This is a genomic window from Sporosarcina sp. ACRSL, assembly GCF_022346605.1.
GTDB lineage: Bacteria > Bacillota > Bacilli > Bacillales_A > Planococcaceae > Sporosarcina.
In genome coordinates, this window is record NZ_JAKRNT010000001.1 from 459,830 (window position 1) to 517,500 (window position 57,671).

Annotated in this window: 65 protein-coding genes and 2 riboswitches (2 of these 67 running past the window's edge); of the genes, 60 read left to right on the forward strand and 5 right to left on the reverse strand. The window is 42.5% G+C overall.

Features of this window, described 5'->3' with window-relative positions:
- Positions 1–292, reverse strand: the 5' portion of a protein-coding gene (locus tag MHZ92_RS02455; protein WP_239429914.1) for a KGG domain-containing protein. Its footprint begins 11 nt before the window's first position; the window shows 292 of its 303 coding nt (coding positions 1–292); the start codon lies at positions 290–292; its stop codon lies off the left edge, out of view.
- Between the two features lie 300 nt (positions 293–592).
- A riboswitch (purine riboswitch) is annotated at positions 593–694 on the forward strand.
- 151 nt (positions 695–845) lie between these two features.
- On the opposite strand from MHZ92_RS02455, the gene MHZ92_RS02460 reads away from it, so the two are divergent.
- Positions 846–1,433: a xanthine phosphoribosyltransferase gene (locus MHZ92_RS02460; protein ID WP_239429915.1), complete on the forward strand. Its 588-nt coding sequence runs from the start codon at positions 846–848 to the stop codon at positions 1,431–1,433.
- Complete coding sequence (locus MHZ92_RS02465) at positions 1,430–2,722, forward strand: nucleobase:cation symporter-2 family protein (RefSeq protein WP_239429916.1); 1,293 nt, start codon at positions 1,430–1,432, stop codon at positions 2,720–2,722. Before MHZ92_RS02460 ends, MHZ92_RS02465 begins: the two co-directional genes overlap by 4 nt.
- 58 nt (positions 2,723–2,780) lie before the next feature.
- On the opposite strand, the gene MHZ92_RS02470 is transcribed toward MHZ92_RS02465, so the two are convergent.
- Both MHZ92_RS02470 and MHZ92_RS02475 read right to left on the reverse strand, forming a co-directional pair.
- Positions 2,781–3,044 carry a hypothetical protein gene (locus MHZ92_RS02470; protein WP_239429917.1) on the reverse strand — a complete coding sequence of 88 codons (264 nt, stop codon included), beginning with the start codon at positions 3,042–3,044 and terminating at the stop codon, positions 2,781–2,783.
- Positions 3,045–3,146: 102 nt separating this feature from the next.
- Positions 3,147–4,049 (reverse strand): aldo/keto reductase, encoded by a 903-nt coding sequence (locus MHZ92_RS02475; protein WP_239429918.1) that lies wholly within the window; start codon positions 4,047–4,049, stop codon positions 3,147–3,149.
- A gap of 105 nt (positions 4,050–4,154) precedes the next feature.
- Here MHZ92_RS02475 and MHZ92_RS02480 point away from each other — a divergent pair, with 105 nt between their 5' ends.
- The 13 genes from MHZ92_RS02480 (at position 4,155) to MHZ92_RS02535 (ending at position 14,751) form a co-directional block, all read left to right on the forward strand.
- The gene (locus tag MHZ92_RS02480; protein ID WP_239429919.1) at positions 4,155–4,700 is read left to right on the forward strand and encodes an NUDIX hydrolase; all 546 of its coding nucleotides are present in this window, start codon (positions 4,155–4,157) and stop codon (positions 4,698–4,700) included.
- A 54-nt stretch (positions 4,701–4,754) separates the two neighbouring features.
- Positions 4,755–5,267: a hypothetical protein gene (locus tag MHZ92_RS02485; protein WP_239429920.1), complete on the forward strand. Its 513-nt coding sequence runs from the start codon at positions 4,755–4,757 to the stop codon at positions 5,265–5,267.
- Between the two features lie 85 nt (positions 5,268–5,352).
- On the forward strand, positions 5,353–5,811 hold the full coding sequence (gene fur / locus MHZ92_RS02490; RefSeq protein WP_239429921.1) for a ferric iron uptake transcriptional regulator: 459 nt from the start codon (positions 5,353–5,355) through the stop codon (positions 5,809–5,811).
- Between the two features lie 51 nt (positions 5,812–5,862).
- Positions 5,863–6,762 (forward strand): site-specific tyrosine recombinase XerD, encoded by a 900-nt coding sequence (gene xerD, locus MHZ92_RS02495; protein WP_239429922.1) that lies wholly within the window; start codon positions 5,863–5,865, stop codon positions 6,760–6,762.
- A gap of 45 nt (positions 6,763–6,807) precedes the next feature.
- Positions 6,808–8,001 (forward strand): phosphopentomutase, encoded by a 1,194-nt coding sequence (deoB, locus tag MHZ92_RS02500; RefSeq protein WP_239429923.1) that lies wholly within the window; start codon positions 6,808–6,810, stop codon positions 7,999–8,001.
- Positions 8,001–9,314, forward strand: a complete 1,314-nt coding sequence (locus MHZ92_RS02505) for a pyrimidine-nucleoside phosphorylase (protein WP_239429924.1) — start codon at positions 8,001–8,003, stop codon at positions 9,312–9,314. Before deoB ends, MHZ92_RS02505 begins: the two co-directional genes overlap by 1 nt.
- Before the next feature lie 109 nt (positions 9,315–9,423).
- The gene (locus tag MHZ92_RS21325) at positions 9,424–9,552 is read left to right on the forward strand and encodes a hypothetical protein (protein ID WP_255723316.1); all 129 of its coding nucleotides are present in this window, start codon (positions 9,424–9,426) and stop codon (positions 9,550–9,552) included.
- 173 nt (positions 9,553–9,725) lie between these two features.
- Entirely contained in the window at positions 9,726–10,076 is a 351-nt protein-coding gene (locus MHZ92_RS02510) for an anti-sigma factor antagonist (RefSeq protein ID WP_239429925.1), read from the forward strand.
- Positions 10,066–10,512, forward strand: a complete 447-nt coding sequence (gene spoIIAB, locus MHZ92_RS02515) for an anti-sigma F factor (protein ID WP_239429926.1) — start codon at positions 10,066–10,068, stop codon at positions 10,510–10,512. The genes MHZ92_RS02510 and spoIIAB overlap by 11 nt, the downstream gene beginning before the upstream one ends.
- A gap of 3 nt (positions 10,513–10,515) precedes the next feature.
- Positions 10,516–11,304 carry a SigF/SigG family RNA polymerase sporulation sigma factor gene (locus MHZ92_RS02520; protein WP_239429927.1) on the forward strand — a complete coding sequence of 263 codons (789 nt, stop codon included), beginning with the start codon at positions 10,516–10,518 and terminating at the stop codon, positions 11,302–11,304.
- Between the two features lie 3 nt (positions 11,305–11,307).
- Complete coding sequence (locus MHZ92_RS02525; protein ID WP_239429928.1) at positions 11,308–12,756, forward strand: spore germination protein; 1,449 nt, start codon at positions 11,308–11,310, stop codon at positions 12,754–12,756.
- Positions 12,757–12,818: 62 nt separating this feature from the next.
- On the forward strand, positions 12,819–14,147 hold the full coding sequence (gene lysA, locus MHZ92_RS02530) for a diaminopimelate decarboxylase (protein WP_239429929.1): 1,329 nt from the start codon (positions 12,819–12,821) through the stop codon (positions 14,145–14,147).
- A gap of 232 nt (positions 14,148–14,379) precedes the next feature.
- The gene (locus tag MHZ92_RS02535) at positions 14,380–14,751 is read left to right on the forward strand and encodes a GNAT family N-acetyltransferase (protein WP_370644592.1); all 372 of its coding nucleotides are present in this window, start codon (positions 14,380–14,382) and stop codon (positions 14,749–14,751) included.
- 14 nt (positions 14,752–14,765) lie between these two features.
- Here MHZ92_RS02535 and MHZ92_RS21330 read toward each other — a convergent pair whose 3' ends face one another.
- Positions 14,766–15,326, reverse strand: coding sequence for a DUF309 domain-containing protein (locus tag MHZ92_RS21330; RefSeq protein ID WP_370644594.1), 561 nt, complete (start codon positions 15,324–15,326; stop codon positions 14,766–14,768).
- 1 nt (position 15,327) lies between these two features.
- On the opposite strand from MHZ92_RS21330, the gene MHZ92_RS02550 reads away from it, so the two are divergent.
- The 14 genes from MHZ92_RS02550 (at position 15,328) to MHZ92_RS02615 (ending at position 29,197) form a co-directional block, all read left to right on the forward strand.
- Positions 15,328–16,089, forward strand: coding sequence for a segregation/condensation protein A (locus tag MHZ92_RS02550; protein WP_304649551.1), 762 nt, complete (start codon positions 15,328–15,330; stop codon positions 16,087–16,089).
- Positions 16,076–16,687 (forward strand): SMC-Scp complex subunit ScpB, encoded by a 612-nt coding sequence (gene scpB / locus MHZ92_RS02555; RefSeq protein ID WP_239429930.1) that lies wholly within the window; start codon positions 16,076–16,078, stop codon positions 16,685–16,687. The genes MHZ92_RS02550 and scpB overlap by 14 nt, the downstream gene beginning before the upstream one ends.
- The gene (locus tag MHZ92_RS02560; RefSeq protein ID WP_239429931.1) at positions 16,684–17,682 is read left to right on the forward strand and encodes a D-alanyl-D-alanine carboxypeptidase family protein; all 999 of its coding nucleotides are present in this window, start codon (positions 16,684–16,686) and stop codon (positions 17,680–17,682) included. Before scpB ends, MHZ92_RS02560 begins: the two co-directional genes overlap by 4 nt.
- Before the next feature lie 117 nt (positions 17,683–17,799).
- On the forward strand, positions 17,800–18,531 hold the full coding sequence (locus tag MHZ92_RS02565; protein WP_239429932.1) for a pseudouridine synthase: 732 nt from the start codon (positions 17,800–17,802) through the stop codon (positions 18,529–18,531).
- Between the two features lie 219 nt (positions 18,532–18,750).
- The gene (gene resA, locus MHZ92_RS02570; RefSeq protein WP_239429933.1) at positions 18,751–19,281 is read left to right on the forward strand and encodes a thiol-disulfide oxidoreductase ResA; all 531 of its coding nucleotides are present in this window, start codon (positions 18,751–18,753) and stop codon (positions 19,279–19,281) included.
- Between the two features lie 15 nt (positions 19,282–19,296).
- Positions 19,297–20,949, forward strand: a complete 1,653-nt coding sequence (resB, locus tag MHZ92_RS02575) for a cytochrome c biogenesis protein ResB (RefSeq protein WP_239429934.1) — start codon at positions 19,297–19,299, stop codon at positions 20,947–20,949.
- 2 nt (positions 20,950–20,951) lie between these two features.
- Positions 20,952–22,136: a c-type cytochrome biogenesis protein CcsB gene (gene ccsB, locus MHZ92_RS02580; RefSeq protein WP_239429935.1), complete on the forward strand. Its 1,185-nt coding sequence runs from the start codon at positions 20,952–20,954 to the stop codon at positions 22,134–22,136.
- Between the two features lie 101 nt (positions 22,137–22,237).
- Positions 22,238–22,954, forward strand: coding sequence for a response regulator transcription factor (locus MHZ92_RS02585; RefSeq protein ID WP_239429936.1), 717 nt, complete (start codon positions 22,238–22,240; stop codon positions 22,952–22,954).
- Positions 22,947–24,743 (forward strand): ATP-binding protein, encoded by a 1,797-nt coding sequence (locus MHZ92_RS02590; RefSeq protein ID WP_239429937.1) that lies wholly within the window; start codon positions 22,947–22,949, stop codon positions 24,741–24,743. Before MHZ92_RS02585 ends, MHZ92_RS02590 begins: the two co-directional genes overlap by 8 nt.
- 108 nt (positions 24,744–24,851) lie before the next feature.
- Positions 24,852–25,379, forward strand: a complete 528-nt coding sequence (locus tag MHZ92_RS02595; protein WP_239429938.1) for an RNA polymerase sigma factor SigX — start codon at positions 24,852–24,854, stop codon at positions 25,377–25,379.
- Positions 25,380–26,573: a hypothetical protein gene (locus MHZ92_RS02600; RefSeq protein ID WP_239429939.1), complete on the forward strand. Its 1,194-nt coding sequence runs from the start codon at positions 25,380–25,382 to the stop codon at positions 26,571–26,573. It begins immediately after the preceding gene.
- Positions 26,574–26,665: 92 nt separating this feature from the next.
- Positions 26,666–26,797: riboswitch (FMN riboswitch) on the forward strand.
- 216 nt (positions 26,798–27,013) lie between these two features.
- The gene (locus MHZ92_RS02605; RefSeq protein WP_239429940.1) at positions 27,014–27,595 is read left to right on the forward strand and encodes an ECF transporter S component; all 582 of its coding nucleotides are present in this window, start codon (positions 27,014–27,016) and stop codon (positions 27,593–27,595) included.
- A 735-nt stretch (positions 27,596–28,330) separates the two neighbouring features.
- Entirely contained in the window at positions 28,331–28,930 is a 600-nt protein-coding gene (locus MHZ92_RS02610; RefSeq protein ID WP_239429941.1) for a histidine phosphatase family protein, read from the forward strand.
- Positions 28,931–28,960: 30 nt separating this feature from the next.
- A complete protein-coding gene (locus tag MHZ92_RS02615; RefSeq protein WP_239429942.1) occupies positions 28,961–29,197 on the forward strand; it encodes a hypothetical protein in 237 nt (78 codons plus the stop codon).
- A 104-nt stretch (positions 29,198–29,301) separates the two neighbouring features.
- Here the strand turns inward: MHZ92_RS02615 and MHZ92_RS02620 are convergent, their stop codons facing one another.
- Positions 29,302–29,556 (reverse strand): ferredoxin, encoded by a 255-nt coding sequence (locus MHZ92_RS02620; RefSeq protein WP_239429943.1) that lies wholly within the window; start codon positions 29,554–29,556, stop codon positions 29,302–29,304.
- A 109-nt stretch (positions 29,557–29,665) separates the two neighbouring features.
- Here MHZ92_RS02620 and MHZ92_RS02625 point away from each other — a divergent pair, with 109 nt between their 5' ends.
- The 31 genes from MHZ92_RS02625 to aroA all read left to right on the forward strand — a co-directional run.
- Entirely contained in the window at positions 29,666–30,703 is a 1,038-nt protein-coding gene (locus MHZ92_RS02625; protein ID WP_239429944.1) for a helix-turn-helix domain-containing protein, read from the forward strand.
- Positions 30,703–32,136 carry a RecQ family ATP-dependent DNA helicase gene (locus MHZ92_RS02630; protein ID WP_239429945.1) on the forward strand — a complete coding sequence of 478 codons (1,434 nt, stop codon included), beginning with the start codon at positions 30,703–30,705 and terminating at the stop codon, positions 32,134–32,136. The genes MHZ92_RS02625 and MHZ92_RS02630 overlap by 1 nt, the downstream gene beginning before the upstream one ends.
- Before the next feature lie 80 nt (positions 32,137–32,216).
- Positions 32,217–32,885, forward strand: a complete 669-nt coding sequence (locus tag MHZ92_RS02635) for a LysM peptidoglycan-binding domain-containing protein (protein ID WP_239429946.1) — start codon at positions 32,217–32,219, stop codon at positions 32,883–32,885.
- A 96-nt stretch (positions 32,886–32,981) separates the two neighbouring features.
- Entirely contained in the window at positions 32,982–33,755 is a 774-nt protein-coding gene (locus MHZ92_RS02640; protein ID WP_239429947.1) for a metallophosphoesterase, read from the forward strand.
- Between the two features lie 43 nt (positions 33,756–33,798).
- On the forward strand, positions 33,799–34,776 hold the full coding sequence (locus tag MHZ92_RS02645; RefSeq protein ID WP_239429948.1) for a YpdA family putative bacillithiol disulfide reductase: 978 nt from the start codon (positions 33,799–33,801) through the stop codon (positions 34,774–34,776).
- Between the two features lie 33 nt (positions 34,777–34,809).
- Complete coding sequence (gene prsW, locus MHZ92_RS02650; RefSeq protein WP_239429949.1) at positions 34,810–35,487, forward strand: glutamic-type intramembrane protease PrsW; 678 nt, start codon at positions 34,810–34,812, stop codon at positions 35,485–35,487.
- Positions 35,488–35,648: 161 nt separating this feature from the next.
- Positions 35,649–36,410, forward strand: a complete 762-nt coding sequence (gene sleB, locus MHZ92_RS02655) for a spore cortex-lytic enzyme (protein ID WP_239430077.1) — start codon at positions 35,649–35,651, stop codon at positions 36,408–36,410.
- 56 nt (positions 36,411–36,466) lie between these two features.
- Positions 36,467–37,753 (forward strand): PepSY1/2 domain-containing protein, encoded by a 1,287-nt coding sequence (locus MHZ92_RS02660; RefSeq protein WP_239429950.1) that lies wholly within the window; start codon positions 36,467–36,469, stop codon positions 37,751–37,753.
- 95 nt (positions 37,754–37,848) lie between these two features.
- The gene (locus tag MHZ92_RS02665) at positions 37,849–38,487 is read left to right on the forward strand and encodes a flagellar brake protein (RefSeq protein WP_239429951.1); all 639 of its coding nucleotides are present in this window, start codon (positions 37,849–37,851) and stop codon (positions 38,485–38,487) included.
- A 375-nt stretch (positions 38,488–38,862) separates the two neighbouring features.
- Positions 38,863–39,540 (forward strand): (d)CMP kinase, encoded by a 678-nt coding sequence (gene cmk / locus MHZ92_RS02670; RefSeq protein WP_239429952.1) that lies wholly within the window; start codon positions 38,863–38,865, stop codon positions 39,538–39,540.
- A complete protein-coding gene (locus MHZ92_RS02675; protein ID WP_239429954.1) occupies positions 39,537–40,118 on the forward strand; it encodes a lysophospholipid acyltransferase family protein in 582 nt (193 codons plus the stop codon). The genes cmk and MHZ92_RS02675 overlap by 4 nt, the downstream gene beginning before the upstream one ends.
- A gap of 80 nt (positions 40,119–40,198) precedes the next feature.
- Entirely contained in the window at positions 40,199–41,338 is a 1,140-nt protein-coding gene (gene rpsA / locus MHZ92_RS02680; RefSeq protein ID WP_239429956.1) for a 30S ribosomal protein S1, read from the forward strand.
- Between the two features lie 121 nt (positions 41,339–41,459).
- A complete protein-coding gene (der, locus tag MHZ92_RS02685; RefSeq protein WP_239429959.1) occupies positions 41,460–42,770 on the forward strand; it encodes a ribosome biogenesis GTPase Der in 1,311 nt (436 codons plus the stop codon).
- A 14-nt stretch (positions 42,771–42,784) separates the two neighbouring features.
- Entirely contained in the window at positions 42,785–43,804 is a 1,020-nt protein-coding gene (locus tag MHZ92_RS02690; protein ID WP_239429960.1) for an NAD(P)H-dependent glycerol-3-phosphate dehydrogenase, read from the forward strand.
- A gap of 30 nt (positions 43,805–43,834) precedes the next feature.
- A complete protein-coding gene (locus tag MHZ92_RS02695; protein ID WP_239429961.1) occupies positions 43,835–44,041 on the forward strand; it encodes a DUF2768 domain-containing protein in 207 nt (68 codons plus the stop codon).
- The gene (locus MHZ92_RS02700; RefSeq protein ID WP_239429962.1) at positions 44,038–44,760 is read left to right on the forward strand and encodes a hypothetical protein; all 723 of its coding nucleotides are present in this window, start codon (positions 44,038–44,040) and stop codon (positions 44,758–44,760) included. Before MHZ92_RS02695 ends, MHZ92_RS02700 begins: the two co-directional genes overlap by 4 nt.
- A gap of 97 nt (positions 44,761–44,857) precedes the next feature.
- Positions 44,858–46,336: a stage IV sporulation protein A gene (gene spoIVA, locus MHZ92_RS02705; RefSeq protein WP_239429964.1), complete on the forward strand. Its 1,479-nt coding sequence runs from the start codon at positions 44,858–44,860 to the stop codon at positions 46,334–46,336.
- 161 nt (positions 46,337–46,497) lie between these two features.
- Positions 46,498–46,770 (forward strand): HU family DNA-binding protein, encoded by a 273-nt coding sequence (locus tag MHZ92_RS02710; protein WP_147059822.1) that lies wholly within the window; start codon positions 46,498–46,500, stop codon positions 46,768–46,770.
- A gap of 167 nt (positions 46,771–46,937) precedes the next feature.
- Positions 46,938–47,501, forward strand: coding sequence for a GTP cyclohydrolase I FolE (folE, locus tag MHZ92_RS02715; RefSeq protein ID WP_239429968.1), 564 nt, complete (start codon positions 46,938–46,940; stop codon positions 47,499–47,501).
- A gap of 71 nt (positions 47,502–47,572) precedes the next feature.
- On the forward strand, positions 47,573–47,794 hold the full coding sequence (mtrB, locus tag MHZ92_RS02720; RefSeq protein ID WP_239429970.1) for a trp RNA-binding attenuation protein MtrB: 222 nt from the start codon (positions 47,573–47,575) through the stop codon (positions 47,792–47,794).
- 40 nt (positions 47,795–47,834) lie between these two features.
- Complete coding sequence (locus tag MHZ92_RS02725) at positions 47,835–48,569, forward strand: heptaprenyl diphosphate synthase component 1 (protein ID WP_239429972.1); 735 nt, start codon at positions 47,835–47,837, stop codon at positions 48,567–48,569.
- An 18-nt stretch (positions 48,570–48,587) separates the two neighbouring features.
- Positions 48,588–49,283, forward strand: coding sequence for a demethylmenaquinone methyltransferase (locus tag MHZ92_RS02730; protein ID WP_239429974.1), 696 nt, complete (start codon positions 48,588–48,590; stop codon positions 49,281–49,283).
- Positions 49,284–49,308: 25 nt separating this feature from the next.
- A complete protein-coding gene (locus MHZ92_RS02735) occupies positions 49,309–50,283 on the forward strand; it encodes a polyprenyl synthetase family protein (protein WP_239429975.1) in 975 nt (324 codons plus the stop codon).
- Between the two features lie 87 nt (positions 50,284–50,370).
- Positions 50,371–50,817 carry a nucleoside-diphosphate kinase gene (gene ndk, locus MHZ92_RS02740; RefSeq protein ID WP_239429978.1) on the forward strand — a complete coding sequence of 149 codons (447 nt, stop codon included), beginning with the start codon at positions 50,371–50,373 and terminating at the stop codon, positions 50,815–50,817.
- A gap of 577 nt (positions 50,818–51,394) precedes the next feature.
- Positions 51,395–52,165 carry a CheR family methyltransferase gene (locus MHZ92_RS02745; RefSeq protein ID WP_239429980.1) on the forward strand — a complete coding sequence of 257 codons (771 nt, stop codon included), beginning with the start codon at positions 51,395–51,397 and terminating at the stop codon, positions 52,163–52,165.
- Positions 52,166–52,308: 143 nt separating this feature from the next.
- The gene (gene aroC, locus MHZ92_RS02750) at positions 52,309–53,490 is read left to right on the forward strand and encodes a chorismate synthase (protein ID WP_239429983.1); all 1,182 of its coding nucleotides are present in this window, start codon (positions 52,309–52,311) and stop codon (positions 53,488–53,490) included.
- 1 nt (position 53,491) lies between these two features.
- Positions 53,492–54,592 carry a 3-dehydroquinate synthase gene (aroB, locus tag MHZ92_RS02755; RefSeq protein WP_239429986.1) on the forward strand — a complete coding sequence of 367 codons (1,101 nt, stop codon included), beginning with the start codon at positions 53,492–53,494 and terminating at the stop codon, positions 54,590–54,592.
- A 2-nt stretch (positions 54,593–54,594) separates the two neighbouring features.
- The gene (gene aroH, locus MHZ92_RS02760) at positions 54,595–54,960 is read left to right on the forward strand and encodes a chorismate mutase (protein ID WP_239429987.1); all 366 of its coding nucleotides are present in this window, start codon (positions 54,595–54,597) and stop codon (positions 54,958–54,960) included.
- 27 nt (positions 54,961–54,987) lie between these two features.
- Positions 54,988–56,082, forward strand: coding sequence for a histidinol-phosphate transaminase (gene hisC, locus MHZ92_RS02765; RefSeq protein WP_239429988.1), 1,095 nt, complete (start codon positions 54,988–54,990; stop codon positions 56,080–56,082).
- 2 nt (positions 56,083–56,084) lie between these two features.
- A complete protein-coding gene (locus tag MHZ92_RS02770; protein WP_239429989.1) occupies positions 56,085–57,200 on the forward strand; it encodes a prephenate dehydrogenase in 1,116 nt (371 codons plus the stop codon).
- A 15-nt stretch (positions 57,201–57,215) separates the two neighbouring features.
- Positions 57,216–57,671: the 5' end (the start) of a 3-phosphoshikimate 1-carboxyvinyltransferase gene (aroA, locus tag MHZ92_RS02775; protein WP_239429990.1), read on the forward strand. The gene runs 843 nt beyond the window's last position; 456 of the gene's 1,299 nt are visible here — the first part of the coding sequence; the start codon lies at positions 57,216–57,218; its stop codon lies beyond the right edge, outside the window.

A 57,671-nucleotide genomic window follows, 5' to 3' on the forward strand; every position in this document is an offset into this window, starting at 1 on the left:
TGTTGTTGTTGTTATTGTTTTGTTGAGCGCGAGCTTCTCCGCCTTTACGGCCGATTTCCTCGTAGAAATCCCTGTCGTGGTTTTTCGCAGTAGCTTCTCCGCCTTTACGCCCAATTTCTTCATAAAAATCCCTGTCATGATTTTGTGCAGTAGCTTCTCCGCCTTTGCGGCCGATTTCTTCGTAGAAATCTCTGTCATGATTTCTTGCAGTAGCTTCTCCGCCTTTACGGCCTGCTTCTTCCAAGGACATTTTCCCGCGGTTGTTTTGATTGTTGTTGTTGTTTCTAGCCATAAAAATATCTCTCCTCTTCGTTGATATATTTGTAGTGGCCTACAATCCATCTATTGCCGCAGGTCTTGAATGATAAACTGAATCATGTGTGAATTAATCCAAGTGAAATATTATTAATTTATCTGACATGTTCGTTATAAATAAGTAATGGCAATCATTTTCAATATTGCGTAACTTTACAAATAAATCATTATATAGGAAAGAATTTAAAATTATCGTCAACTACCTTACTGTTCATAGAATCAACATACTTTGTTGTGAAAAACTTATTGAAAAAGGTCATATGCGTGATATAATGATGACCTAACTAAAACATCCACTCATATAATCGCAGGGATATGGCCTGCAAGTTTCTACCGGTCCACCGTAAAGGGATCGACTATGAGAAGCAAAGAAGAAAAAGTATCATGCAGTTAGAATGCATGCGCTTTTTTCATTCGGCGATTTTATTACCCCGAATGACCTTGCTCCACTCATGTATTGAATGGATGCACGGTCATTCGGGGTTTTTACATTCTCCCTTGATCGTGAACAACAAAGGAGGAACAATCAGTTGAAGCAGTTACAAGAGAAAATTATGCACGATGGTAAAGTGCTTTCTGATCAAGTATTAAAAGTGGATTCGTTTTTGAATCATCAAATCGATCCGCCACTAATGAAAGCGATTGGTGAGGAATTTGCAGAGCGGTTCAAAGAGGGCGGCATTACAAAAGTACTTTCCATCGAATCATCTGGAATTGCACCAGCAATGATGACCGGCTTAGTACTAGGCGTACCTGCAATCTTTGCCCGAAAGCGCAAATCATTGACGATGAGCGATCATTTATTTACGGCTGACATTCATTCCTTCACGAAAAATGAAACGAATGAAATCTCCGTTTCAAAGGATTTCTTGAAAAAAGGGGATAAAGTGTTAGTCATCGATGATTTTCTTGCAAATGGACAAGCCGTCCTCGGGCTTCTCGATATTGTTGAACAGGCGGAGGCGGAGCTTGTCGGAGTTGGCATCGTCATCGAAAAAGGATTCCAACCTGGGGGAGAAATGATCCGGGAAAAAGGGATCCGGGTTGAATCATTGGCAATAATCAAATCGCTTGAACATGGAAAAGTCGAATTTAAGGAAGAAGGTACTTTAGCATGAAATCGGTCGTGTTAGGTGTTCAACATTTACTTGCCATGTATGCCGGCGCAATTCTCGTTCCGCTAATTGTGGGGCAGGCAATCGGTTTGACTTCCACTCAGTTGACGTACCTTGTATCAATTGACATAATGATGTGCGGAATTGCAACTTTGCTGCAAATCATGAGCGGCCGATTTTTCGGAATCGGATTGCCGGTCGTTCTAGGTTGTACATTCACGGCTGTCGGTCCGATGATTTCAATCGCTGATAATTACGGAATCTCTGCCATCTATGGATCGGTTATCGCATCTGGATTAATTATTGTCCTCATTAGTACGTTCTTCGGAAAGTTGATCAAATTTTTCCCGCCGGTCGTTACAGGTTCTGTAGTGACAATCATTGGGATCACTTTGATACCTGTAGCTTTGAATAATATGGGAGGGGGATTAGGCTCACCGGATTTCGGATCGAGTGCCAATATCCTTCTTTCCTTTGGAACACTTCTATGTATCATCCTTTTATATAGATTTACAACCGGTTTTCTTAGATCGATTTCGATTTTGATAGGAATCGTACTTGGTACAGTAGCAGCCATGATGATGGGAATCGTGGACTTTAGCGCGGTGAAAGAAGCTTCTGCATTCCATATAGTAACTCCGTTTTATCTAGGTACACCAACGTTCCATCTGTATCCGATTTTAACGATGACGTTAGTCGCGATGGTGTCTTTGGTCGAGTCTACTGGTGTATACTTTGCATTGGGAGATATTACAGAGCAAGACATTAAGGATAAAGATTTGGCAAAAGGCTATCGTTCTGAAGGGCTTTCCTCATTGATCGGGGGAATTTTCAACGCTTTTCCATATACAGCATTTTCCCAAAACGTCGGTTTAGTGCAGATGACCGGTGTCAAATCCCGTAAAGTCATTTTAATTACAGCGCTCATGCTCGTTTCATTGGGCTTCATGCCGAAAATTGCCGCTCTGGCAACAGTGATTCCGACGTCTGTATTAGGCGGGGCAATGGTTGCGATGTTCGGGATGGTTATTGCGCAAGGGATAAAAATGTTGAGTAGAGTAATAGGGGATTCGCAAGAAAATGCGATGATCGTTGCTTGTTCAGTAGGCCTTGGGCTTGGCGTATCAGTCGTACCTGACCTCTTCGCCAACCTTCATGAAAACTTCCAAATGTTCACGAGCAATGGAATCGTAGCAGGCAGCTTGACAGCAATCGCGTTAAATATCATTTTCAATATGCTGCCTTCCAAGAAGCGTAAGGACGCAGTACAGTTAACTGAGCAAGAAGTTTAATTATTTATAAACCATTCAAAAACGAGACTCCTGCAAAGAGTCTCGTTTTTAATGAAGCTTATTGGCTATCGTCAGAATCCGTGTCAGTGTCAGAGTCATTGTCGAAATCAGTACCAGTGTCAGTATCCGTACCATCGTCTAGATCAAGATCGACATCTGTATCAGTACCATCATTGACACCGTCATTTACATCTGCAGGTGGGTTATTGACATCTACATCCGTGTCTTCTTCACCATCTGCACATGCCGCGAGTAGTCCTACGGAAAGGAACGTCGCTGCTCCAAGTTTCAACCATTTTTTGTTTTCAGTTAGTAATTTCATCAAAATCTCCTCCAAGGTGTAATCATAATACTTGCCTACTAGTTTGATACCCTTCAAAGAGTTTGCTAATCATTACAATTATGTTACAGGTATGTTACAAAATTATATCCGATGCTCTTCATATTGATGTTCTTTTGTTAATTGAGAAGCGGTTGTTAGTTCGGATTGATCGATTTCCTTTTCATAAGCGACAATTGAATCAAGGAGCTGTTCCTTTGAACTGGCGCCGATCAATGCAGAAGCGACTACATCTTGTTTCAAGTTGAATGCTAGGGCAAGCGCATGCAGATCGTTGACTGTTTCATGCAACTCTCCGACTGTCTTCTTTAAGTCTTCCGAATCATACACAACAAAGCCATCCATCTTCTTAACCCGCGTAAGGCCGTCATCCGTTAATAAACCTTTTGCCAATGTCCCGCGGGTGATGACGGATGCACCTGCTTCATTGATCATAGGGAACCATTCTTCTGGCCGCCGATCTAGCAGGCTGTACTGCATCATAACAGAAATGGCAGAGCTGTTTGTTAAAAAGCGTTCGATGACATTCGGTCGGATGGACGAAATGCCATACTGCCGGATGACCCCTTCTTTTTTCAAAGCTTCGAAAGCCTCAATCGTTTCCGTCGCATCATCTTCCATAGTTCCTCCATGCAATTGATAAAGGTCGATATAGTCGGTGCCAAGACGCTTTATGCTGTCCTTTACAGCTTCCATTATATATGCTTTCGAAGCATCCCAGCGCCAGCCGTCCTCCCCTGGACTACGCCTATTGCCGACCTTCGTTGCAAGAATGACTTGATCACGCCGACCTTTTAACGCTTCGCCGACGAGAGATTCATTCCTTCCAGCTGCATATAAATCTGCTGTGTCAAAGAAATTGATGCCGGCTTCTAATGCCACATCGATAATATTTTTCACTTCTTCCAAGTCGTCTGGGAATGACATACACCCGAGTCCAAGTTCGGATACAAAAATGCCGCTCTTTCCAATCTCCCTCTTATTCATAGGAGCACCTCCAATATTGTTTTCATCTACTCTAAATAAACTGTACAATGTAGAAGTTGATAGGGGAAGCTTGTTGCTTGAGTTACTGAAAAGGAGCGTGTCAAAATGAATCGTTTTGAGGAAAAGACTGTTACGTCTGAACGTATATTTCAAGGGAAGATAATCTCTCTTCGTGTCGAAGAAGTTGAATTACCCGACGGCAACCGGGCGAAAAGGGAACTCGTCGATCACCCGGGCGCTGTTGCCGTCATTGCAATTACCGACAATAGGAAACTAGTTCTTGTTGAACAGTATAGGAAGGCACTGGACCGCTCTATCATCGAAATCCCGGCAGGCAAGATCGAGCCTGGCGAAGATATTGAGGTAACAGCACTGCGTGAATTGGAGGAAGAGACGGGCTACGGGGCTACTCAATTTGAATATTTACAGTCTTTCGCTACATCGCCTGGATTTGCAAATGAAATCATTCATATTTTTGTTGCACAAGGACTATATAAAATAGATAAGCCTGCTCAAGGGGATGAAGACGAGTTCATCCAACTGTTCGAGTGCACGATCGAAGAAGCCGAAGAGATGGTGCTGGAACAACGGATTTACGATGCAAAAACGGCATTTGCGATTCTTTACGCAAAAAAACTTCTAAAAAAATGAGCTATTTTGGAGCGGACAAGCATACGTTATAGAAACGATGCGGAGGTGAAGCCTATGGTCCGTTCCTTATCATTTATCCATCTATTTGTCATTCTATCCGTCGGGTATATCGGTGGGGCATTGTTATTCCGTGAAGTTCCGATTGCTGCATCCGAAAAATGGATCGGCTTTTTCGATATGAGAGTCATTTCACAAACTGATGGATCTATTGTAAGACCATTTCTAATGATGCTGCTGTTTTTTGCAGTTACCTTCTTACTTTCGCTAAATAGCAAAACACGGCATGGAATATTGTTCTTCGGGGCAATTAAATGTGTCATATTTGGTTTGTCATCCTCTTATCTCCTTTATTCCGGAATGAAAATATGGCAATATGCAATTTGGTGGTTTCCATTTCAGTTTCTTGCGTGTCTGCTATTCCTTATCTATTGCGTTGTATTAAGTCCACCTTATTTCAACAACACATCGAGGAAGGCAAGGAATGTACAAGCAGTTCCGGTGTTGGCAGGAATATCTTTATTTATATTCTTATTGGAAATTACTTTATTTTATTTTCTCATACGGTAATTGGATTGGGAGTCTACTATTTCCTTTCTGTTGTCACAAAGAACGCCTCTTTGGTATAATGGTATCAGGTTGAGGGGGGCGTCATATGGAAAGCCGGATTGAACGGATTAAAAAGCAATTGCACGGGGCCAGCTATAAGTTGACGCCTCAGCGGGAAGCTACGGTCTTGGTCCTTCTTGAAAACGAAGAAGATCATTTAAGTGCTGAAGATGTTTTTTTACTTGTGAAAGAGAAGGCGCCGGAGATCGGCCTTGCTACTGTCTACCGGACATTGGAACTGCTGACAGAGCTGAAGATCGTCGACAAGATCAATTTTGGTGACGGTGTGTCTCGATATGACTTACGTCAAGAAGGGGCATCGCGTTTTCATCATCATCTTATTTGCATTGAATGTGGAAAAGTGGCTGAAATACAGGAAGATCTTTTAGGCGATGTCGAAAAAATTGTCGAAAGCCGATATGGATTCAATGTAAAGGATCATTGGTTGACCTTCCACGGAGTTTGCGAAAGTTGCACAGCTACGGGAAATGACAGTAAAAAGTGAAATGGGGATGGCGCGATGCTGTCCCTTTTTGTCATTTGAGGGGTGAAATGTGTGAAAGATAGTAATTTTGCATTGGAAGATTATATCCACTTTCTAAAAGTGGAACGGCAGTTATCGCAGAACACGGTTGCTTCTTACAAGAGAGACCTTTCGGATTATCTTCGCCAGCTGGAAAAGGCGGGGATCAAGTCGATAGACAGTATTGATCGTTCCGCGATTCTGCAATATTTGCATAGATTACAGGATCAAGGGAAATCATCTAGGACAATTGCAAGGCATATTTCTTCAATACGATCGTTTCACCAGTTCCTTTTACGGGAAAAAGTGACGACGCAAGATCCGACCGTCCACTTGGAAATGCCGAAGCTCGAACAAAAATTGCCGTCTGTCCTTTCCGTTAATGAAATCGACAAATTGATTTCCATGCCGAATTCGAGTAAGCCGCAAGGGAAACGGGATATTGCATTGCTTGAATTGTTATATGGGACCGGAATGCGTGTGAGTGAACTAATCAGTTTGAACGTGGACGATATCCATATTTCCATGGGGTTTGTCCGTGTTTTCGGTAAAGGGGGCAAGGAAAGAATCATACCGCTTGGCGGTGGTGCTATGAAAGCATGCGCTTCGTACATACGAGAAGCTCGTCCGACGTTCGTTGCAAAAACGAAAGGGACAGATGCCCTATTCGTCAATATGAGAGGGAGTCGTTTGACTCGGCAAGGTTGTTGGAAAATAATAAAAGGGTATGCAATGGAAGCGGGAATACAAAAAGAATTGACCCCTCATATTTTACGTCATTCTTTTGCTACCCACCTCATTGAGAATGGGGCGGATATACGTGCGGTCCAGGAAATGCTTGGGCATGCGGACATTTCGACGACTCAGATTTATACGCATGTAAGTAAATCGAGATTGAAAGATGTCTATGTGAAATTCCATCCACGTGCTTAACAACATGAGGTTATTTTGGAAAGTTTAAATACTGGAGGTATAGACATGCAAGAAACGAAATTTAAGCGCATACATTTGATCGTCCTAGACTCGGTAGGAATCGGGGAATCGCCGGACGCGCATTTATTTGGAGATCAAGGTGCCGATACGCTCGGCCACATAGCTGAACGGATGGGCGGCTTGAAGATGCCGAATATGGGCCGGTTAGGTTTATCGAACATTAAGGAAATTAAAGGGGTTCCAGTTGAACCCGAGCCAATAGGTGTTTATGGAAAGATGCAGGAAGCTTCCGTAGGCAAAGATACAATGACAGGTCATTGGGAATTAATGGGCTTGAATATCGATAAACCATTTAAAGTATATCCGAACGGGTTCCCTCAAGAACTTGTCGATGAATTGGAGAAGCGAACAGGAAGAAAAGTGATTGGGAATAAACCTGCAAGCGGCACAGGAATCATTGATGAGCTTGGCAAGGAGCATATGGAAACCGGCGCGATCATCGTCTATACTTCTGCGGATCCCGTTCTTCAAATTGCTGCACATGAAGGGATAATTCCGATTGAGGAGCAATATCGCATTTGTGAAATTGCCCGTGAACTTACGTTGAAACCTGAATTTCTCGTCGGCCGTGTCATTGCAAGACCGTTTGTTGGGGAACCAGGCAACTTCACCCGTACGACTAACCGTCACGATTATGCATTGAAGCCTTTCAGCAGAACAGTTATGAATGAACTAAAAGATGCCGGTGAGTCTGTTATTGCAGTCGGCAAAATATCGGATATATTCAATGGTGAAGGTGTCACGGAAGCGGTACGGACTGTAAGCAATATGGACGGCGTCGATAAATTGATTGAAGTTATGAATTCTGATTTCACAGGATTGAGCTTCACAAATCTTGTCGATTTCGATGCATTATTTGGCCACCGAAGAGATCCTATCGGCTATGGGAACGCATTGCAGGATTTTGATTCACGTCTACCGGAAATCATCGATGCATTACATCAGGACGACCTGCTCATCATTACGGCAGACCACGGAAATGACCCTATCCATAGCGGTACAGACCATACAAGAGAATATGTACCTTTGCTTATTTACTCTCAGGCTTTCACAAGCGGAGGCGAATTACCATTACGAAAAACATTTTCGGATGTCGGGGCGACGATTGCCGATAACTTTAATGTGAAATCTCCTGAGTTTGGAGAAAGCTTTTTGCGTTCATTAATTGAAAAGGTGTGATGATTGTGTTCAGGATGGTTGATATCATCGAGAAGAAAAGAGACGGGGAAGCTCTATCGAAAGAGGAAATATCATTTTTCATCAATGGCTATACTGATGGGTCTATTCCTGACTATCAGGCGAGCGCTCTTTTAATGGCGATTTACTTTCAAGGAATGACGCCTGAGGAACAAGGCCATTTGACAATGGCCATGGTTGAATCTGGCGACCAAATCGATTTATCAGCAATCGAGGGTCTAAAGGTCGACAAGCATTCAACGGGGGGCGTTGGTGATACAACGACGTTAATTTTAGCTCCCCTCGTCGCAGCATGTGGCGTCCCGGTAGCTAAAATGAGTGGTCGCGGCCTAGGTCATACAGGTGGAACGCTTGATAAGCTCGAAGCGATCGAAGGATTCCATATCGAGCTTTCAGAAGAGCAGTTCGTGAAGCAAGTAAATGATTTGAAAGTTGCTGTCATCGGTCAAAGCGGCAACTTGACGCCTGCAGACAAAAATCTGTATTCCTTACGGGATGTCACGGCAACTGTGAGCAGCATTCCGCTCATTGCTAGTTCAATCATGAGCAAGAAAATTGCTGCAGGCGCAGATGCAATCGTCCTGGACGTGAAAACAGGCGATGGCGCATTTATGAAGACATTGGAAGATGCCGAAGCGTTGGCACATGCGATGGTGGCGATTGGCCGCCAAGTAGGAAGGAACACGATGGCAGTCATCTCTGACATGAGCCAGCCACTCGGTTATGCGATTGGGAACGCACTTGAAGTGAAAGAAGCGATTGACACACTAAAAGGCGATGGTCCTGAAGACTTGACGGAACTCTGCCTCGTTCTTGGAAGCAAAATGATCGTTGCCGGTGGAAAAGCCGAAACCGTTGAAGAAGCGCGTACTATGCTTGAAGCAGTCATCAAAGACGGTTCAGCATTAAATCTATTCGGCAAATTGATCGAAGCACAAGGCGGAGACGCTCGGATTGTCCACGAACCATCGCTACTTCCAACAGCAAACTTCCAAATCGAAGTTCCAGCTTTGACTTCCGGAACAATCTCCAGAATGGAAGCGGAAGACATTGGAGTCGCGGCAATGTTATTAGGAGCGGGAAGAGCAACAAAAGACGACGAAATCGACCTGTCCGTCGGCATCGTCTTAAAGAAAAAAATTGGCGATACAGTAACTGTCGGAGAACCACTCGCCATCATCCACTCCAACCGAGAAGATGTTGCAAAATCTGTTGAACTAATCCAAAAGCACATCCACATATCAGACCAAGCACAAGAAAATCCAGCCTTGATTCATGAAATGATAACAGGTTAACAGCATTTAACAAAACCATTTTGAGTCCTTGAATAAGAGGATTTTAAATGGTTTTTTTCTTTAGAGATTTATGATTAGTTTCTTCTCTGTTAATAGGAAGCACCGTTGATTGAAGCGTAGAGCGGCGACTCCAGTGGGAACAGCACGAGCTGAAGACCCTGGACCGAGCGAAGCGAGGGAAGCGGCTGAAGCCGTGCCCACGGAAAGCGTCCGCTCGGAGCGTAAATCAACAGTATAAAAAAACTCTATTTATTCCTAACATGTGTAAACTGTCCTAAAAATGGATAGGCTTTTACAGGTAGAATGCTTTGTCGAAAGATAGGAAGTTTGCAAAGTAATTGACTAGTTATGTCAGGTGAAAGGATTTTCCTTGCCCAGTGTTGAATGTTCCGCAAGAAGGAGGGATTCAGCATGGCTGAAATTAATCAAATTGAAGGAATTATAGTCGTAACATTGGCAGGGGAGTTGGACAATCTTGAAGCAAACAGGATACGTTCCGCAATCTCTTCATCCATCTTCACAGGAAAAGTGAGAGGAATCGTCTGGGATTTAAGCCGCCTTGGTTTCATGGATAGTGCAGGGATTGGGCTTATTCTTGGCAGGATGCGTGACTTGGCGCCATTTAACGGCGAAACACTCATCTTGAATCCATCTCCGACAATGGAGAAAATCTTCAATTTTTCCGGCTTAGGTTCCAACATCAGACACGGCTCGGTCGACAGTGTAATTGGCGAAATCGGAGGGGTCTTATATGAGAAATGAAATGACATTATCATTCGTTGCAATCGAAGAGAACGAAGCGCTGGCTAGGATGGCGATGACTTGTTTTATCACGCCGCTGGATCCAACTCTTGAAGAGATTTCAGAATTCAAGACAATTGTATCGGAAGCCGTCACGAATGCCATTATTCATGGCTATGAAAGTGATGGGACAAGCATGGTCACCATTCATGCAGTAATTGATGAAAATAAGGTGACAATGACAGTGGAAGACAAAGGCGGAGGGATTTTTGACGTACAGCAGGCAATGGAGCCGATGTTTACGACAAAACCGCTTATGGAACGGTCGGGCATGGGATTCACAATTATGGAAAGCTTTTCGGACAATCTGTCGGTGGAATCATCCATCGGAAATGGAACAATAGTGCGGTTCGAAAAAACGTTTTCTCCGGTCACGGAAGCAAGCAGAATGAGGTGACCGATGGATACATCTGTTGAGCGGCAAGATGCCCTATTGTCACAGGATAAAATGAGAGTGCTTATCCAGCAATCCCAAGAAGGAGACAAGGATGCTAGGAGGATGATGGTAGAGGGCAATACTAGACTTGTCTGGTCCATCGTTCAACGATTTGCATCACGGGGAGCGGATCTAGAGGATCTGTTTCAAATTGGTTGCATCGGTCTTATGAAATCAATCGATAAATTCGATTTGTCGTATGATGTGAAGTTTTCAACATACGCGGTACCGATGATTGTTGGAGAAATTCAACGTTTCCTCCGAGATGACGGAATGGTGAAAGTGAGCAGGTCGATTCGTGAACTTAGTTTCAAAATTCGTCACGCGACCGATGATTACATTAAAAACCATGGTAGATCACCGTCCGTATCGGAGATTGCTGAAGTATTGGATGTCTCAATCGATGAGGTCATTCTCGCTTCTGATGCTTTGCGTGATCCAGCATCTTTACACGAGCAGCTGTACGAAAATGAAGGGGACAGTTTGACGTTGATGGACCAGTTGAGGGATGACCGTTCAGAAAGGTTTTTCGATCATATCCCTTTGCGGGACGTTGTTTCCAAGCTGAATAAACGTGACCAAACAATCATTTACATGCGTTATTATTTGGACTATACACAAAGTGACATCGCTGAACGTATCGGCATTTCGCAAGTGCAAGTGTCCCGTCTAGAAAAAAAGATATTGGCCCAGTTGAAGACATGGATGAGTGCGCAACCAGAGGAAAGTGACTCTAAAGTGAGGACGGATTAATAGATGGCTAAATTGTTCACATCTTTGAAAGACGGAGAAGAATGGTTCCAAAGCAAATTTGGTATAGGTGAAACGTTTGATGCAACCGCAAAAACCGTCCATTTATGGGGAATGCCGGTCCTTATGTTTTATATTAACGGCCTTATCGATGGGCAGACGTTAACAACTTTATTGGCCGAGATGCAAGAGGGGTTTGAAAAGCATGATGAACATAAAGATGATCCCGACTGGTTTCTTAATTATTTCCCTTATTATGCTTTGGAAGATGTAGATGAAAAAGACAAATTGCTTACGATGATCCTAAGTGGTCTTGTTGGATTTGTTTTGCCGAATGGATTCGTTTTTGTAGCGGATTTGCGAAGCTCCCCGGGAAGACAACCCGAGGAACCAGACACAGAAAAGGTTATTCGAGGGTCAAGAGATGGATTTACAGAAAATATCATTATCAATACAGCCTTAGTTAGAAGGAGATTGAAGACTGAAGACCTTCGCTTTGAAATGCACCAGACGACAGTGAATGGAAAAACTGATGTCGCCATCGCGTATATGAAAGGGGCTGCTAGCGAAGAGCACCTTTCCTATATTCGAAAAAGGCTTGACGACATAAAACATGATGGTCTAACGATGACAGATAAGTCGTTGGAGGAATTTTTATTCAAACAAAGGTTTCATCCAATGCCTTTTGTCCGATACACGGAAAGGCCAGACATTTGTGCCGCATCTCTTTTGGAGGGACGTATTGCAATTATTGTCGATACATCCCCCTCTGTTATTTTAGTCCCTGTCACGATTTTCGATCACTTACAGCATGCAGAGGAATATCGCCAAGCACCATTCATCGGAACGTTTGTCCGTTGGATTCGTCTGATGGGGGCTGCGTTTAGCCTTTTCATACTCCCATTTTGGTACTTGCTTGCGACGTACCAGCAATATTTACCGATTTCACTTAGTTATATAGGACCGAATGATCCGGGGTCCGTACCGCTCCTCGTCCAGTTATTAATTGCGGACATCGGGATAGAAATATTACGTATGGCCGCCATTCATACCCCTTCCCCGTTGACGACAGCGATGGGGCTCGTTGCGGCGATCGTCATTGGTCAAGTAGCGATAGAGGTTGGCCTTTTTACCGGAGAGGTCATTTTGTATGTTGCAGTAAGTGCAATCTTCACGTTTGCAATTCCTTCCTATGAGTTGAGTATTACAACAAAAATATTTAGGATTTTCATTCTGATTTTAACAGGGATTTTGGGACCTGCAGGATTCTTTTTAGGAGTCGTTTTATTATTCTACTATTTAGCATCCCTAAGGCCGATGGGCACTCCTTATTTATGGCCTACTGTACCATTTTTCCCTGAGGCAATGAAACGGGTATTGATCCGTTATCCGATGACGATGGATGCACCAAGACCTTTCATTACGGACTCTCCTAAGCGGGATAGGCTATCGTAGAGGATTGATTCTAGCCTTCCAGTTGTGATAAAGTTTTAACAACATGACTTGGAGGAATGAATATGCATCTATATGGAACTCAATCTGTGAATAACCTTGGCCACTTAACGATAGGTGGAGTAGATACAGTAGATCTCGCACATATGTACGGCACACCATTACTTGTCTATGACATCGCTCTTTTTAGGGAACGCGCTGTTGCCTTTAAGGAAACTTTTGCGAAGGCTGGGATCAAAGCACAAGTCGCATATGCAAGTAAAGCTTTTTCTTCCATTGCCATTTATGAGATTGCAAAGCAAATGGACCTTTCATTGGACGTCGTTTCGGGTGGAGAGCTCTATACAGCAGCTGCAGCAGATTTTCCGCGAGAGAAAATCCATTTTCACGGAAATAATAAAAGTTATACGGAATTGCAGTTTGCTTTCGATGAGAAGATTGGCTGCATCGTAGTTGATAATTTCCTCGAAATTGAGATGCTCAAAGAAATCTCAGAGTCGCGTAAGGAAAAGATGAATGTCCTATTACGTGTTACCCCAGGCGTTGAAGCTTCGACGCATAACTATATCACGACCGGGCAAGAGGATTCTAAGTTCGGTTTCGATCTAAAGAACGGCCAGGCGGATGATGCTTTTCTGAAGCTTTACAATCATCCATACATTACAGTGCTCGGGATGCATTGTCATATCGGTTCTCAAATCTTTGAGACGGATGCCTTCCGGTTTGCAGCAGAAGCACTCATGGAGAAGATGATTGAATGGCGAGAGAAATTCAAATTCGTCTGCACTGTCCTTAATTTAGGCGGAGGTTTCGGTATACGCTATACAGAAGAAGATAAACCACTCCATCCTTCCGCTTACGTGGAAGAAATGGAGGATGTCGTGCTTTCGATGACACGAAAAGCAAATTACCCTTTGCCTGAGATTTGGATTGAGCCTGGCAGATCGCTTGTAGGGGATGCAGGTACGACACTTTACACGGTCGGGAGCACAAAAGAAGTTCCTGATGTCAGGACATATGTAGCAGTTGATGGTGGTATGTCCGATAATATTCGCCCTGCACTTTACGAAGCGAAATATACAGCAGCGACAGCAAATAGGATGTTGGACCCTCATTCGGATAAAGTGACGATAGCTGGTAAATGTTGTGAATCGGGAGATAAATTGATTGAAGACGCGTATATTGCTGAACCGGAAGACGGAGATATCATCGCTGTTTTCTGTACAGGGGCTTATACGTACTCGATGGCGAGCAATTATAACCGGTTGCCTAAACCTGCCATCGTGTTTTGTGAAAATGGCAAGCACCAATTGGTCGTTCGTAGGGAAACGTATGAAGACGTCATTCGGCTAGACATTCCATTACAGAAAACTGAACAGGAAATATCATCATGAGGAAACGCAATATAATCCTCTTTCTATTCATTATTATCGCTGCCCTCATATGGGGAGCGGTGTACTGGTACTTTATTGCCCCATTTGTCGGTCCGAATAAATGACCATTCCCGATCATTGAAAACAAGCTGGTTATCATGTACGATAAACATATTCCGGCGGAGGTCCCATTTACAAGCGGGATGACAGCCTCATTGCCAATACCTAAGGATTTTAAAAAGAAGGGATTTCAATGATGCTATTACGATACAAGAAGGCGTATGAGAAAATCGCCATGGGCTTGCTATCTTATATGCCCGGAGAAAAATCGGTGAAGAAATTACAGGAAACCATTCACCAATATGAAAACGATGAAAACTGGCAGTTATATTTATTGAAACAAGATGAAGATTTCATCGGACTTGTTGGAATTATCTTAGATGTAGATTCCTACACAGTTAAGCACCTTTCTGTCAATCCGTCGTTCCGTGGCGAAGGGATTGGCAGTCAAATAATTGCAAAGCTAAAAGATCTTTTTCCTGACTTGGAATGCAAGAGTACGGAAGAGACAGCTTTGTTCATTAAAAAATGTCGTCAAAAAGAAGAACAACAACATTCGGAATGAGTAAAAGGCGCAGATCAATGTCTGCGCTTTTTCTTTTCTCGTTCTGCAAGAATATCGGAACGATCCCGTAGCATATGTTTATGAATGACAGCATCACTGCCGACCGGAAGAAGATTCATTGAGGAAGCGAGCTCTTCAACGGAACGTTGAAGGGAAACGGAAGTCAAAGCAATCGGGAACGGAGAAAACGGTTCGCTGTTTTTCACTAGTCTTACCGACTGTTCCGTATCATGTACAAGCTTTTTGAAATCAATTGCCACTGTATAACGGACGTCTAATTTACGAATCTCACGCATTCTTTTTTCGGCTTTTACGAGTGTGCGATATGCACCATCCATATTGCCCCTCCTCCAATGATAAAGACCTGTCGATAAGAGAATGAAGGCAGTAAGTGGATGGTCTTTTGTATAGTTGGGAATAGATTTCCAGTATTCTTCTAGTACTTCATGGCATTCGAAGTAGTCTTGATTCTTGTTGAAATACACAATAAAATTTAAGAACAGCGGATGTTCATATGGGTGCATTGAATCATTCCTTTCGTAAAATGATGCAGTAATGCGTAATGGAGGAGTCATCTTGACTTACAAAGTAAAATTGGAGGCGTTTGAAGGGCCTCTTGATCTATTATTACATTTAATCAACCGACTTGAAATCGATATCTATGATATCCCGATGGCGGAACTCACAAACCAATACATAGAGCATATACATACAATGCGAGTTTTAGAGCTTGACGAATTAAGTGAGTATTTAGTGTTAGCTGCTACATTGATCGAAATTAAAAGCAAGATGCTTTTGCCGGTTCATGAAGACGAAGTATTGGATGAAGACTCAGAATTTCATCTTGAGGAAGATCCACGGGATGAATTGGTTGCCCGGTTGATCGAATATAAAAAGTATAAGGAAGCTGCAAATTCGTTAAAAGAATCCGCTGAGGATCGAGCAGAGCATTTCACAAAGCTGCCTGGTGACTTATCGGAATTTGGTGAAGTGGCCGTGCCAATGGCGGAAGAAAAGATGAACGTTTTTGACCTGATTGGCGCTTTTCAGAAAATGCTTGAACGAAAGAAATTGCGCGCTCCTTTGACTGCTAAAATTGCCAAATCAGAGCTATCTGTCAGTGAGAAGATGGATGAAATAATGACGTCCCTCGAAAGGCGAGGCGGCAGTTGCGATTTTGAATCGCTATTTGCAAAAGATGATGTGGAAGATTTAGTTGTAACATTCTTATCATTATTGGAACTAATGAAACGACTTGACATTATCGTACGACAAGAAAATAATTTCGGTAAAATGACTGTCATGGTTGGAGGGGAGGAGAACAATGGAAACAATTGATGAACGGCTTACAGCGATGTTGGAAAGCTTTTTATTCATAGCAGGCGATGAAGGGTTAACATTAAGTCAAATTGCCTCATTGCTTCAAGTTGAGACAGATGTGGCAACGCATATCACAGAAGGGCTGCGTGTGAATTATGAAGAAAGATCGGATTCGGGAATAACGCTCAGGCTATATGGTGGCCATTACAGACTCGTGACAAAAGCAGAATTCGCCGACGATATTCTCCGGATGCTTGAAAATCCATCGCGCAGTTCAATTACACAAGCGTCCATGGAAGTCTTGGCCATTATCGCGTATAAGCAGCCTGTCACGAGAGTGGAAATTGATGATTTGCGAGGCGTGAAGTCGGACGGGCCAATCCAGACACTTGTGGCGAAAGGTTTTATCATGGAAAAAGGACGTATGGAAGCGAGCGGCAGGCCGATACTATATGGGACGACAGACTTGTTTTTGGACAGATTCGGTTTGGAATCAATCGATATGCTGCCACCATTAGCTGAAGGGGATGAAGAAACGTTTGGGGATACCGATTTATTTATGACAAAATTTCAAGAAGCATTTGAAATAAGTGAAGAAGGAGGAAGCAGTGATTGAGGCAGGCGATAGCCATTGTTCTGTTCCTATCAGTATTATTGACTGCAGTTCCAAAAGAAGCTGCATCCGGAAGCGCTTGGGCAGTGATCGACGCAGAGACCGGTCGTCTCTTGGACGGGTCCAATGAAAATTTACAATTACCAATAGCGAGTCTGACAAAAATTTGGACGGCATTGACGTTTATTGAAAGTGGAACGTCAATGGGGGAAATTAGCATCTCACCGGAGGCTGCTTCTGCTGAAGGTTCGTCGATTTACTTAGAACAAGGGATGAAAATGGATGCTGATGCATTGCTGTATGGCCTTATGCTCAGGTCGGGCAATGATGCTGCTTATGCGCTTGCTGAGCATGCAGGCGGATCCGTTGACGGTTTTGTCGATTTGATGAATAAGAAAGCCGAATTGTATGGTTTGGAGCGAACAACATTTCGAAACCCTTCAGGACTTCATGACGACCAGCATCTTTCAACTGCTTATGAGACTGCTCTAATGTTGTATTTTGCGATGAAAAACGAGAAATTCAAAAAAATTGCATCTGCCGAAAACTTCGTCTATCGTAAAGGGGATGTAGTAAGAAGCTGGCGAAACAAGCATCGTCTGATTCATACAAATGAAAATGTTTTGGCGGGAAAGACAGGCTTTACAAAGGCTGCTGGCAGAACACTTGCAACCTACTTTGAAAAAGATGGAAAGAAATTGATCATCGTCACATTAAACAATGGAAATGATTGGAATGACCATGAGCATTTGGCCGATCAAACGTTTCGAAATTATGAAAATGTCACGGTAGCGAAGAAGGGCAAATACCGCATCTTTCCTGGAGTCGAAGGAAACTTGAAAAGACCTATCATTTTGTTGTTGAATGAAGAAGAGGTGGAGCGGGTATCCCATGTCGTCTATATCCCGAGGAAAAATGACAGGAATGTCAAAGGAACATGGACCGTATCGCTTGATAATGAAGTACTCGTCACTGCAGAAATAGAGATCCGAAAATGAAACACTTCGATCAAAAATAAGAAAGAATTAGGGAAGACTGACTACATACAGGTCGGTCTTCTTTTAATTTGCAACGAAATATGACATAATTTTTTGAGGTAGAAGGAAGGTGACGAGTTGGAAAGATTACAAAAAGTATTGGCACAAGCAGGTGTAGCCTCTCGTAGAAAAGCGGAGACGCTCATCGTTGAAGGAAAAGTCAAAGTGAACGGCAAAGTTGTAACAGAGTTAGGGACAAAGGTATCCCGCGCAGACAGAGTGGAAGTCGAAGGGGTGGAGCTCGTTAAAGAGCAATTTGTCTATTATTTGTTATACAAACCAAGAGGCTATATTTCGACTGTCAGCGACGAAAAAGGGAGAAAGACAGTCCTCGATTTGATGCCGATGGTGGAGGAAAGGATATTCCCAGTAGGACGACTTGATTATGATACGTCAGGGATCATCATTATGACGAATGATGGGGATTTTTCCTATTTAATGACCCATCCAAAGTTTGGCATACAGAAAAGGTATGTAGCTAAAGTAAAAGGGATACCTGATCGTGATGCATTGAAAAAATTGGAACGCGGCATTGAACTGGAGGATGGCAAGACGGCTCCTGCTCGTGTGAAAATGCAATCAATGGATAAAAAGACAAACAGCGCCATCATTGAAATTACAATTCACGAAGGACGGAACCGTCAAGTACGTAGAATGTTCGATGCGATTGGCTGTCCAGTCCAAAAATTAAGACGAGAGTCGTTCGGGATGTTGACGACCCAAGGCTTGAACGCTGGTGAAGCACGCGAGTTGACGACGCATGAAGTGAAACAGCTAAGAGTTCTTGCGGAAACGGGGAAGATCGGCTAGATGTAAGCAGGCACCCTCCGCTTTTGTTTCGTCGTGGCAAAGAACGCCGATTTTAATGTTGTGCTCGCAACGCTACGCTTTTGCTCGCAAAAGCCGTTCTTTGTAACGGCTTTCGCTTTTGAATTGTTCACAAACCTATCACGACTTCACCTTAAATACGTTTTTTGATTTGGTATAATTGAAGTTGGAATATTATTTTCGTTAAGGGGGCTATTTAAATTGTCCAAAGCAAATAAAAAGCGGACACGCCTCATTTTCCGAGGTATCGTTTTACTTTTATTAGCTTCAGCCATTCTATTTTCGATTTTCTCAAAAGAAAAAGTCAAAGTTCTAGCTGTTAATGATAAGGCTCCGGATTTTGAACTTGTCGATCTTGAAGGGAATAAACACCGCTTATCCGACTATAAGGGACAAGGTGTTTTTCTGAACTTCTGGGGAACGTGGTGCCCTCCTTGTAAACGGGAAATGCCATACATCGAAGATCAATACCAAGCCTTCAAGGAAAAAGGCGTCCATGTATTGTCTGTGAATATCGGTGAGTCCAATTTAAAAGTGGATACATTCCGTGATCAATATGATCTTACTTTTCCAATCGTCATAGATAAGACGAAGGATGTTAGGGATCTATATAATATCGTTCCGCTTCCGACGACATTTTTAATCGATAAGGACGGAAAGATTAAAAAGATCATCACGACAGAAATGACAGAGGAAGAAATCATTTCTTATATGGAGAGCATCCAACCTTGATAAGGAGTTTTACACATGAGTAAAATCAAATGCCAATGTGGTCATGACAACCCATTCGGAACGGTGCTTTGTGAACGATGCGGCCGACCGTTGACCGAGGAAGCAAAAAAAAGTGAAGTTGTCGACATGCGTTATGAGGGGTCTGCGCGCAGATCCCAGACCTATAAAAGGTCGATCATCGATAAAGTATGGAATTTCTTTTCCAGTGTTAAAGTCGGTGTGGGTATTATTCTCGCTGTACTTGTTACATCGGCAATTGGTACACTTTTCCCTCAAAAGTTTTATGTGCCGGTGAACCAGAATTCTGGCGCAGAACTATTAGCCTATTATGAACGGCTTTATGGATTTGTAGGAACCCTCTATTACAAATTAGGTTTCTATGATATGTATAATAGCTGGTGGTTCAAAACACTGATCGGGATGCTCGGTACTTCCATCATTATCGCAAGTGTCGACAGAGTTATCCCGCTCTATAAATCGTTGAAGAAACAACGAACGAAACGCCATAGTTCCTTCATGAGACGGCAACGAATTTACGGCGAAGGTCAATCCGTAGATGCAGACACTTCTCTCGCAAAAGCCGAAGAGAAATTAAAGAGTATGAAATACAACATTAAAACCGAAGACGGGGCAATCTTAGCCGAAAAATACCGTTTTTCACGGTGGGGTCCTTATGTAAATCATACAGGACTGATTATCTTTTTGTTCGGTGTGTTGTTACGCGGTATTCCAGGATTTTATGTCGATGAGACAATGTGGATCCGTGAAGGGGAATTGCGTGCGATTCCAGGCGCTCCCAACTATTATTTGGAGAGTAAGGATTTTATCATTGAGACGTATTCAAAGGAAGAGGCTGATGAGGTTTTCGGACAGGCGATTGATCGTGTAGGAACTATCGTAAAGACTTATCAGACAGATGTCTCTTTATACAAAAAGAAAGAAGACAGTCTGCCAGGTTCGACCGATCTTGAGCATATAAAAGATTATCCAATTATCGTCAATAAACCTTTAAAATTCGACGGATATAATATCTTCCAGATGGATTACCGACTCAATGAGCTGAAATCGATGACTATGCAGCTCATTGAAAAGGAAACAGGCAAATCCTTTGGACAATTTACGATAAATCTTGACGAACCTGAAGGAGTGTACGAACTGAATGACGGAGCCCGCGTTGATCTGATCGGTTATTATGCTGATTACGATGGGGTTGAAGATGGCGAACCTGTTTCCAAATCGCCAATTCCAAACAATCCGGCATTTATTTTTAATATGATCACTCCTGAAAAACCACAAGGTGAAAAGAGCTTCGTTGCAATTAGGCAAACACTTGAAACCGAGGAAAATGCGTACCAAGTGAAGTTTGTCAGTGCGGAAACAAGAGATATTTCCGGGTTGACGATACGGAAAGATAAGACATTGTACATTCTTCTTTTGGGCGGGATCATCTTTATGATCGGTGTCATCCAAGGATCTTATTGGAATCATAGACGTATTTGGATCCAGAAAGGGGAAGGCAATCAATTGTTACTTGCCGCCCATACGAATAAAAACTGGTTCTCCTTGAAAAAGGAATTGGATGCGGTCAAAGATTTCGCAAACTTACCAAGCTATGAAGACAGGCAAGATAATGAGTCTTCGACTGAGGAAGAGGAAGGAGAAAAATAGTAATGGGATTAGCAGCTTTAAGCGCGAATCTGCTTTTAGTCGCTTTTATTGCCTATTTAGTCGCTACTTTGTTTTTCGGCGGGGCAGTGAAAGGTGCTAAATCAGAAGCATCCTATAGAAATCATAGATGGGGCAATGTAGGTATCACGATTACGATCATCGGCTTCGTCACTCATCTTGGATATTTTATTACGAGATGGATGGCATCAGGTCACGCTCCTGTCAGCAATATGTTTGAATTCACGACTGCTTTCGGAATGATGCTCGTAGGGGCATTCATCCTGCTGTTTTTCATGTATCGGACACCGTCTCTCGGATTGTTTGCATTGCCGATTGCGGTTATCATTATCGGATACGCGAGCATGTTCCCTCGGGAAATCACACCGCTTATCCCAGCTCTCCAAAGCTATTGGCTGACAATTCACGTCATTACAGCGGCGCTAGGTGAAGCGATTCTAGCAATCAGTGCGGTGGCAGGACTCATTTATTTATTGAAGCACGTCGATTTGACGAAGAAGTCAAAAGAGCGCTTTTGGCTGGAAGCTGTCATGTTTACGGTCGTCCTTGTCCTTGGTTTTGTCGTTTCATCGACAACGTTTAAAATGACAGGGTATGAAGCTCATTTTACGTATATCGATAAAAACGAGATGCCGGCAAAAATCGAGTACAATTATCCACCATTGTTCGGTATGAACGGATACGAAATTCAATCACCTGAAGCGATGGAACCGTTGGTAGAGATGCCTGCCGTTATTAATGCAAAAACGTTGACGACTTTTGTCTGGTCGGTTTTAACAGGTATCGTCCTTTATTTAATTTTGCGGCTTATTTTCCGTAGACCGCTCGCTGCTTTATTCCAACCTTTCGCGAAAAAAGCGAATTCGCAGCTCATGGATGAAATTGGGTACCGATCAGTTCTGATCGGCTTCCCGGTCTTCACACTCGGCGCTTTAATCTTTGCTATGATATGGGCACATGAAGCTTGGTCAAGGTTTTGGGGCTGGGATCCGAAAGAGGTTTGGGCACTTATTACATGGTTGTTTTATGCGGCTTTCCTCCATCTCCGACTTTCCAAAGGATGGGAAGGAAAAAAATCTGCATGGCTTGCGGTTATCGGATTTGTCATCATCATGTTCAATCTGATTGCCGTAAACCTGATCATCGCCGGTTTGCATTCATATGCGTAAACCGATAAGACTGCACAGAGCCGCTAGGAGCTGTGCAGTTTCTTTTTTTATGCTCTGCTTGTACAATAAGAATAGAAGTGTAGTGAAAGGGGAAATCGATGATGGAAGAGACTGTTAGGTTATTAGTGGTGGATGATGAGGATCGAATCCGCCGCCTTCTCAATATGTATCTATCCCGTGAAGGATTTGAAATAGACGAGGCGGTAGATGGGGCCGAAGCGATTGAAAAGGCTCTTGCGAATCATTATGACTGCATTTTACTTGATTTGATGATGCCTGAAAAAGATGGTCTAGAAGTATTGCAGGAGCTTCGGGATGAAAAGAAGATGACTCCGGTCATCCTGTTAACGGCGAAAGGTGAAGAATCAGACCGCGTGGCAGGGTTTGAAACCGGTGCAGACGATTATATAGTTAAGCCGTTCAGTCCGCGAGAAGTTGTACTCCGTGTGAAGGCGATTCTGAGAAGATCTGTTACTTTCCCGGACTCTACAGCGAATAGTTCGAAGGATCTCGTCGTCTTCCCACAATTGACGATAGATCATGATGCACACAGAGTGACTGCAGAAGGGAAAGAAGTGAACCTGACACCTAAAGAATACGAGCTTCTTTACTTCCTTGCAAAGTCTCCGGACAAAGTGTTCGACCGCGAACAATTGTTGAAAGAAGTATGGCATTACGAATTTTTTGGTGATTTACGGACAGTCGATACACATGTAAAAAGACTGCGTGAGAAACTTAGCCGCGTGTCGGAAAGTGCTGCTAAAATGATTGTTACAGTTTGGGGCGTCGGCTATAAATTCGAGGTTCCGAATGAATAGAATATGGCATTCAATCGTCGGGAAGCTATGGGCAACCATATTGCTTCTCGTTTCCTTTGTCCTTTTTATCGTCACTGTCCTACTTCTCGAATTCCTTGATAATTTTCATACCAATCAAGCCGAAGATTCACTTCGTAGGGAAGCAACGACAATCGGTAAAATCGTCCTTGATCACGAAAGTGAAACTGCCATGCATCTCATCATTCAAGATATTTTGGATAACGAGACGAATGCGATGATCATCGATTCGGAAAAAGAAGTTTTTTACTCATTTCACAAAGGGTTGAATAAGGAAGAAATAGAGCAAAAAATCCTTTCAGAACCTAAATTCTTTTCAAATGTCCAAATTAATGAAAAGATCGTAAAAGAGATGATTTTGCCTTCCCTTACAGAAGAAAATGTCATGGAGAAATATCTAGTACTCGTATACCCGTACGATAATGTAAATGGAACAATTCATTCCATTGTCATGTATCAAAGTCTTGAAGCTGTTCATCGTACGACGAAAAATACGACGCATATCGTATTCTTATCTGCTTTCATCGCATTTCTTTTAACGACCTTTTTCGCTTTCTTCCTTTCCACGAAAATCACATCTCCTTTACGGGGTATGAAACAAGCAGCCTTTGAATTATCGAAAGGGAATTTTGAAACGCGTCTTCCAGTCATGCAAAATGATGAAATTGGTCAGTTGGCAACGGCATTCAATCAAATGGGTAAACAATTAAAATTCCAGATGGAATTGATCAAGCAAGATAAGGAACAGTTATCAAGCATTCTTACATCAATGTCGGATGCGGTTATTACATTCAACCGCGACTATTCAATCCTCTTAAGTAATCCGCAAGCCGAACGCCTATTACAGAAGTGGTATTTTGCGAATGGTGCTGATGATAAAGTGCTTCCGAAAGAAATTTTTCATATGCTTGAACACGCCATTACTTTCGCTGAGGAAGTCGAGGATGAACTCGAAATCGGAGGACAGTTTTACGGCATTTCAATAAGTCCATTATATAGCGAAAATAGCATCCGTGGAGCTGTTGCCGTATTGCGTGATATGACGGACCAGCATAAGCTAGATAAGCTCCGATCTGATTTCATAGCGAATGTATCCCACGAATTGAGGACGCCGATTTCTTTATTGCAAGGCTATAGTGAAGCGATTATCGATGATGTCATGACGAGTGAAGAAGAGCGTAATGAAATGGTTCAGATCATTCACGATGAATCAAAACGGATGAGCCGTCTCGTCACAGATCTGCTTGACCTCGCGAGAATGGAATCGGGACATATGAGGTTGTACAAATTGAACTTCCCCCTTATTCCTTTTTTGGATAGGGTACAGAATAAGTTCATGCAAATTGCTCGTGATTCAAATGTAATGCTTTCATTGAATGTTGACGAGAATGATCAAGAGATAATCCTCTTCGCAGATGACGATCGTCTTGAGCAAGTATTCACAAACTTAATTGATAATGCGATTCGCCATACACCAGATGGAGGAAAAGTGACAGTTGGTGTCGAAAGAAAAGGGGATATGGTTGAAATTTCAGTCGCTGATACGGGAAGTGGCATACCGAAAGAGGATCTTCCATTCATTTTCGAACGTTTTTACAAAGCTGACAAAGCAAGAACAAGAGGGAAAGGCGGCACAGGATTAGGGCTAGCAATTGCAAAGAACATCATAAACTCCCATGACGGCCAGATTACCGCAGAACTTGGTGAAACGTCGGGAACGATTTTTAAATGTGTATTGCCGATCGGACCTGATGAATCCCATGAGGAATAAGAATGACAACCTTGATCTAAATTGATGGGCAAATGATTTGAATAATAGTACGTTGGGATGAAACTTTTCATTTTGAATTACGACTAATGTATTGAACGGGGGGATTTCGTGGATGACTCCGTTTTCCACAGGCTATACGAGAATTATCATCAAGACGTCTTCAATTTTCTGATCTATTTGACAGGGGATCGACATTCGTCTGAGGATTTGATGCATGAAGTGTATGTGAGGGTATTGAAAGCTTATGCGGGATTTGAAGGGAAGAGCTCTGAAAAGACATGGCTCTTTTCCATAGCCAAAAATGTCGCCATTGACCATTTCAGAAAAAAGAACGTTCGTCAAAAGCATCAATTTGATAAATTTGACTGGGAACAGAGCGAATTGCCCTCAACTGGCAGCTCGCCCGAGGAGATTGCATCACTGAATGAAGAGATGAAACAATTGCTGCGGGTTTTGGATACGTGCACAGGAGATCAAAAGATGGTGATTATTCTACGATATTTCCAAGAACTGTCTATTGCGGAAACGGCCGAAACCCTCGGTTGGACCGAGGGGAAAGTGAAAACGACTCAACACCGGGCAATTAAATCATTGCAAAAGAAATTAAATGCACTTTCGGCAGAGGAGGGAAGATGAATGACAAACAATCAATGGGATGACGACAAATTGGAAAAAATTCTTCATTCCATGCCGAAAATAGAAGATAAGCGTTCGAAGGAACTGGTTTTAGAGCGCCTTCAACAAGATCAGCGTCTTAAAAATCCTCGTCGAGTGAATCCGAAGAGATGGATGCCCGCCATCGTTGCGTTAGCAGCACTTCTTCTTATTAGTTTACTCATTCCTTCGATGCTGAACAATAATGATCGGGCTATGCAAGAATCAGGTTCACCTATTTCGCTAAAAGCCGAGCGGTCGATTGACCGTGAAGCTGAAAATGAAGCGATGGAGGAAGCTGAGACTTTTGATACGTCCGCAGCTAAGGAATCGGCAGCTATGACTGTTTCAACTGCAGAAAGTTATGTATTGCTTTCTGATGAATTGAATGGTGCTCAACCCTTACAATTAGGATTAATGGAATCGGCAAATGTCATTCCGGTTACATTTCTAATTCCTGAATCAAAGATCCTTGCCGATTTTCCAGAGGGCAATCCGACTACCCTTGAGCTATACAATAAATATGCCGCGGAAATTCCAGAAGAAGAGCTTGGTTTTGATGAATACCATCCTTATAACGGAACTTTATATGAAGAAGACGGCGTAATCTATCATCAAATCCCAGCTAAACATAATTATGATTTATCTTCATCTACGGTGAATAATTATTACAATTCGATGTATGATACTTTTTCTGAATATGATAAATTACAGCTCGTCGATGCCAATAACAATCCAGCTGTATTTGAAAGTGTCGGAAAGTCTGATGAAGAGTTTAAAAAACAATTCCCGTATTATAAATACGTAATGCCTTCCGGTAAGGTCTATTTAATCCCTTATGAGTCAGCAGTGGATACAGAAACAGTAGTAGAGGGGCTCACTGCGATGAAAGAGACGAATGGGAATATAGTTGAAACGCTCATTCCAGAAAATGTGGATTATCATGTTCGGGTCGATGAACAAATTGCTGTCATTACTTTCTCGGAGCAATTGGATATCACCGCCTTTGATCAAAATGAATTGAATCGAATGGTTGAAGGCTTCATGCTCACAGCAAAAGGTTATAACATGCAAGTGAAGCTCGAAAATGTTGTCCAAAATAGCATTGGCAAATACGATCTTTCTTCTGCATTACCAATGCCGATTGGAAGCAACCCAACAGCTTTTACACAATGAAATTTCGAAAAAAGCGTTTTGTAAGCAGTAGAGTTTACAGAACGCTTTTTTTTAGATACAATAGATTCGTAACATAACATAATATAATATTGATTCATCTTCGGGGCAGGGTGTAATTCCCGACCGGCGGAAATGGAAGGTCAACTTCCTAGCCCGCGAGCGTAACAGCTGATTCCGGTGAGATTCCGGAGCCGACAGTATAGTCTGGATGGGAGAAGGTGAAGGTGCAGCCGTCTTTTTGTATTGTCTACAAAAGTGGTGCTTATTTAAGGTGGGTAAATGTAAGAAATTTCTTTACTGTAACCTTTATTTAAGAATGCCTTTTAAACTCTCCCTAAAGCTTATTTGCTTTAGGGATTTTTATTTTTATTGGACAATACAAGATTCGGTCAGACCTTTCCTCTTTTTGAAGTGAATCGCAAAAGGAGAGAGAATGTAACATGAACAACAAGAAATTACGAAGGATGATTCTCATTGCAATACTGGGAAGCATCTCAACAGTACTCATGCAGTTGAATTTCCCATTACCTGCATTGCCAGCGTTCCTGAAAATCGACTTCAGTGAAATTCCAGCAGTACTCGCAATTATGACAATGGGACCGGTCGCAGGAATCGCAGTAGAACTGCTTAAAAATGTACTACATTGGTTTTTATCAGGAAGCCCAACAGGAGTACCGGTAGGAGAGATTGCAAACTTTGCAACAGGCGTGCTCTTCATTATGCCGATCTACTGGATCTTTAAGAAAGTTCAAAACACAAAAGGCCTGACAGCTGGTTTGATTGCCGGAACTGTATCCATGGCTGTCGGAATGAGCGCATTGAACTACTTTGTGTTCCTGCCAATGTACACATACTTCCTGAACATGCCTGCCTATACGGGAGAAGCGATGTTCAATGTGATCGTACTAGGGATCCTTCCTTTCAATTTGATAAAAGGCATCATGCTGATGGTCATTTCCTTGCTGTTGTATAAGAGCATGAGCAAATGGATCGACAAACAAAACCGTCAGTTGACGATGTAATAAATATAAACAAAACGAGTATGAGAACAGCAAATTTGTTCCCATACTCGTTTTTTCTTTGCAAACCGTGAATTTCCGTTTCAGGCGGACGCGTTCCGGGGGGCGGGCGTTGAGCCTCCTCGGTCGCTAGCGCTCCACTGCGGGGTCTCACCTGTCCCGCTTATCCCCCAGGAGTCGCCGCCTTCCACTCCAATTCACAAGCATTCTATAATTCAATGAATACTACCTTATTGTTGATTCTCCTAATTATACTTTTTGCCCTACCATTTCAAATATGACCTTCTACACACACCCAGAAGACTTTGTAATCCGTTCGTTGGAGGGGTTAAAAAAGGAAACAACACAACAAATATCTAATAACTCAAGTATTAGCACATTTCATCGTAATAGTTGAGGATTTTATTCAAATGGGCTTATAAAGTGTAAAAGAAGTCTAAAACTCGATTAACAACAAATAACACTTTGAATGTTTGATTCGAAATTTCTGATATAATTAAGAAGTTCTTATTACTCTATATTATTTGCAGTAATAGGAGTCGTTTTAACATTTATTTTAATGGTTTCATTGTCCGATAAGTTCAAATCAAAAACCTAATACTTTGTTACACTGCAATAATTTGGATTTTCAAGGACGAAAAGAAATCTTAAGCAATCGAGAGCCATTGCATAATAAAGAAGACCTATTAGATTGATAGCAGGATAGAGAGTAATTAAGAGCAAAGGATGATATATATATTGACTACTATAGGGCTAATTAGACATGGGATTACTGAGTGGAATGAACTTGGAAAAGCGCAGGGCATATCAAACATTCCGTTAAACAAATTGGGTAGAGAGCAAGCTATTAATATTGGTAATAGGCTCCTAGATGAAGGTAAATGGGATTTGATAATTTCAAGTGACTTATCAAGAGCTATTGAAACTGCTCAAATCATCGGCAGTAAAATAAACTTGTCAATTAGTCATTATGATAAAAGAATAAGAGAAATAGATTGTGGAGAAATTGAAGGTACTACAGAAGAGATTCGACGGGCAAAGTGGGGAAGCAATTGGCGTGAAATTGACCTTGGGATGGAAAGTTTTGAAGAGGTAGGGAAGAGAGGAATAGAGTTCCTTGAAGAAATAGTTCATACATATAACGGCAAGCGAATATTGATAGTAAGTCATGGGGCATTAATCGGTTTGACCTTACAACAATTACTCCCTACAATGTTCCAATCGACATACATAGATAATTCCTCCTTAACTATCTTGCATAATACCAATGGAAAATGGGATTGTAGACTATATAATTGTACAAAACATTTGGTAAAGAGTGATTTGTCACATTATTAAAGGGGGCGATTGTGGTATATACTTAGTTGATTGAAGTGGAAGGCGGCGACTCCTCCGAAAGCCGTCACGAAGAACGGCTTTTGCGACCAAAAGCAAAGCGTTGGGGGCAGGAATGGTAAAACGGATGCCTTAATTTCTGCAAAGATCGCAGAAATACTGCAAATCGAACCCTTCGCTGTTCGATTGGCTGAGGCGACGCCTGCGGAAAGGGAGCCGTTCTGGCGATTTTCGGCTATTAAGACAACTCCAGATCTAAAAACATTGTAAAAAAATTGACTAGGAAAGAAAACCTCCACCTGTAGAGGAGATCCGTTATAAAAAACAAAGAGGCTGTCCGGATTGTTACCGGGCAGCCTCTTTAATTGTTTGACTCAGTCCTCATATTTTAAAGGATCGCCTTCAAACGGTGCGTCTGCGACTTTGATTGAATCAGTCGGGCAACCGTCAAAAGCATCTTCCATGTCTTCCAATAGTTCTTCTGGAACTTCTGTATTACCCATGTTATCATCAAGGATAACGTAAGCTATTCCCTCATCGTCGTAATCGTAGATGTCAGGTGCAGCAGCGCCGCAAGCTCCACATGCAATACATGTGTCTTGGTCAACGATGGTGTATTTTTTTGACATTGACGTTCTCTCCTCTTTTCTCCGCACTAACTATTTAGTTCCCTTACCATTCTAAAGCTGTTTTCATTAGTTTTCAACAATAAAACATTTAATTTAAGGGGAAACCATAATGAATTTGACAACTATTCTACTATTTATCATAAGTAAGTTAAATGGAGAGCGAACAGTAAACGCTCCACTCCATCTACTGCGAGGGAAAAAATCCGGGCAAACATTGCAGGATGTAGACTATTTCAACGTCAAACCTTTTTTTGGTATCTTTCCAAAACTGGAAGAAAGTACATATGTGAAAGCAATCGATGAATTGTTGGACACTGGATTAATTGTCCAAAACGGTAAATTTGTCTACCTGACTGAGTTAGGAAAACAAAAGGTAAAAGAGCTACCCGCATTCCATTTCAAAGGTTGGGACTATCGAGGACGTGAAATGATCTTTTTTGGCAGAATTGCGTTGCTCGTCCAAACACTATCTTACATGCGCTTCGGGGAGACATCCTTCATGCCTATTCAACGAGACCGAGATATCCAGCTGTTCGTAAAAAGACTCGTAGAAGGACAACCCATCACTGATCCCATATTTGCAAAAAGCATTGGAGACGAGTTGAAAAAGGCTCTTCCGTTAAGTGGAATGAGTGATGTGCAAAAATACATATTCGCATACCGATTAACCGGAAAAAATGAAACCGCTAAAACGTGGGATCAACTGGCTGTTGAATTGAAAAGTTCTACCGAAGCGCTCCGTCTCTTATTCATCGAAAGCCTTCATAGACTATTACCTGTCATCGAAAAATCTAGTCATTTGCCATACCTTAAAAAGATGGCAATTGATATAAAAGTGCACTCCTATTTGACAGACTCGGCAAAGCAGACGAAAAGGCTTTTCGACGAAGGATATTCAATGGAGAGCATCGCAGCGATACGAAAATTGAAGCTAAGCACGATTGAAGACCATTTTATTGAAATGGCAATGAGTGATAAGAGCTTCCCCCTTACTCATTTCGTTTCGCAAGAATCTATAGACGCTGTCCTAACAAAATCGAGAGAAATGGGAACCAAACGGCTAAAGTTGTTAAAAAATGAATTTGAAGCACTTTCCTATTTCGAGCTTAGGCTCATCTTAACTACTTATAAGGAAGTGGATACGTAATGGATTTGAAAGAAATCTTATTGGACCGATTTGGCTATGACAATTTTCGTCCAGGACAAGAAGAAGTGATTCGACAAGTTTTGAGTGGCCGAGATACAATTGCCATCTTGCCGACAGGGATGGGGAAGTCACTTTGCTATCAGTTGCCTGGCTCTATCATGGAAGGCTCTGTCCTCATAGTTTCTCCCCTTGTTTCATTGATGGAAGATCAAGCGATGCGCATGCGCAAAAATGGTGAGAAGCGAGTAGTCGCATTGAATTCATTTTTGCCTTACACGGAACGGCAAAGAATCCTTGGGCAGCTCCACACCTTTAAATTCATTTTCATCTCTCCGGAAATGCTCTCTCAAAATTCTTTTGCCTATCATTTGAATAGGCTTTCTCTCTCGTTAGTCGTCGTGGATGAAGCCCACTGCATTTCCCAATGGGGATTTGATTTTCGACCGGATTATTTACGGATTGGTGATTTTCTAAAACAGATGAACTGTCCACCGATTTTGGCATTGACCGCAACAGCTGATGATAAGGTGCTAAAAGATATTCAACAATACTTGCGGATGGACAAGCCAGTCGTGTTTCGGCATTCGTTGGATCGGCCGAATATTTCCTATTCAATTCTAGAAGTGAACTCAGCTTTTGAAAAAACGGCGTGGATCATAGAACGGGTTACACATACGGTCGGTCCCGGGATCATCTATGCTTCATCAAGAAAACGGGCTGACGAATTGGCCATTGCTCTTCAAATGGAAGGAGTGGCTGTTCAATCCTATCATGCTGGGAAGGAGCAGGATGACAGGGCAATTATTCAAGAACAGTTCCTAAACGGTGAGCTAGACTGGATTTGTGCAACGAATGCTTTCGGAATGGGTGTCCATAAAGATGACATCCGTCAAGTGATCCATGAACATATTCCTGCAACTGTTGCAGCATATGTCCAGGAAGTAGGAAGGGCAGGCAGGGATGGATTACCGGCTGCCGCCACGCTTCTTTATATGCCTGCTGACGAGCAAACGACAAGTTTCATCATCCAATCGGATACACCAGGTGAGGCTGAAATCCGCCATTATAGTAAATTGATAGCTGAAGGCCTTCCTCCTGGCGAAGCTGCAGAGCTTGCTCGTTTGACGGAAACGGGTAAGCGTGTAATCGATTACTACAAAGAACATTATTCTTTGGATAAAATCGTGCACCATCTAAAAGGACTTTCGTATGAAAAGCAGAAACTGCTCCAACAAATGACTCACCTCGTGAAAGGTGGGGAATGTATACGTCAAACTGCTCTCTCTTATTTTGGCGAAGTCTGTCGAAGCAAGCCTGCACAATGTTGCTCGAATTGCGGTCTTTCAATTGAATGGCTTACGGAAGCACCTACGAGGAAGATTACTAATGAAAAAGTCAGCTGGGATGAAAGAATTACCAACCTTCTAGGATAACAGTTCCGATGTCCGTTTACTTTTACGACAATATTCGTCATAATATATAGAAGAGCACCATTGAATAGGAGAATATGTCGATGAAAAATAATGATTACAAAGTTGAATTTGAAGAGCATCGAAAAGAGATCGGGCTAAATAGCAGTGAAGAATCGGTTTTGCCGTCTCGGGCAGAGCGCCATGGTAGACGTCGTAAGCGGAAGAAAACTTCCAGCCATACGACGATCAACGTAATCTTAGGCGTATTTACATTCATTCCGATCTTTATATTTGTCTATGTCATTTATAATTTCTACTTTGGATCTGATAGCAGCTCAGCGAAGGTCGATAATCCAGAAATTGGTGTAGAGATCGGAACAAATGCATCACCTAGTAAAAGTGAAACGCCAGCCTCCATTGTCCTAGACTCTGATAAAGAGGATGAGGAGGAACCTATTGGGGATGCTAATAAAGAAACTGCCGATGAGGAAGGTACCTCATCAAAAACTCCTGTGAATGCAACTCAGCAAGCTGAGGAACAGAAGAATGTTGCAAAAGAGACAGTAAAACCGAAAGTTGAAGAAAAACCAAAAAACGAAAACAAAACTGACAACACATCGGCTAGAACACATATTGTGGCAGCCAACGAAACGCTCTATCGGATTTCCATGAATTATTACGGTACAGATGCCGGAATCGAAAAAATTAAAAAAGCAAACGGTTTGTCCTCGAATGATATAATGGCAGGGCAAAAATTGATTATTCCTTAATGAAATCCAAAGAATGGTAGAAAAGGCAAAGTCGGTTCTTTGCCTTTTTCTTTTCCAACATGTATTGATTGAAGTTTCACTTATGGCAGGTGCAAAATGAAAATTGTTTTGACGAGTGTATCGTTCGTTTCAGGAATGTTCGTGAGTTTGTTTGCATATATGTTCTTTTATGCAAATCGAAAAAATATCGTCCATCATTCATTTTCCATTCGGAAAAATGAACAAGGAGACAAAGAGTTGTCCGTGTTTTTCATTTCAGACATTCATCGGCGCAAAATTGATGAGCATTTGTTACGAAAAGTACGATCTTATGGGCCGGTAGACATCGTTATCGTAGGCGGTGATCTCGCAGAATGCGGGGTTCCGCATTCCCGTATTGATCGGAATGTTCAACGGCTTTCAGAGATCGCCCCATTATATTTCATATGGGGAAATAATGATCGAGAAGTCGGTGAAGGAACAATCCGAAGTATTATTGAAAAACATGGCGGAGTCATATTGGAGAATACGAATGTACAGATTGAAAGTCATCCCCTCTGGGGGATTTGCGGTACTGATGATCCATCGAGCGGAAATGTTAATATCGAGAGGGCATTGAAAAATGCAGAACAATATTCTTATACGATTGTAGCGACACATACTCCCTCCTTATTCCGAAAAGTGGAGAAGTTGTGCACACCTGAGTTGATGGTTGCAGGACATATGCACGGAGGGCAAATCAGATTTGGCAAATTTGCATTGCATCCATTAGGAACATTCACAGAGATGAATGGAAAAGCAAGATTGATCAGCAATGGATATGGCACATCGATTGTTCCGCTCCGTTTCGGTGCAGCACCTGAATGCCATATCATTACGATAAAATATTAAACAGCAAAGAAAGTTGCGTGTGTTTGTAAGGAGATTGATGAAATTGTTATCTAAAGATGCAATTATTATTGGCGGTGGTCCTTGCGGTCTTTCCGCCGCGATTGAATTAAAAAGAATCGGATTGGATGTTCTCGTTATTGAAAAAGGAAATATTGTCAACTCGATTTACCGTTATCCAACACATCAAACTTTTTTCAGCTCAAGTATAAAGCTGTCCATCGGCGATATACCTTTCATTACTGCAAAGGAAAAGCCGAAAAGGAATGATGCGCTTGTCTATTATCGCCAAGTTGCCGAACTGAAGGAGCTTTCGATTAATAGCTACGAAACGGTCGAAAATGTAGAGAAACAAAATGGGGCTTTTATCGTGCAAACCGATAAAGCTTCGTATAAAGCGAAGTTTGTCGTCGTTGCAACAGGTTATTATGATAACCCGAATTCTTTAGGTGTCCCAGGAGAATCGTTACCAAATGTGTACCATTACTTTAAGGAAGCTCATCCGTATTTCGGTAGGAAGGTTGTTGTAATCGGAGGTAAGAACTCAGCTGTAGATGCTGCGATCGAATTGGCACGTGCTGGTGCATCTGTAACCGTTATCTATAGAGGATCGGAATATTCACCTAGTGTCAAGCCTTGGATTCTTCCGAGCTTTGACAGTTTGGTACGAAATGGTGAAATCGATTTGCATTTCAATGCAAATGTCGTTGAAATTACACCGAATTCTGTAACGTTCGAAAAAGATGGTGAACGGCAGACCATTGAAAACGATACTGTTTTTGCAATGATTGGATATCATCCGGATCATTCATTTCTGAAAAAGTTGGGCATTACGATCGATGATGAAAGCGGCAGGCCATTTTTCGATGAAACGTCGATGGAATCCAACGTGGAAGGGTTGTATATTGCTGGAGTCATCGCAGCAGGTAATAATGCAAATGAGATTTTTATAGAGAATGGACGTTGGCATGGATATTTAATTGCAAAACATATTGAAATGATCTCCCATACTCAAAAAAGATAGAACCTGTGTTGATCGGAAAGGGGGCGCGTAGGTTTGTTCATATTGCTTACAGTAGCGATAGCGCCAGGCTTGGCGCTATTCAGCTATTTCTATTTGCGGAAACAGATTGCAAAAGAGCCTTCGCACACTTTATTTCATACTTTTATATATGGAGCAATGATGACATTTCCGATCATGTTCATACAGCATGTTTTCGAAGAAGAAAACATTATTCCAAATGATTTTTTCCGAAATGTAATATTCACAAGTTGGATTGAAGAGTTTTTTAAATGGCTTATTCTTTTGATAGCGATTTTTAAACACGTAGAATTCGAAGACGCCTATGATGGCATCCTTTACGGCGCAAGTGTATCGTTAGGCTTTGCTACTGTTGAAAATATCCTTTATTTATTCATCTTCGGTCTTGACGCCGCTTTCCTTAGAGCTCTTCTTCCGGTATCTAGCCATGCGCTTTTCGGAGTTGTCATGGGGTACTATTTAGGAAGGGCGAAATTTACAACAGTTTCTAATCGGAAAGGCATGTTATTCTTCGCCTTCTTCGCACCATTCATCCTTCATTTTATCTATAATGGAATACTAAGTATAAGCAATCAATCATTATATCTGATTATTCCATTCATGCTCTATCTATGGTGGTTCGGATTAACACGTGTGAAACATGCCCATACTTTTGCTATGCAACAATTCAGGAGTAAAGCGCAAATGAAGTAAAATAAACAAGGATGTATCGATAATAATGTCTACTACTAATAGATGCTGATCTGGCGAAATAGCCGGATCTTTTTTTATGCCCACAAGATAATAAAAAGATTTTGTTTGGACAAACTGAGAGAAAGGAGGGCATAAAATTGAAGAAATATTTACTACGAATAATGGCTATTGCATTATTGCTTGGATCAGCTTATGCAACGTCCCCGATTACAAGCGATGCATTCAGCGCACGTGATCTTGCAAGAGGAGCAACAGGGGATGACGTAATTGAACTTCAAGCGAGGCTCCAATACATCAGTTTCTATAACGGTAAAATTGATGGGAAGTTCGGTTATGGAACCTATTGGGCATTACGCAACTTCCAAGAGAAATATGGTTTGCCAGTTGACGGCATTGCCGGATCGGACACGAAAAAGAAACTGACTTCCGTTACCTCATACGATGAAAAATTTGTAATGGATAACCTGAGGGCAGGAAATCAATTCACCCACTATGGAGGCACACCACTTGCAGCACAAGTGAAGAGAGGGGGAGGCGGAAGAGAAAACTATAATTTGCCTTCCAAATTCTCCGAGCAGGATTTGAGGCTGATGGCTAATGCTGTATATGGCGAAGCGAGGGGAGAGCCTTATGAGGGTCAAGTGGCAGTCGCTGCTGTTATTTTGAACCGGGTGGAACACCCCGATTTCCCTGATACGGTCAGTGGCGTCATCTTCCAACCTTTAGCTTTCACCGCGGTAGCTGACGGACAAATTTGGCTAGAGCCGAATGAACGGGCGAGGGAAGCAGTTCTTGATGCTTTAAATGGTTGGGATCCTTCTGAAAATGCCATTTATTACTTCAATCCGATTACTGCTACAAGTGAATGGATTTGGTCAAGACCACAAATAAAGAAGATTGGCTTGCATATTTTTTGCCATTAATGGCTAAGTGAAAGGAGGATTGAAAATGGCTCTAGTTAGAGCTATTTGCATTGATTATGAAAAGAATACTATTTGTCCTTTCCTATGCGTTGGTCGTCGTTTCCGTCTACGCATATACGAAACATAATGAAAGTGAAAAACTGGCGATTATGTTGAGCAACGAATATGCGGAACAAATGGCGGATGCCTCAGCAAAGCTTGAAGAACTTGATTCCGCAGTGAAACAAACGCTTCTGTTCAATCATTCCGATGGATCGAAAAAAGCGAGGGACGATATTTGGAGACTTTCCTCAGATATTAAAAAATCGGTCGCTTCACTGCCTCTGGATACAAGTTTTTCGACTTCGTGGATGAACTATCTTGGCAGAATCGGCAATTATGCAAAAGAAGCAGACCGATTGGAAAATCCAGATGAATATTACAAAGTGATGGCTCAAGCTTCAAAAAATTTAGGTGTGATGCGTGATGAATGGATGGTAGCGACAACCGGATTAATCGATCGGCAATATTCGATGGATGAATGGATGAAGAGATTGGATGCATCCAATCCAGATTTCGATTGGTCACATATGGGCTCCTCCATTAAGCAATTTACAGAAACAGATTTCCCACTCACCGCAAGTGAATCCGACGCAATGAAAAAGAGAGAATTGAGAGACATTGACGATGCAAAAGTGACTCAGGCAGAGGCAGTTGATCGTTTTAAAACATTGTTTCCTCAAGTTTCTAACGATGTGATCGGCGTCGAAATGAGTAAGCCTGGTTCACCATATCCGTTTTTCCATATTCGGTTCGCTGATGGGGAGTCCATTGGCTATATCGACATTACTGAAAAAGGTGGCCATGTCCTTTCCTATCTAGCCGAAAGACCGTTTGGAAAGACAGCATTGCCTTTTGATGATCTAAGAAGGACTGCGGAAGAATTCTTGAAAGCAGCTGGATACAAAGATGTCGTCTACGAGGAATCAAGAGAGAATAATACTTCTTGGCATATGGTATTTGTGAGGCAAGAGCCATTCTATGGTGCGAAAGTGTTTTCGGATGTCATCCATTTGAAAATTGCGAAGGATACAGGGGATATTATCGGACTGGATGCATCAGAATACATTCGGAAAGAAAAGCTGCATAGACAATCGATCAAGAAAACGGATTGGAAGGAATTCTTCCATAAAGATGTACAAGTTGTGCAAGAAGAACTTGCATATGTAGAGAACGAGAGGTTGGAGCAAAGACTTGCGCACTACTTGAAAGTAATACGCGATGAAAATGGACACACAGGGACGTATAACGTCATTGTCGATACCGAAACATTAGATGTCATTAAAACGGAAAAGCTTGATTAATAAAAAGGATAGGGCAAATGGTCTGAAATTCGATATTGGAATTTCGTCCTACCCATGACATAATAGATACATCTAGTAAAGGTAGGTGTATCACATTGCGTCTTACGATTGGCACGACTTTAACGATCGATAAAGATTTCACCGAAAGCGGGGATAAGTACAAAAGTAAAGTTGTCGATTATGGGGACAGCTATGTAATGATCGATTACCCCACACATATCGAAACAGGAAAATCCGCCTTTTTTATGGACGGAACGCAGTTGCTTATTTCCTTCGTAGAGAATAAAACGTCCTATGCCTTTCGAGCAGAAGTGACGGGTAGGATGAAAAAAGGAATTCCTATGTTGAAATTGGCTTATCCCGGTGATGATCAATTGATTAAAATACAAAGACGCGAATTTGTCCGGGTGGATACAACGATTGATGTCGCTGTGGACTTCGGTGGACTTTTCCAACAATTTGTTGCAGAAGATATTAGTGCAGGCGGTATAGCGATTAACATCGGTCAAGAGGATGCGTTCGAAGAGAACGAATATGTGGGACTTACAATTGCATTGCCTTTTATCAATGATGATATTAAATATGTTAAAACGACAGCGAAGACAGTGCGAATTTGGGAAAAGGATGAGCGTCGAATCGCCTCTATGCAATTTTCCTCGATCGAAACAACCGATAGGCAAAACATCATCCGGTTCTGCTTTGAGAGACAATTGCAGGCGAGGAATGAAAAGTAAGTGAGTACCGAGGGGAAAGACCTGTTCGTTCAGGACTTTTCCCTTTTCTATTAGAAAGCGGAAGGTGGCGTAGCATTGCTCGTAACGCTTCGCTTTTACTCGCAAAAGCCGTTCTTCGTTACGGCTTTAGCTGTGACAGGCATAAGGCGTTTAGTTGAAGGCAGTCTAAGTTCGCGACGTCCTGTCGCAACGACTGCACACCTGCATCCTTGCAGGCGCGGAGTGGCGTAGCATGCTCGTAACGCTTCGCTTTTACTCGCAAAAGCCGTTCTTCGTGACGGCTTTCGCAGCAACTTAGACTTATGACCCGAGCAGCTGCCACCTGAAGCTAGATTGTGATACAATGTTTTCGAATTGAATTCGGGGGTAGATGATATGTTAAAAGGAATTACTATTGCAATTGACGGGCCTGCAGCTGCAGGGAAGAGCACTATTGCAAAAAAGATCGCTCAAAAATTACAGTACACGTATATCGATACAGGCGCGATGTACCGTGCATTGACGTATAAAGCAATCCAGTCAGGCATAGATATGGATAGTGATGAGGCATTGGCGGATTTACTAGTAAACACTGAAATTCTATTGATTCCTGACAATGGAGGCCAAGCTGTACATGTAGATGGGGTTGATTGTTCAAACGAAATTAGATCCCAGGAAGTTACCGCTGCCGTTTCCAAAGTCGCTGCACATTCCACAGTCCGGAAAATGATGGTCGATAAACAGAGGAAGCTTGCATATGGCACGGGTGTCGTAATGGATGGGCGTGATATCGGTACGGAAGTTCTTCCGGATGCCGATTTGAAGATATTCATGACTGCTTCTGTAGATGAAAGGGCGGAAAGACGCTTTCAGGAAAATGAAAAACGAGGCATTCATTCTTCGCTGGATCGCTTGAAAGAGGAAATTGAAAAACGTGACCGAGCCGATAGTGAACGTGAGGTTTCCCCGCTTAAGAAAGCGGAAGATGCCATTCTCGTTGATACGACATCCATGTCGATCGACGAAGTGGTTGACAAAGTAATAAAGCTTGCGGAAGAGAGGATGGAACAATGAATCTATATCCTTTCGGTAAATCCCTTGTCAGTACAATTTTCTATCCTCTTTACAGGGTTAAAGTAATCGGCAAAGAGAACTTCCCCGCGGAAGGAGGAGTTCTTCTCTGCACGAATCATATCGATAATTTCGATCCGCCTGTAGTCGGCATTACTTGTCCTCGACCTGTCCATTTCATGGCAAAAGAGGAGCTTTTCAGAGTTCCCATCCTGAAAACGATTCTACCGAAAGTGAACGCTTTCCCTGTAAAGCGTGGGATGAGTGATCGAGAAGCTTTCAGGACCGCTTTAAAATTATTGCGCGGAGGCAACGTTGTTGGTATGTTTCCAGAAGGGACAAGAAGCAAGACCGGTGAACTTGGAAAAGGGCTTGCGGGTGCAGGCTTCTTTGCGTTAAAAGGAGACGCTGATGTAATGCCATGCGCAATTATCGGGCCCTATAAGCCATTTCGGAGATTAAAGGTTGTTTACGGCAAACCGATTAAAATGGCTTCCTATCGGGAAAACAAGGCGTCCGCCGAAGAAGTGACTGAAGTCATCATGAATGAAATCCGCAACCTTTTGGAGCAGCATAAATAAATTGATAAGGGTAATTTTTTGTTTTTATGCATCGATTCGAATAATATAGAGATAGGATTCATTATGGAGGAGGACTACATATGACTGAAGAAATGAATTTGGATGAAATGAACGGATATAAAGAAGGTGACCGTGTTACTGGAAAAGTAACGAAAATCGAATACAAATCCGTTTTGGTCGAAATTACTGGAGCACCATTTGATGGTGTCATCCCAATCAGTGAACTATCAAGTCTCCACATTGAAAAGGCATCAGATGCAGTACAAGTTGGAGATGAACTTGAATTGATCATCACAAAAGTAGAAGATGAGAATTATGTCCTTTCAAAAAGAAAAGTCGATGCAGAAAATGCTTGGGATTCTCTAGAAGAGAAATTCAATAACAAGGTAACAATCGAAACCGAAGTAAAGGATGTCGTAAAAGGGGGACTCGTCGTCGACCTTGGCGTCCGTGGTTTTATCCCTGCATCACTTGTCGAAGATCATTTCGTTGAATCATTCGAGGATTATAAAGGGCGTACAATGGAATTCAAAATTGTAGAGATGGACAAGGAGAAAAACCGCCTTATTCTTTCTCATCGCGCTGTTATTCAAGAAGAAAAAGCGAATAAGAAGGAAGAGGTACTTGAAGAGCTGAAAGAAGGGCAAGTGCTTGAAGGAACTGTCCAACGGATCGCTTCGTTTGGTGCTTTCATCGATATCGGTGGGGTCGATGGACTGGTCCATATTTCGCAGCTGTCTCACGAACATGTTGAAAAGGTATCTGACGTCTTAAAAGAAGGGGAAAAAGTGAAAGTGAAAGTCCTTTCGGTCGATCGAGATTCAGAACGGATTTCCCTATCCATTAAAGAGACATTGCCAGGGCCTTGGGAAAACATTGAAGAAAGAGCACCAAAAGGGTCAGTCTTAGAAGGTACAGTGAAACGTCTCGTCTCCTATGGTGCATTCGTTGAAGTATTCCCTGGAGTGGAAGGGCTTGTCCATATTTCAAGGATTTCTCATCAGCATATCGGTACGCCTCATGAGGTATTGGAAGAAGGACAGAAAGTTGACGTGAAAGTCGTTGATGTGAATGCGGAGGAGAAACGCTTGTCCCTAAGCATTAAAGACCTTCTTGAAAAGGAAGAAACCGAATCATATGGTGATTATGAAATGAAAGAAGAGACAGGCTTCTCGTTGAGTGATGTCATTGGAGATCAATTGAAAAAGTTCACTGAGTGAGATTTGTCAAATTATCGAACAAGTGAATGAAAAGCAACGATACGGGTGATGGTGCTTACATAGGCATCATCATCTTTTTTGTGTATAATACTTTAGAGATATACTGGAAGGGTGTTTTATTATGAGTAAACCAACTGTAGCGATCGTTGGAAGGCCGAACGTCGGGAAGTCGACAATCTTCAACCGAATCGTCGGAGAACGTATTTCGATAGTAGAGGATGTAGCTGGCGTAACGAGGGACCGTATTTATAGCTCGGCAGATTGGCTCTCGCATGATTTTAATTTGATTGATACTGGCGGCATTGATATCGGTGATGCGCCTTTCCTGGAACAGATTAGGCTTCAAGCGGAGATCGCAATCGATGAAGCTGATGTCATTATCTTTTTGACGAATGGACGAGAAGGTGTGACTGACGCAGATGAGCATGTCGCCAAAATACTTTATAAAACGAAGAAGCCCGTCGTTTTAGCGGTGAATAAAATCGATAATCCGGATATGCGAGATATGATCTATGATTTTTATTCACTCGGTTTTGGTGATCCGTACCCGATTTCAGGCTCACACGGAATCGGCCTTGGAGATTTGCTTGACGCTGTTGCGGCTAGTTTTCCTGAACCAGGCGAAGAAATTGAAGAGGATGATGTTATTCGTTTTTCTTTGATCGGGAGGCCGAATGTTGGTAAATCGTCGCTAGTGAACGCTTTGCTAGGAGAAGAACGGGTCATCGTCAGCGATGTCGCCGGAACGACGACGGATGCAATCGACACTTCCTACGAATTTGAAGGTCAGAAGTATAAAATAATCGATACGGCTGGAATGCGGAAAAAAGGCAAAGTGTATGAGAATATGGAAAAATACAGTGTTTTGCGGGCATTGAAAGCAATTGATCGGTCTGACGTAGTCTTAATCGTTCTCAATGGAGAAGAAGGAATCCGCGAACAAGATAAGCGGATTGCGGGCTATGCGGAAGAAGCCGGTAAAGGTATCATGTTTGTTGTGAATAAATGGGATGCTGTCGAGAAAGATGACAAAACGATGAACCGTTTCAATGAGGATATCCGGAAAAATTTCCTATTCCTTGATTACGCTCCAATTGCATATGTTTCAGCAAAAACGAAGCAACGTGTCACTACATTGTTTGATCAAATAAAAATGATTAGTGAAAATCATGCGATGCGTATCCAATCGAGCGTATTGAACGAAGTGATTGAAGATGCCGTTGCGCGTAATCCGGCTCCTTCCGACAAAGGGCGCAGGCTGCGCATTTATTATGCGACACAAGTGGCGGTCAAGCCGCCAGTCTTCGTTGTATTTGTCAATGAACCTGAATTGATGCATTTTTCCTATGAGCGATTTCTTCAGAATCGTCTACGGGAATCATTCGGGTTTGAAGGAACGCCAATCCGACTTATTACACGAGCTAGAAGTTGAATGAGGTGAAGACTTTGGAAAGAATTTCAGTGATCGGGGCGGGAAGCTGGGGGACTGCTATTGCATTTGTCCTTGCCGAGAATGGCCATGATTGCCTGCTTTGGGCGAGGAGAAATGAACAAGCTGCAGAGATTAATGAACAACATACGAATGCTAATTATTTGCCAGACGTGAGTTTGCCTGCCAATTTAAAAGCGACATCCGATTTAAAGGCTGCTGTTCAGCATGCCGATAATATCGTGATAGCGGTTCCGACGAAAGCTATTCGAGAACTTTGCGCTGAAATTAATGAGCTGGCTGGAAACGCTAAACTGTTCATCCATGTTTCAAAGGGGATTGAGCCGGATACATTGAAACGGATTTCCGAGATGATGGAAGAGGAAATCTCTTCGGTAAAACGGACAGCGATTGTAGCACTTTCAGGTCCAAGTCACGCAGAAGAAGTAGTCCATCGCCATCCTACAACGGTCACTGCAGCTTCTTTCAATAAAGAAGCTGCAGAGAATGTACAAGACCTCTTCATGAATCAATACTTCCGGGTATACACGAATGATGACTTGGTCGGTGTTGAATTGGGGGCAGCATTGAAAAATGTCATCGCCCTCGCAGCTGGTATTACAGATGGAATTGGTTATGGAGATAATGCAAAGGCTGCGCTCATTACACGGGGATTAGCGGAAATCACAAGGCTAGGTATGAAGATGGGAGCGAATCCACTAACATTCTCGGGATTGACAGGACTTGGAGATCTTATCGTAACTTGTACAAGTGTACATTCACGGAATTGGAAGGCAGGAAATTTATTAGGCCAAGGGAAGTCATTAGACGAAGTTATCTCCGGAATGGGGATGGTTATTGAAGGGGTGCGGACAACAAAGGCCGCTTACCAACTTTCTAAACGATACGACGTATCGATGCCTTTAACAGAAGCACTCTATTCCGTTCTTTTCGATAATGTGGCTCCCAAGGAAGCTGTCGATCAGCTCATGAGCAGGATGAAAAAACAAGAAATTGAAGATATATTTTTTAAATAAGTCGTTCTGAGACACGAAAGGATGATTCATTTGTCCGCATTGGATAAAATGTGGCTGTCGTTTTACGCAATGGGTTTCATGGCAATTTCCATGGGACTCATTTACTTGAGCAGACATAAACTATCAAATAGATTGTTAAAATTCATTTTTGCCCTTATCGCGTATGCCTTATTGATATTTTCATTTTTCGCGATGGTTTACATTGTCTTTAGTGGGCCGACAGGGGTGTCGAGATGAAGTTGAACAAAAAGAGTACATCTTTACTACTATTTGCAGCGTCCATTTTATTACTACTCTCCGGTTGCATGTACCCGGCTGATGAAAAAGCTGTAAGGGAAAATCCATACGAAGAACAACTTGAAACAATTCAAAAAGCTGTTTATACGTATAAGGAAAATAACGGTGGCCTCCTTCCAATAAAAACGAGGGACCAGGAAACAGATTTGTACATAAAATATCCGATTGAATTTTCGAAGATAGTACCGGCGTACACCGAAAAGATTCCGTCCAACGCTTATGAGACCGGTGGTATTTACCAATACGTCCTCATGGATGTAGAGGACAATCCAACTGTAAAGTTAGTCGATTTGAGAATTGCGGAGCGCATTCGTGAATTGAACTTAAGAAAGTTTATCAATGGTAAACTCCCATTCAAAGATCCAGTTGGAGAGAATGTATATGAAATCGATTTCGAAGCGATGGGATTCAAGGAGCCTTTGAAAGTAGAAAGCCCTTACTCAGATGCGCAGCTTCCAATTGTTGTCGGTGGAGATGGTAATTTTTATGTCGACTATTCCATAGACTTGAATAGAATTTTACAAGAGGAAAAGCCGGACGTGAAAGAAGGAGAAGATATTCGCTACATTCTATTTGAATCGAATCCTATTTTGCCAGCGTATTCCTTGCCTTATACAGTGAATGAAAAAAACGAACCTGTTTTCATGAAGAAAAAGTGATAGACATCATAGGGAAGTCAAAACGTTTCATGCATTTTTAGCATGAAACGTTTTTCGTTTACATAAACTAATATGCGCGAAAAAAGGAGGGCTAAGTATGAAAGAGGAGTTATATGAAAATCTGGCTAGGAGAACGGACGGGGATATTTATATAGGTGTGGTCGGCCCTGTTCGTGTAGGAAAATCGACTTTCGTCAAAAGGGTGATGGAGGAGGTCGTCATACCGAATATGACGGATGCAGGTGATAGGGCAAGGGCACAGGATGAATTGCCACAAAGTTCACCAGGTCCTATCATTATGACGTCTGAGCCGAAATTCGTTCCAGCACAAGGCACCCAAGTATCGATCGGGGAGGGGGAGCTATCCTTCCAAGTAAGACTAGCAGACTGCGTCGGTTATGTCATTGATGGTGTAAAAGGATATGAAGACGAGGACGGTCCAAAATATGTCCATACTCCATGGCATAATGAACCGATTCCATTCGAGGAAGCAGCACGCATCGGCACAGACAAAGTAATTCGAGACCATTCCACAATCGGCATCCTCGTGACGACAGACGGAACAGTGAACAATATTCCAAGGGCGGCTGCGGAAGTGGCTGAAGAGGAAATCGTTGGTAAGTTAAAGGAAATCGGTAAACCGTTTGTCATTGTGTTGAACTCCAAAATGCCTGCCCATGAAAAAACAGCTGCCTTGAGAGAGCAACTGCATGAAAAGCACGGTGTACCCGTCATCGCCATTAGTGCCGATCAATTGAACGCTCAAGAGATTCAACTCATCTTGAAGGAGGCATTATACGAATTCCCGATTACCGACATCGAACTACAAAAGCCTGACTGGATGGACGTGCTCGGGTCTGATCATGAACTGAATGCATCCATTGACAATGTTATTAATGAAGGATTTCTCGTTGCTTCGAAAATACGTAAAATACAAGAGCTCGCCGAGCGCTTAAAAGAGGAAAAGTACGTCAAGAATGCCGAGGTCGTCGATGTCGATGCCGGGAAAGGGAAAGCTACCGTTAACATTGAAATGGATGAGCAGGCATTCAGAGAAGTTTGTGAAGGCATTATGCAACAGGAAATGAAAACGAAAAAAGATTGGCTCCTATTCGTCAAAGATGCCGTCAAAGCGAAAAAGTCATATGATATGTACGCTGAAGCTATTGAAACCGCTAAGAAGAGCGGTTATGGTGTGGCATTGCCGACCATTGACGATTTCCAACCGTCACCGCCTGAACTCGTTAAGCAGGATAATTTCTTTGGCGTCCGGATGAAAGCATCGGCACCGTCACTTCATATTATCCGGATCGATATGGATGCAGAATTCTCGCCGTTAATCGGTTCTGAATTCCATAGCCAACACTTGTTGAAGGAACTGAAAAATGCCTACCTTCACGATCGAGAAGCTCTGTGGCAAACACAGCTCTTCGGTACTCCGTTACATGAAGTGATGAAAGAGAGCATCCGTTTCAAAACATCGTCCGTTCCGCCGAATGCACGCAAACGACTAAGGGAAACGATCGAGCAAATGGTCAATGACGGAAATAAAGGAATGATTACATTCATCGTGTAATTCTTAAAAGATCCGTATTTTACGGGTCTTTTTCTGTTTTTGGCCAAATAAGCCAAAAATGATGAGTATCACTGGATAATATTGTTGCACCGCGGTTTTAGGTGTGTTACTCTTTTAAAAGCGAAAGCAAAATAGATCCCCTTTGAGAGGAGGTGAATGGTGTGAATAAAACAGAATTGATCAACTCGGTAGCAGAAGCTGCTGGTCTGACAAAAAAAGACGCGACTAAAGCGGTGGAAGCTGTATTCGATACAATCCAATCGACACTTGCTAAAGGTGATAAAGTGCAATTGATCGGATTCGGTAACTTCGAGGTACGTGAGCGTGCTGCTCGTAAAGGGCGCAACCCACAATCCGGAGAAGAAATCGAAATCGCAGCAAGCAAAGTTCCTGCGTTCAAAGCAGGTAAAGCGCTTAAAGATGCTGTTAAGTAATCTTTAAGCTTACATAGGAGCCCTTCCGCAATGTCTTATCGACATTAACGTGGACGGGCTCCTTTTTACTGGATTATCGAAAAACCGGTAACTGTACGTATTACTTCGAGTATGCTACTATCTTTGAAGGAATAGTTAGGAATAGATTCCGTGAGGAGGAAGTCTGTATGAAAGAAGTGGATCTCGGTAAAATAGAAAAAGCAGTCTCGATGATCCTAGAAGCGATTGGTGAGGATACAGAGCGTGAAGGATTGCTTGATACTCCGAAACGAGTCGCGAAAATGTACGCGGAAGTTTTTGAAGGATTACATAAAGATCCAAAAGAATATTTTGAAACGGTGTTCCATGAAAACCATGACGAAGTGGTTCTTGTGAAAGATATTCCGTTCCATTCGATGTGTGAACATCACCTTGTCCCTTTCTTTGGACACGCTCATATTGCATACATACCGCGTAACGGAGTAGTAGCCGGACTTAGTAAATTGGCAAGGGCTGTTGAAACGACAGCGAAACGGCCTCAACTACAAGAAAGAATCACTTCTACTGTTGCGAACGCAATGATGGACATGCTAAATCCAATTGGTGTCTATGTCATAGTCGAAGCTGAGCATATGTGCATGACGATGAGAGGAATTAAAAAGCCAGGAGCTAAAACGGTCACAACTGTCGCACGCGGTATTTATGAGCACGACGATGTGAAAAGAGCAGAAATTCTGTCTCTTCTGAAGTGATCTGGTGCCTTTGCGGACTGATTCATTTATATGATATGATGTGATGTATATGGATGACAGGAGATGAAAACATGTCACAACCTGATTTTATCATGATAAAAGCGCAAGAAGACGGAGTGAATGTCATTGGGCTGACGAGAGGCAATGATACGAAATTTCATCACACCGAAAAATTGGATCGTGGGGAAGTCATGATCGCCCAATTTACTGAGCATACATCTGCCATGAAAATCCGTGGCAAAGCCGAGATCTACTCGGCGCACGGTATTGTCTACAGCGAAGGGAAAGAATAGACAGGACCGTTCTTTCATGGTCTTTGATTGGAGAACCAAAATGGACAGACAAACTATCGATCGATATATTCAAAATTACATAAGCGAAGTGGAACGTTCTATACAAGATCCAATCGTGAATAGGGATCTTGGAAAGATACCACTTGACGAAGTGAAAGCATTCTTTCTTCTTTTACCGATGTTAAATGACGAGGAATGGTCTTTTGAGCTGAATATATCTGCGATTGCAGCAGGTGCTATACATGCCGCCTTTGATATGCACGACAGAGTGGATATTTTAGACGCCACTTCAAAGGAACAGCAGCTGATGGTCTTGTCCGGAGATCATTTCAGTGGAATCCATTACCGATTATTATCGTCTCTTCCAGATTTTAAGCTCATCACTTCCATGTCGGAAATGATTGGACTTATTAACGAAACAAAGACGAACTTGTTAATGGAAGGCTCGAGTGGAACGGAAACAATTATAGACTCGATTATATGTATAGAATCAGGCTGTATCGTTGAATTCCATAAAAGATTTGGTTTTTCAACATACTCAAACATTGCAGAAACGGCATTGGGGCTCATCTGGTTTTCCAAGAAATTGACCAACGATCCGTCAATCGAGCTCATTTGGGCACGAAATCGGGTTAAAAGGATCGAAATCGAAAATGCCATTTCCGTATTAACTTCGAGGTTACAAGAACAGATTGCGGAAGCAAGCTTTTTAACCCCGTTTTTAAAACAGGAAATCCTTAGGTTTGCGACACCGCTATTAGGCAGACCTATTTAGAGAAAGAAGGGAAGACATATGGGGACGTCCAAAGAAGAGAAAGTCCATCACGTCTTTGAAAAGATTGCTGTTGATTATGATAAGATGAATTCCGTCATAAGCTTTAACCAACATAAGAAATGGCGAAATGATATAATGTTGCGAATGAATGTCCAAAAAGGATCGAGTGCTTTAGACGTGTGCTGCGGCACCGCGGATTGGACGATTGCACTCGCAGAAGCTGTCGGGCCGGAAGGAAGTGTAACCGGACTTGATTTCAGCGAAAAAATGCTTGAATCCGGGAGACAGAAAGTCGCAAATTATCCAATGGTCAATCTCTTACAAGGAAATGCAATGGAATTGCCATTTCCCGATAATAGCTTTGACTATGTAACAATCGGTTTCGGATTGCGCAATGTTCCCGATTACTTACAAGTGTTGAAAGAAATGAACCGAGTATTGAAACCAGGCGGCATGGTCGCCTGTTTAGAGACATCGCAAACCGAAATTCCGGTATACCGTCAGTTATTCCGTTTTTATTTCAAATATATTATGCCTTTATTCGGAAGAATTTTTGCGAAAAGCTACAAAGAATATTCTTGGCTTCAAGAATCGGCGGATGATTTTCCGGGGACGAAGCAACTTGCTCAAATGTTCGTGAATGCCGGTTTTCGGGAAGTATCTTATAAGAAGTATAGCGGTGGGGCTGCGGCAGGGCACATCGCATTCAAATAATTGCAAGTAGGGGAAGGTAATCGTCTTGGAGAAATTGAAGTTAATGTCGCTTTACGCAGATTTCCGAAAGGATCTTTCATTCATCGAAAAGGAACTTGAACAATCCGTCGACTCTTCTTCCCCAGTCATTCGGCAAGCTTCCCTGCTGCTTTTACGGGCGGGCGGAAAAAGGATTCGACCTATTTTTGTCATCCTTTCATCAAAGTTCGGTGAATATTCGATGGAAAATGTGGCAAAAGTGGCAGTATCGCTAGAATTAATCCATATGGCATCCCTTGTTCACGATGACGTCATTGATAATTCCGATGTTCGCAGAGGTTTTGAAACAGTGAAGGCAAGGTGGAATAACCGGATTGCTATGTACACTGGAGACTATATATTTTCACGTGCACTCGTGTCCATCGGTGAAATTGAAATTCCAGCGGTTCACCAGCTTCTAGCTGAAACAATGTTGGAAATTGTTAAAGGGGAAATCATTCAATTCGAATACCAGCAAAAGACGGATCAAACATTCCGTGACTATTTGCGCCGCATCAAAAGGAAGACGGCATTATTGCTCTCCTCCAGCTGTGAATTGGGTGCCCTCGTCACAAATGCAAGTCCGGATGTTGTGAAGAAGCTAAAAAGATTCGGCTATTTTGCAGGAATGGCGTTTCAAATCGTCGATGACATTTTGGATATCACTTCAACAGATGAAAGCCTTGGAAAGCCAGCGGGCAGCGACTTGTTAAACGGACATCTGACATTGCCGACATTATACATAAAAGATGAACCTGAGTTCCAACCTTTTTTAAACCGCTCTTTTGATGGTACATTGACAGAAGAGGAGCGCGGTCAAATGCTTTCCTACATCCGTACTTCCGGTGCAATTGAAAAATCGCAGCAAGTGAGTGATATGTATTTAAAAAAGGCCATCAAGGAAGTGGAATCTTTACCGGATAATGATGCGAAAAAAGTACTTCTGCAAATTGCTGACTTCCTCGGAAAAAGAAAGTTCTAAGAAATGGATACCAGTTGAAAGATTGGCTTCCGTTTGGTACGATCAGTAAGGATAAAATTCCATACATACGTGAAGGAGTGTTTCTAAATGGAAAAAACATTTTTAATGGTTAAACCTGATGGTGTTCAACGTAATTTGATCGGTGAAATTGTAAGCCGTTTTGAAAGTAAAGGGTTCACATTAGTTGGCGGTAAATTGATGCAAATTAGCCAAGAGCTTGCTGAACAGCATTACGGCGAACATAAGGAGCGCCCTTTCTTTGGGGAGCTTGTAGACTTCATCACTTCCGGGCCAGTTTTCGCAATGGTTTGGGAAGGTGAAAACGTTATTTCAACAGCACGTTTGATGATGGGTGCAACAAATCCAAAAGAATCCGCTCCTGGTACAATTCGCGGCGATTTTGCTGTAACTGTTGGCAAAAACATCATCCATGGCTCAGACTCACCTGAATCAGCAGTTCGTGAAATCAACCTGTTCTTCAAAGAAGAAGAGCTTGTCAGCTATGACAAATCAATCGTAAGCTGGATCAACTAATAACTATCCAAACAGCCCCGCAGTCAATTGCGGGGCTGTTTTTTTAAAATGAAAAACAGATAATAGCCTATAACTCGGCAGTTGTTTTCCGTTTCAGCACTCGCTTTCCGTGGGCGTCGCCTCAGCCTCCTCACTCCGCTTCGCTCCGTTGCGGGGTCTTCACCTGACGCTGTTCCCACTGGAGTCTCGCGCTTACACTCCAAACAACTGCAGCCAACTATATAGAAAGTAAAGCACAATAAATACCTGAAATATAAGCAACTATAAGCCTTACATTCACTGGTACGTTTTATTTTAATTAATCTAATTACGAATCGGCTAATAAGGATTGAAGCGTAAGGCGGCGACTCCTGCGGGAACAGCACGAGCAGAAGACCCTGGACTGAGCGTAGCGAGGGAAGCGGCTGAAGCCGTGCCCGCGGAAAGCGTCCGCCTGAAGCGGAAATCCTGTTATATAAGATATAGCATGCTTCATTCCAAAGTATCTTTGTCCAAAAGAAGACACATTTGGAAAGAGGCACATTTAACGCCTTCTTTCCGGTATAATAGATGAAAAAGATTACCAGGGGGATTGTTCATGTCAGACTACATCGATTTCATATCGAACATAAAGAAAAAGACTGGAATCGACTTATCGCTATACAAAGAAGCTCAAATGAAAAGAAGACTTACCTCCCTCTATGAAAAAAGAGGGTTCCGCAACTTCTCGGATTATTATGAAGCCATACATAATGACAAGCAACTCCTCGATGAATTCCTCGACCGGATGACAATAAACGTCTCCGAATTTTATCGGAACGCTCAACGATGGGAAGTGTTGGAAAAGAAAATCTTCCCTATACTTCTTGCGAAAAACAAAAAGCTAAAGATTTGGAGTGCCGCCTGTTCCACCGGGGAAGAACCGTATTCACTTGCTATGGTATTGGCATCACACGTCCCATTGAGGGATATATCAATTTTGGCCACTGATCTTGATTCGGGTGTATTGGAAAGAGCAAAGGTCGGTCTCTATCCCGAAAGATCCTTGAAAGAAGTCCCAAAACATATTTTGGACAAGTATTTTGTCAATGAAGGACAGCATTATCAAGTGAAAGATGAAATTAAAAAAACTGTTCAGTTTAAACGACAAAACCTATTAGGGGATTCATACGGTTCGGGTTTCGACCTCATCGTGTGCAGAAATGTTATGATTTACTTTACGGAAGAAGCTAAGGATCAGATTTACTCCGATTTTTCCAAAGCGCTTAGACCTGGCGGAATTCTCTTCGTTGGAAGCACTGAGCAAATTTTCAATCCTTCCAAATATGGCTTCGAATCAGTTGAGACATTCTTTTACAGGAAACTTTGAGAAAACGTTTTCATTTCACAAATCCGGAGAATTACCGGATTTTTTTATTAATACCTATAGTCAAAATTGTTTTAGTTTGATAAAGTGCTATGAAACGGATGTTTATCCATCCTTGAATAGAGAGAGATAAAGGAGGAAATAAAATGAGGTTTTTCACTGCTGGAGAGTCACATGGACCACAGTTGACAGCCATTATAGAAGGTTTGCCTGCTCAAATGCCATTGACAGCGGAAATGATCAACAATGAATTAAAAAGACGGCAAGGAGGCCACGGACGTGGTCGCAGAATGCAAATCGAAAAAGATCAGGTGCTTATTACCTCAGGTGTCAGGCATGGCAAGACACTCGGGTCACCTGTGACGTTAACGGTTGTTAATGATGATTGGAAGCATTGGACGAAAATTATGGGAGTCGAACCGTTGCCGGATGATGTCAACCCTGCGGATATTAAGAGACAAATCACAAGGCCGCGTCCGGGACATGCGGATCTCGTCGGTGGCATGAAATACGGACACCGCGATTTACGAAACGTACTGGAACGATCATCAGCGAGGGAAACAACAATGCGCGTTGCAATCGGCGCTGTAGCAAAACAGTTCCTTCGTCAATTAGGCATCAATACAGTAGCTCATGTGACGGAAATTGGTGGCATAACGACAAATCCTGAGGCTTATTCCGGCTTACAAATTGACGAACTACGAAAAATCATTGAAAACGATCCTGTTTATTGTGCTGATAAAGAAGCGTCTGCACGAATGGTTGCGGCTATCGATACTATTAAAGAGCGCGGAGATACACTGGGAGGGGTCGTAGAAGTTATCGTGGAAGGTTGCCCACCAGGAATCGGCAGCTATGTCCAGTTCGATCGCAAAATGGATGGCAAGCTCGCTGGGGCCATGATGAGCATTAATGCATTCAAAGGTGTTGAATTCGGATTAGGCTTTAAAATGGCTCAAAAACCTGGCAGCGAGGTCCATGATGAAATCGCTTGGTCAGAAGATCTTGGCTATTACCGAAAATCGAACCGTCTCGGAGGTCTTGAAGGTGGTATGACGACTGGCATGCCAATTGTCGTCCGAGGTGTGATGAAACCAATCCCGACGTTGTACAAGCCGCTTGAAAGCGTTGATATCGATACGAAGGAGCCTTTCGTAGCAACGATTGAAAGATCGGATCCTTGTGCGGTGCCAGCAGCATCCGTAGTAGCGGAGCATGTTATTGCAACGGAAATGGCAAAAGCGATTATGGAGGAATTCCGTTCTGATACGATGGATGGATTGAAGGAAGAAATTGAGCGGTACCGACAATATGTGAAGGAGTTCTAAAATGGGGAAACTGACCATCCAATTGCCTGATGTGCAATATGATGTGCATATCGGCGAACACGCATATGATTTATTTTCATCCGACTATAAGAGCTTATTGGACATCGCCGATCGGGTCGGCATCATCGCAGATAAACAAGCAGCCGACCTACACTTGAGCGTTCTGCTTGATGCACTGGAAAATGCCGGTGTCTCTCCGTCCATAAAGATTGTACCTTCTGGTGAAAAATGTAAAACAGCGCAAGTATTTTTCGAGTGTCAGTCCTATTTAGTAAAGGAGAATTTCACACGGAATTCCCTCCTTATAGCATTCGGAGGAGGTGCGTGCGGAGATTTAACAGGTTTTGTCGCAGCCACCTTCATGAGAGGCATAAAATTTGTTCAATGTCCTACGACAATACTTGCTCATGACAGTGCGGTCGGCGGCAAAACTGCCATTAATCTGCCGGAAGGGAAAAATATGGTCGGTTCCTTCCATCAACCGTCAGTAGTCCTATTCAATACAAAGCTGTTAACGACATTACCGACTCGCGAAATCCGTTCGGGCATGGCTGAATTAATAAAACATGCCTTCATTTCTGACGCAGTATGGGCTGAACAGTTACTGGAAGAAAAGGGATTTATCAATCCAACTGAACAATGGTTGTCAAGGGAGCTTTTAAAAGGGATCCAAGTAAAAGCAACTATTGTTGCGGAAGACGAATTTGAGCATTCCACGAGAAAGTTTTTGAATTTCGGCCATACGTTCGGGCATGCTGTAGAAGCGGTTTGCGGATTCGGAGGCCTGAGTCACGGGGAATCAATTATGATTGGCATGGCGTATAGCTTTATTTTGAGCGAACGTCATGGAAAAGTGGACGCCTCATTTACAGATCGATTTATTCGATTCGCTAGAAAGAATGGTTATTCATTTGCTCCCGTATTGGAGCATACCTTTGATAGTTTCCTTGAATTCATGGTAAAAGATAAAAAAGCTGCATTCGGCGAAATGAATTTCGTCATATTGGAAAGCTTGGGCAAGCCATTTGTGAAAAAAGTTACAGCAGAGGAATGTGAACAAGTCTTTCTTGATTTGCAGAAAAGAATAGAAATGGGGGAGTAGTCTTGACAGTAAGAGGAGTAAGGGGGGCAACTACTGTTGTTTCCGATCAACCAGAAATCGTACTTGAAGCGACAAAATCCTTAGTACTTGAAATGGCTAAGGAAAACAGCATAGCTCCTGACGAGATCGTATCAGTCATCGTATCAACTACACGGGATATCGAATCGACATTTCCTGCCAAGGCAGTCCGGACTTTGGACGGTTGGAAATACGTACCGGTAATGTGTACCCATGAAATGGACGTTCCAGGATCGATGCCACTTTGCATTAGAATTCTAATGCATGTCAATTCAGAAACGCATCAAAAGAACATTAAACATATATATCTTAATGAAGCAGTGAGGCTGAGACCTGATTTACAAAACTAAAATGAATAGCAGAGCGGAGGAATACATATGCAGTGGAAACAAGTTCTCTCGACTATGAAGCCGTATAAGCCAGGCAGATCAACAGATGAGGTGAAAAAGGCTTATGGATTGGAAAATGTCGTTAAATTGGCTTCGAATGAAAACCCATACGGTTGCGCTCCGTCAGTAACCGAGTTCTTACGTAATGCCTCGATGCCATTTGAAATCTATCCGGATGGCCATGGGACAACCCTCCGCACTAAATTGGCTAAGAAGCACCGCGTCGATGAAGCGTCAATTCTTTTCGGAAATGGCTCCGATGAAATTATTTCAATCATTTCACGCGCTTTGCTGGATGAGCACGTTCATACGATAATACCGACTCCGTCGTTCCCACAATATGCCCACAATGCTAAAATTGAAGGCGCCGATATTACGGAAATTCCTTTGCGAAACGGGTATCATGATTTGAATGATTTCTTAGATGCGATTAATGAACGGACAGCTATCATATGGGTGTGTAATCCGAATAATCCTACTGGGAGTCTTATACCGAGTAGTGAAATTGTACAGTTTTTAGAAAAGGTGCCTGAAAACATCCTTGTCGTTCTCGATGAGGCGTATTTTGAATACGTAACAGATCCGAACCATATTGATTCCATAACACTTTTGGAAAGATTTCCAAACATCCTAGTTTTACGAACGTTTTCTAAAGCTTATGGATTAGCATCTTTCCGAATTGGATATGCGGTTGGTTCACCTGCAATTATTACCGATTTAAATAAAGTACGTAACCCATTTAATAATAATACACTTGGAGTAACGGTTGCCAGTATCGCATTAGAAGATAATGCTTTCATCGAAAACTGTCAAAAGCTGAATGAAATACAAAGGGAGCGTTTTAAAGCATTCGCTTCTGAGAAAGGAATTCACATGTTCGATTCCGAAACAAACTTCGTTTTGGTGGAAGTGCCTGGTGATGCGGATGAGGCTTCAGAATTCCTTCTACAACAGGGCTATATCGTCAGAAGTGGAAATGCCCTCGGGACACCTGGATACGTCAGGGTGACAATAGGATCGGAAGAACAGACGACAGGGTTACTTCAAGCGTTTAATCTTTTATTAACAGAAAAAGGTAGATAATAATGACTGAAAATGTAGCAATTATAGGATTGGGACTTATAGGCGGCTCTTTAGCACTTGCATTGAAACGTGGGGAACGTCAAATTCATATAACGGGCTTTGACCGTTCCTATGCAACTGCTGACGAAGCTTACCGCCGCGGTATTATTGATACAATTGCACCGTCTGCGAAATCGGCATGTGAAAAAGCTGATTACATCATTTTTGCGACGCCTGTCAATACGACAATTGCATTGATGGAAGAGGCGATGGAATGGACATTGAAAGAAAATGTCATCCTATCGGATACGGGAAGTACAAAAAGTCCAATCATGCAGGCTGCGGAAAGACTTGAAAGCAAAGGTTTAACGTTCATTGGCGGACATCCAATGGCAGGGTCGCATAAAAGCGGCATCGCAGCAGCGAAAGCTCATCTGTTCGAAAACGCGTACTATGTTTTGACTCCGGGTGAGAGGGCGAGTGCTGAGCAAATTGAAAAACTGTCTACTCTTTTAAAGTCTTCCAAAGGTAAAATCGTTATTTTGGATGCGCAAGATCATGATCGGATGACTGCTATTGTTAGTCATTTTCCACATATTATCGCCTCCTCACTCGTCGGAATGTTGGCTGACCAAGAAAAGCAACAGCCATTTGTGAAAAAACTAGCTGCAGGCGGTTTCCGTGACCTGACCCGGATCGCTTCTGCAGATCCGACAATGTGGAGGGATATTACGATACAGAATCGGGAAGAGTTGCTTGGACAATTGGATAGTTGGCTGCAGGAAATGCATTCAATCCGTTCGATGATTGTTGAAAATGATCCCGAGCGTATCTATGATTTCTTTTCCGACGCAAAAGAATATCGTGACCGTTTGCCTTCCACTTCCGAAGGGGCTGCACAAGGTGCTCTATACATGACTTTCGATTTGCACATCGACATACCCGATACTCCAGGTATTATTTCTGAAATTACGAAAATACTTGCAGATGAACAAATTAGTATTACAAATATACGGATTGTCGAAACGCGGACAGATGTATATGGAATCCTCGTCATCAGTTTTCAAACTGCAGAGGATCGTAAAGCGGCAAGAGCGATTCTTGCAAAAAAAACGGATTACAGCATGCATATTCTCTAATGAGGGGGACTCGACATGGTTGAAACGAAAACAGTGAAATTCGACAAGCCGGTAGTAAATGGATCCGTCAAAGTGCCAGGGGACAAATCCATTTCCCATCGTGCTATTATGTTAGGGTCGATTGCGGAAGGCCGTACAGTTATAAAAGGATTCCTCGATGGAGAGGATTGTTTGCGAACAATCGAGATTTTTAAGCGTTTAGGCGTTTTCATTGACCGTATAGGTACAGATGTCGTCGTCGAAAGTCCTGGAATAAGGAACTGGAAGACACCAACTGAAGAGCTCTATGCGGGTAATTCGGGAACGACAGCAAGACTGATGTTAGGAATTTTGTCGAGTTCTACTGTCACTTCCACATTGACGGGTGATGAATCGTTATCAAAGCGGCCAATGAAAAGGGTGACGATCCCTTTGCAATCGATGGGAGCCTCGATTTCTGGAGGAGAGTATCTTCCGCTCACGATAAGCGGG

Bases quoted from the DNA above. Each gene is read 5' to 3' on its own strand.
- MHZ92_RS02505 (WP_239429924.1), top strand. From the start codon at position 8,001: ATGATTGTGTTCAGGATGGTTGATATCATCGAGAAGAAAAGAGACGGG.
- der (WP_239429959.1), top strand. From the start codon at position 41,460: ATGAGTAAACCAACTGTAGCGATCGTTGGAAGGCCGAACGTCGGGAAG.
- cmk (WP_239429952.1), top strand. From the start codon at position 38,863: ATGTTAAAAGGAATTACTATTGCAATTGACGGGCCTGCAGCTGCAGGG.
- MHZ92_RS02510 (WP_239429925.1), top strand. From the start codon at position 9,726: ATGGCTGAAATTAATCAAATTGAAGGAATTATAGTCGTAACATTGGCA.
- lysA (WP_239429929.1), top strand. From the start codon at position 12,819: ATGCATCTATATGGAACTCAATCTGTGAATAACCTTGGCCACTTAACG.
- MHZ92_RS02660 (WP_239429950.1), top strand. From the start codon at position 36,467: ATGAAAAGAATACTATTTGTCCTTTCCTATGCGTTGGTCGTCGTTTCC.
- ndk (WP_239429978.1), top strand. From the start codon at position 50,371: ATGGAAAAAACATTTTTAATGGTTAAACCTGATGGTGTTCAACGTAAT.
- MHZ92_RS02635 (WP_239429946.1), top strand. From the start codon at position 32,217: ATGAAAAATAATGATTACAAAGTTGAATTTGAAGAGCATCGAAAAGAG.
- MHZ92_RS02520 (WP_239429927.1), top strand. From the start codon at position 10,516: ATGGATACATCTGTTGAGCGGCAAGATGCCCTATTGTCACAGGATAAA.
- MHZ92_RS02640 (WP_239429947.1), top strand. From the start codon at position 32,982: ATGAAAATTGTTTTGACGAGTGTATCGTTCGTTTCAGGAATGTTCGTG.
- spoIIAB (WP_239429926.1), top strand. From the start codon at position 10,066: ATGAGAAATGAAATGACATTATCATTCGTTGCAATCGAAGAGAACGAA.
- MHZ92_RS02525 (WP_239429928.1), top strand. From the start codon at position 11,308: ATGGCTAAATTGTTCACATCTTTGAAAGACGGAGAAGAATGGTTCCAA.
- MHZ92_RS02470 (WP_239429917.1), bottom strand. From the start codon at position 3,044: ATGAAATTACTAACTGAAAACAAAAAATGGTTGAAACTTGGAGCAGCG.
- MHZ92_RS02745 (WP_239429980.1), top strand. From the start codon at position 51,395: ATGTCAGACTACATCGATTTCATATCGAACATAAAGAAAAAGACTGGA.
- sleB (WP_239430077.1), top strand. From the start codon at position 35,649: ATGGCTATTGCATTATTGCTTGGATCAGCTTATGCAACGTCCCCGATT.
- MHZ92_RS02590 (WP_239429937.1), top strand. From the start codon at position 22,947: ATGAATAGAATATGGCATTCAATCGTCGGGAAGCTATGGGCAACCATA.
- MHZ92_RS02625 (WP_239429944.1), top strand. From the start codon at position 29,666: ATGAATTTGACAACTATTCTACTATTTATCATAAGTAAGTTAAATGGA.
- fur (WP_239429921.1), top strand. From the start codon at position 5,353: ATGGAAAGCCGGATTGAACGGATTAAAAAGCAATTGCACGGGGCCAGC.
- scpB (WP_239429930.1), top strand. From the start codon at position 16,076: ATGGAAACAATTGATGAACGGCTTACAGCGATGTTGGAAAGCTTTTTA.
- MHZ92_RS02730 (WP_239429974.1), top strand. From the start codon at position 48,588: ATGGGGACGTCCAAAGAAGAGAAAGTCCATCACGTCTTTGAAAAGATT.
- ccsB (WP_239429935.1), top strand. From the start codon at position 20,952: ATGGGATTAGCAGCTTTAAGCGCGAATCTGCTTTTAGTCGCTTTTATT.
- MHZ92_RS02620 (WP_239429943.1), bottom strand. From the start codon at position 29,556: ATGTCAAAAAAATACACCATCGTTGACCAAGACACATGTATTGCATGT.
- mtrB (WP_239429970.1), top strand. From the start codon at position 47,573: ATGTCACAACCTGATTTTATCATGATAAAAGCGCAAGAAGACGGAGTG.
- MHZ92_RS02700 (WP_239429962.1), top strand. From the start codon at position 44,038: ATGAAGTTGAACAAAAAGAGTACATCTTTACTACTATTTGCAGCGTCC.
- deoB (WP_239429923.1), top strand. From the start codon at position 6,808: ATGCAAGAAACGAAATTTAAGCGCATACATTTGATCGTCCTAGACTCG.
- MHZ92_RS02480 (WP_239429919.1), top strand. From the start codon at position 4,155: ATGAATCGTTTTGAGGAAAAGACTGTTACGTCTGAACGTATATTTCAA.
- aroC (WP_239429983.1), top strand. From the start codon at position 52,309: ATGAGGTTTTTCACTGCTGGAGAGTCACATGGACCACAGTTGACAGCC.
- MHZ92_RS02725 (WP_239429972.1), top strand. From the start codon at position 47,835: ATGGACAGACAAACTATCGATCGATATATTCAAAATTACATAAGCGAA.
- hisC (WP_239429988.1), top strand. From the start codon at position 54,988: ATGCAGTGGAAACAAGTTCTCTCGACTATGAAGCCGTATAAGCCAGGC.
- MHZ92_RS21330 (WP_370644594.1), bottom strand. From the start codon at position 15,326: ATGACTCCTCCATTACGCATTACTGCATCATTTTACGAAAGGAATGAT.
- MHZ92_RS02485 (WP_239429920.1), top strand. From the start codon at position 4,755: ATGGTCCGTTCCTTATCATTTATCCATCTATTTGTCATTCTATCCGTC.
- folE (WP_239429968.1), top strand. From the start codon at position 46,938: ATGAAAGAAGTGGATCTCGGTAAAATAGAAAAAGCAGTCTCGATGATC.
- MHZ92_RS02675 (WP_239429954.1), top strand. From the start codon at position 39,537: ATGAATCTATATCCTTTCGGTAAATCCCTTGTCAGTACAATTTTCTAT.
- MHZ92_RS02535 (WP_370644592.1), top strand. From the start codon at position 14,380: ATGATGCTATTACGATACAAGAAGGCGTATGAGAAAATCGCCATGGGC.
- aroB (WP_239429986.1), top strand. From the start codon at position 53,492: ATGGGGAAACTGACCATCCAATTGCCTGATGTGCAATATGATGTGCAT.
- MHZ92_RS02585 (WP_239429936.1), top strand. From the start codon at position 22,238: ATGGAAGAGACTGTTAGGTTATTAGTGGTGGATGATGAGGATCGAATC.
- resB (WP_239429934.1), top strand. From the start codon at position 19,297: ATGAGTAAAATCAAATGCCAATGTGGTCATGACAACCCATTCGGAACG.
- MHZ92_RS02605 (WP_239429940.1), top strand. From the start codon at position 27,014: ATGAACAACAAGAAATTACGAAGGATGATTCTCATTGCAATACTGGGA.
- MHZ92_RS02475 (WP_239429918.1), bottom strand. From the start codon at position 4,049: ATGAATAAGAGGGAGATTGGAAAGAGCGGCATTTTTGTATCCGAACTT.
- MHZ92_RS02465 (WP_239429916.1), top strand. From the start codon at position 1,430: ATGAAATCGGTCGTGTTAGGTGTTCAACATTTACTTGCCATGTATGCC.
- MHZ92_RS02770 (WP_239429989.1), top strand. From the start codon at position 56,085: ATGACTGAAAATGTAGCAATTATAGGATTGGGACTTATAGGCGGCTCT.
- MHZ92_RS02600 (WP_239429939.1), top strand. From the start codon at position 25,380: ATGACAAACAATCAATGGGATGACGACAAATTGGAAAAAATTCTTCAT.
- MHZ92_RS02630 (WP_239429945.1), top strand. From the start codon at position 30,703: ATGGATTTGAAAGAAATCTTATTGGACCGATTTGGCTATGACAATTTT.
- rpsA (WP_239429956.1), top strand. From the start codon at position 40,199: ATGACTGAAGAAATGAATTTGGATGAAATGAACGGATATAAAGAAGGT.
- spoIVA (WP_239429964.1), top strand. From the start codon at position 44,858: ATGAAAGAGGAGTTATATGAAAATCTGGCTAGGAGAACGGACGGGGAT.